We start from the raw sequence: 54,642 nt of genomic DNA, 5'->3' as shown, positions 1-54,642 counted from the left end.
GGCCGGTGACCCGACGTGGGGCATAACCGGCAAGACCGCGACACCCGGGCGGACCCGGCGGAGCACAGGGTTTCGGGGGGAGCCCGCCCGCGGAGGGATCAAGCCTGACCGCCCGGAGCGGGCGGGCTCCCCCCGAAACCCCCACGGCCGAAACCCACGGCCAACAACCCACGGCCAACACCCCACGGCCAGCCCGGACAAGGGCAGCGATCAGCTGAGAGTCGCCTGGAGAGCGGCTTCCTTGGCGGCTACCAGCTGCTCCAGATCCTGCTGGTAGGTCGCCATCTTGGCGCGCAGGTGCTCGTCGGCCGCGCCGAGGATCCGCACGGCGAGCAGGCCGGCGTTGCGGGCGTTGCCGATCGACACGGTGGCCACCGGGATCCCGGCCGGCATCTGCACGATGGAGAGCAGCGAGTCCATGCCGTCGAGGTGCTTCAGCGGCACCGGCACGCCGATCACCGGCAGCGGGGTCACCGAGGCGACCATGCCGGGCAGCGCGGCGGCCCCACCGGCGCCAGCGATGATCACCTTGAGGCCCCGGTCGGCGGCGTCGCGGCCGTACTCGATCATCGCGACCGGAGTCCGGTGGGCCGAGATCACCCGGACCTCGTACGGCACCCCGAAGTCGTCCAGCACCTCGGCGGCGGCCCGCATGGTCGGCCAGTCCGAGTCGCTGCCCATGATCAACCCGACCGTGCTCACTGCGGCTCCCTCATCGTTCGCGCCCGTGCGGCTCACTCATGGCCCTCGCGCAGCCAGCGCGCGGCACGCACGGCCCGCGCCCGTACGTCGTCCAGGTCGTCGCCGAGCACCGTGACGTGCCCGATCTTGCGGCCGGGCCGCACCTGCTTGCCGTAGAGGTGCACCTTGGCCCCCGGCTCGGCCGCGAAGAGGTGGTGCAGCCGTTCGTCGATCGACATCCCGCCCGGCTCGCCGCCGAGCACGTTCGCCATCACCACGACGGGGGCGGCCAGCGCGGTGTCACCCATCGGGTAGTCCAGGACCGCCCGCAGGTGCTGCTCGAACTGGGAGGTCCGGGCCCCCTCGATGGTCCAGTGCCCGGAGTTGTGCGGACGCATCGCCAGCTCGTTGACCACGATCGCCGGGCGGCCGGCCGCGTCGCGCACCTCGAAGAGTTCCACGGCGAGCAGGCCGATCACGCCGAGCGCGGTGGCCAGGTCGATGGCGAGCTGCTGGGCGGCGACCGCCAGCTCCTCGTCCAGGCCGGGCGCCGGGGCGAGCACCTCCACGTTGATGCCGTCCCGCTGCACCGTCTCGACCACCGGGTACGCGGCCACCTGGCCGAACGGCGAGCGGGCCACCTGCACGGCCAGCTCCCGCAGCAGTGGCACCCGTTCCTCGACGATCAGCCGCGTGCCGCCGGCGAGCAGGGTTCGCGCCAGCTCGGTGGCCTGGGTGGCGTCGTCGACCATCCAGACTCCACGGCCGTCGTAGCCACCCCGGGCCGCTTTGAGCACCACCGGCCAGCCGACCTGCTCCCCGAAGGCGATCAGGTCGGCGGGCTCACTGACTGGCCGCCACGCGGGGTTGGGCGCGCCCAGCTCGGTGAGGCGTTCCCGCATGACCTGCTTGTCCTGGGCGTGCACCAGCGCTTCCGCCGGCGGGTACAGGGTGACGCCCTCCGCGGCCAGCGTGCGGATGTGCTCGGTGGGCACGTGCTCGTGGTCGAAGGTGACCACGTCGCAGCCCTTGGCGAAGGTGCGCAGCGCGGCCAGGTCGGTGTGGTCGCCGTACTGGACGTCGGCGGCGACCAGCGCCGCGCCGTCGTCGGGGGCGACCGCGAGTACGCGCAGTGACTGGCCGAGGGCGATCGCGGCCTGGTGGGTCATCCGGGCCAGCTGGCCGCCACCCACCATGCCGACAACAGGCAGACCGGTACGGGAATCCATAGCGCGGCCAGCCTATCCGGGCCGTCGGCGCGGCCACCCGCAGGGCCGGCGCTCCCGCCGTCGACCCGTTCGCGTGCCGCCGTGGGTGCCGGCCTCGGGCGGGGGCGACCTCGCGGACCGCTACGCCGGGCAATCGGCGGCACGCTCAGCCGAGCTCGGCGACCAGCTCCTCGACCGACGTGACCGGGCGCTGGCAGACGAAGCCCCGGCAGACGTACGCGGCGGACCGCCCGTCGACCAGCGGCCGGTCGGCCAGCAGGGGCACCCCGGGCTGGTCCGGGCGCCCGGCGACCACCACCGCGCCGGGCGGGGCGTGCCGGTGGGCCGCTGCCACCAGCGGGTCGCCGGCCGGGTCGTCGGTCGCCACGGCGATCTCGTACGGCCCGGAGAGCAGCGCCTCGCCGACCGTGGCCGCGTACCCGGTGAACCGGGCGTGCCGCCCGACGATCGGCGCGACCGTGCCGAGCGCCACCTCGGCGGCCTCCCGGTAGCGGGTCTCCCCGCTCAGGGCCGTGTACGCGACCAGCCCGGCGATCAGCGCCGACCGCCCGGACGGGGTGGCGTTGTCGGTCGGGTCCGCCGGCCGGGTGACCAGCCGCTCGGCGTCGTCGGCGGTGTCGTAGAAGGCGCCGCCGGGCGCGGCGAAGTGCTCCAGCGCGGTGTCGAGCAGCCCGCCGGCCAGGGTGAGCCAGCGGCCCTCGCCGGTGAGCTGGTGCAGCGCGCAGAACGCCTCGGCCACGCAGCCGTAGTCCTCCAGCACGCCGGCCGGCTCACCGACCGCACCGCCCCGGGAGACCCGACGCAACCGGCCATCGACCAGGTGCACGGTGGCCAGGTGCTCGGCGGCGTCGCGCATCGCACCGTCGGCGACGATGACGACGCCCTCCATCAGGTTGGCGTCCTCGTCCTGCGGCGACGCGTACAGCGCGACGACCTGCTGGAACTCGACGATGGCGGTGATCGCCAGACCGTTCCAGGCCGCCACCACCTTGTCGTCACGGGCCGGCTGTGGCCGCTCGTCGCGGGCCGCGAGCAGCCGCCCCACCACCTGCTGCCAGCGCGCCCGGACCTCGGGTGCGGCATCGTCGACGTCCCGGGCGAGCCGCAGCACGCTCGTGCCGTGCTCGAAGGTGCCCTCCTCGGTCACGGCGAACAGGTCGGCGGCCCAGCGGCCGTCCTCCTCGCCCAGCACCTCGACGAGTTGGGCGGGCGTCCAGGCGTAGGTGAGCCCCTCGACGCCGTCGGTGTCGGCGTCCAGCGCGGACGCGAAGCCCTCCCCCGGCCGGTGCAGCTCGTCGGCGAGGAAGCGGGCGGTGTCCCGGGCGACCCGGCGCGCCAGCGGGTCGCCGGTCAGCCGCCAGATCTGGGTGTAGACCCGCAGCAGCAGCGCGTTGTCGTAGAGCATCTTCTCGAAGTGCGGCACCGTCCAGTGCGCGTCCACCGAGTACCGGGCGAAGCCCCCGGCGAGCTGGTCGTAGATGCCGCCCCGGGCCATCGCCTCGGCGGTGTGCCGCACGATCTCCAGGCTGCGCGGATCGCCCGTGCGCTGGTGGTGACGCAGCAGGAAGAGCAGGTTCATGTGCGGCGGAAACTTCGGGGCGCCCCCGAAGCCGCCGTTGGTCGTGTCGTACTCGCCGGCCAGGTTGGCGGCCGCGGCGTCGAGCAGCGGGGCGTCCAGCGGCGCGGTGGGCCCGCCGACGGCCTGGGCGCCGCCGATCGCCTCGACCACCGCGGCGCCCTGGCGCTGCACCTCCTCGCGCTGGTCCCGCCAGGCGGTGGCGACCGACTGGAGCAACCGGACGAAGTTCTCCCGCGGGAAGTAGGTGCCGCAGAAGAACGGGGTGCCGTCCGGGGTGGCGAAGACGGTCATCGGCCAGCCGCCCTGGCCGGTCATCGCCTGGGTGGCGGTCATGTAGACCGCGTCCACGTCCGGGCGTTCCTCACGGTCCACCTTGATCGACACGAAGTCGTCGTTCATCAGGGCGCCGACGTGCTCGTTCTCGAACGACTCGTGCGCCATCACGTGGCACCAGTGGCAGGCGGCGTAACCCACCGAGATGAGCACCGGCACGTCCCGCCGCTTCGCCTCGGCGAACGCCTCGTCGCACCAGGGCCACCAGTCGACCGGGTTGTCGGCGTGCTGGAGCAGGTAGGGACTGGTGGCGCCGGCGAGTCGGTTCACCCGACGACCATAACCAGCCCCGACCGGATGCGCCGGGCGGTCACCCCGGCCCAGGCCGCACGGGCCTGGGCCGGGCGCCGGATCAGCGCCGCCTCAGGCTGACCGTCGCGGTCGCGGAGTCGCTGACGAAGATGTCGTACGTGGTGTCGTACGAGCTGGCATTGGCGGTCACCTCGACGTCACCCTTCCGGAACGGGGTGGAGGTGAACGAGGGTGAGCTCGTGGTCCAGGCGACCGGGGCGCCCGGAGTGCAGGCCACCTCAGCCCGGACGAGTCCTTCGGCGCGCCTGCCGTGCCACGTCTGGGTCATGCCGCCCTCGACGTAGACGGTGGCCGGTGCGGTGCAGGTCACGGTGCCGCGCACCGTCGCTTCGTCGGTGCGGGTGTCGATCGTGCCCGAGGTGGCGACCTGCACGCCGACGGCGAGCACCGGCGGCGCCGGTGGGTTGGCGACGTGCACCTCGCCGCGGGCCGAGCCGGTGCTGTAGTTGCAGCGCTGTTCGAACGTGGCGTCGAACCGTTCCAGGTAGCCGTGGGGGCCCCAGGAGATGTCCGTGACGGTGAACGAGCCGGTCTGCCCGTTCGTGCAGAACCGGTCGTTGCCGCTCAGCGCGATCCCGGGCAGCGGGCTCTCGTAGAGATACTCGGTGGCGCCGGTGTAGGTGCCGACGGTCAGCGGCTGACCGACCGGCGCGCTCAGGTCGATCGTCCAGGGCCCGGCGGGCGGGTCGAAGACCTGGACGGTGAGGTGGTTCGCGGTGCCCCAGACGTTGAAGCCGTCCCCGGCCGCCGTGGCGAACGAGTAGCTCCGGCCTTCGCTGACCGGGTCATCCGGATCGCCGGTGACGGCCAGCGAGCCGGACTGCGGCGCCTTGGCCTGCACTGGTGGGGCTGCGGCCAGCGCTCCGAGCGTCGCGGCGGTCAGCGCGAGCGCTGCGGCGAGGATGGGACGTTTCCGGGAGAGTCGCATGCTGTCCCTTCGACAGGTGAACGTGGCGGCTCCGTAGATCACGACATCCACGCAGCTCAATCGCGACTCTAGGACGTCGGCGGACGATTGACTGCCCCGTCCGGAAGTGATCAGCGGCGGGCGCCGGCGGCCCGGAGGCGGCTTCGGCGCGCAGGGTCAGGAGGCGCCGTCGGCGCGGAGGCGGAAGACGTTCGACTCCGCCGAGTCGCGCAGCGAGCCGAGCACCGCGCCGATCTTGTCGGCGGGCATCGGCTTGAAGAAGTGGTAGCCCTGCGCGGAGGTGCAGCCCAGCTCGGCGAGCGCCATCCGCTGCTCGGCGGTCTCCACCCCCTCGGCCACCACCCGCAGCCCCAGCTCGTGGGCGAGGCCCACGGTGGTTCGTACGATCGCAGCCGCCTCCGGCGAGTCCGCCATCCGGATCACGAAGGAGCGGTCCACCTTCAACTCGTCCACCGCGATCCGGGTGAGGAAGGTCAGCGAGGAGAAGCCGGTGCCGAAGTCGTCCACCGCGAGCTGCACACCCATCGACCGGAGCGTGGCCAGCACCTCGTCGATGACCTCCAGCTCGCTCATCACCACCGTCTCGGTGATCTCCAGGACCAGCCGGCGCGGCGGCACCTGGTGCCGGCGCAGCGCGTCGGCGATCTCCGTCGGCAGCCGGGGATCGAGCAGGCTACGCGCCGACAGGTTGACCGAGATCGGGACGTCGAGCCCCTCCCGGGCCCAGTCGGCGGCCACGCTGAGGGCCTTGTCCAGCACGTACCGGGTGAAGGTGCCGAGCTGCTCGCTGTTTTCCACCGGGCGGATGAAGTCGGCCGGGCCCAGCCAGCCGCGCCGGGGATGCCGCCACCGAATCAGCGCCTCCACGCCGGTGGGCGCGCCGGTCGCCAGGTCGACCGCCGGCTGCAACGCCAGCACCAGCTGGTCGTCGACCTCCAGCGCCTCGCGCAACTCGGCGAGCAGGGCCAGCTGGTCGGTGCTGGCCGCGTCCCGGGTGCTGTCGTACGCGGCGACACTGCCGCCACCCTCCTTGGCCTGGTACATCGCGATGTCGGCCCGGCGCAGCAGCTCCGTCAGGTCGGCGGTGCCAGCGTCGGCCACGACCACCCCGACGGAGACCTCGATCGACATCCGCACCCCGGCCACCTCGGTCGGCGCGGCCAACCGTTCGGCGATCTCCCGGGCCTGGCGGAGCGCGTGCGCCATCGGGGCGGCCCGGTCGCCGACCACCGGCACCGAGCTGAGCAGCAGAGCGAACTCGTCGCCACCGAGCCGGCCGAGCAGGTCACCGGGGCGGGCCATCGCGCTCAGCCGGTTCGCGGTCAGCCGCAGCAGTTGGTCACCCGCGGCGTGCCCCAGTGTGTCGTTGACTTCCTTGAACTGGTTGATGTCCAGCAGCAGCAACGCCACCGGGTGGTCGTGCGCGAGCTGCCGCAGCGTCTGATCGCCCTTGCCGAGCATCGCGGCCCGGTTGGCCAGCCCGGTGAGCGGGTCGTGCACCGCCTCGTACGACGAGCGGGCGGTGACCAGACGCAGCTCGCGGTGGGTCGCGGCGTCGTGCAGCGCGGCGGCGAGCGCGTCGCCGAACGCGGCCACCGCGTCGCGTTCCCGGGGGGTGGGTGGAGCGGACCGGGGGAACCGGACCCGCAGCCGACCGACCGGCGCGGCGCCGACCGACAGCGCACGGATCAGCTCGTCCTCGTCGGGCTCCGACCGGCCCGGCGGGCCCACCTCCCGGTCGACCAACTGGCCGCCGGCGTCCCCCCGGTAGCGGCGCCACCGGCCGTCGGCCCGGGCCACGTCCACATCGACCAGCTCGGCGTTGAACAGCGCCAGCGCACCGGTCACCGCCGCGCTGGCCACGCCCCGCTCGTCGAGCTGGTTGAGGGCCGCGGTGGCCTCGGCGAAGGCCCGCCACGTCCGGCGTTCCTGGTCGGCGCGCAGCCGGTAGCGGTAGGTCTGCTGAAGCAGCCAGAGCAGCGGCGGGAGCAGCAGCAACCAGCGCGGGTCGAGCTCCAGCAGCGCGACCACCACCAGGCCGACCGCCACGTTGCCGACGAACATCAGCAGCTTGCCGCGCAGCGCGGCGAGCAGCGGGGGCCCGATCGGCAGCCCGTGCCGCAGGCCCAGCGTCACCCCACCGAGCCAGGCGGTCACCAGGAGGTACGTCACCGAGCCCGCGATCACGGCCAGCGCCAGCATCGGGGTGGGCGCGGCGAGCAGCGGATGGCCCAGCGCGGTGGCCACGGACACGGCCAGCGCCGACGCGGCGGCCAGCGACGCGGCGATCCGGACGATCTCCAGCATCGGACGGCGGTCGTTGTGCAGCGAGAGGACCGTCCAGGCCAGCCCGGCGCCGAGCAGGGTGGCCGCCGGCAGCCAGCCGGCCGGCGCCAGGTAGAGGCAGACGATCAGCGCCGCCTCACCCCAGGTGATGCTGACCATGCCGGCAGCCGAGCGGAACCGCAGCCGTGCGAACTGGGCGACGGCGAAGACGGCGACGGCAATGCCGAAGCGGGCCGGACCGCCGAGCGGATCGTCGGCCGGCAGCCCGTGCGGGAGGGTCAACCCGACCGCGGCGGCGATCAGGGCGGTCAGCGTCACGGCGGCGGTGAGCACGAGCAGCCGGGCCGGCATGCCGCGCACCCCGAGCCGGTGGAACGGGTCGCCGGCCGGGCCGGAGGTCATCGACCTCCCCCGTCAGCCGACCGACCGACGACGGTACGGCGGGCGGCCGGTGCTGTGACGGTCATCGGCGCCCCCTTCCGCGCACGGCTCGGGAACTTTTGGTCCCCCCGGCGGAAGGCTAAGCCAAACCGGGTGGTCGCAACAGGGGGCGACCACCCGGTTCGGCGTGAATCATGCGCGGACTACCCGTTCCGGTGCTGCTGGTGCCCGTTGGGAGCGGGCGTGGAGGAATCACGCGCTCCGGTCCCGTCTGTCGGATCGGCGACTGCCGCTTCGGCCCTGGTCGGGTCGGTCGGCGGCGTCTGCTGCGGAAACCGGTCGGGCAGCCGGCGCAGCCGGGCGTTCATGTTGCGGATCAGCAGGATGGTCGCGGCGGCCAGCAGCAGGATGAGGAACAGGCCCATCGGACCGGCCAGACCACCCGTGCGGGTGTCCCCGAAGTTGTTCTCCGCGAGCACCTGGGCAGCGGTCAGCATGGCGTTCCTCCGATGTGCGGTTGGTTACCAGGGTAGCCCTGCGCGGAATCAGCGCGCGTGCGCCGTCTCCCGCACCCCGGCGAACAGATCGGACTCCGGCATCGGGCTGTCCACCACCGAGCGGGCGAGCTCGTAGTCCTCCGTCGGCCAGGCCCGCTGCTGGAGCTCCATCGGCACGTGGAACCAGAAGCCGTCCGGGTCGACCTGGGTGGCGTGGGCGCGCAGCGCGTCGTCGCGGACCGGGAAGTAATCGGCGCACTCCACCCGGGTGGTGATGCGGGGGCCCTTGTCCGGCCGGTCCTCCCAGCGCTTGAGCCACTCCTCGTAGGGCGACTCCTGGCCGATGGCGAGCATGCCCTCGTGCAGGGCCATGATCTTGGCCTTGGAGAAGCCGATGTCGTAGTAGAGCTTCAGGGGCTGCCACGGGGCGCCCAGCTCCGGATAGCGCTCCGGGTCGCCGGCCGCCTCGAAGGCGGCCACGCTCACCTTGTGGCACATGATGTGGTCGGGGTGCGGGTAGCCGCCCTCTTCGTCGTACGTGGTGACCACGTGCGGACGGAACTCGCGCATCAGCCGCACCAGCGGGCCCGCGGCCACCTCGACGTCCTGGAGGGCGAAGCAGCCCTCGGGCAGCGGCGGCAGCGGGTCACCCTCGGGCAGCCCGGAGTCGACGAAGCCGAGCCACGCCTGCTCGACGCCGAGGATCGCCCGGGCGGCGTCCATCTCGGCACGGCGGATCTCGCCGATGTCGGCCCACACGTCGGGGCGGTCGAGCTTGGGGTTGAGCACGCTGCCGCGCTCGCCGCCGGTGCAGGTCACGACCAGGACGTCCACGCCCTCGGCGACATACTTCGCCATGGTCGCCGCACCCTTGCTCGACTCGTCGTCCGGGTGCGCGTGGACGGCCATGAGACGCAGCTGTTCTGCCAACTTCGGCACTCCTCGTCTGTGCCGGCCGGTGGACCCGACCGGGCTCGACCGGCTGACCCGCCGGAATCCCCCGCACCCGATGGCCGGTCGGCGCCATGGGGCCCGACCTGCCATTCCTGCCGCTGAGCCGGGCTGGGAGGATGGACTCTGTCATTCTTGCTGATGCCGCCGACAACAACGCCAGGAGATACCCGCCGGTGACCGAGACGCACGCCACAATTTCGCCGGGCGCACCGGTTTTCCCGGCCGGCCGCTACGGCCGCCGTCGGGCGACCGGCGGCGGGCGCCGTCGCACGCTGCTGGCCGCGCTGGCGCTGCTGGTGCTGGTGGGGGCGCTGAGCCTGATCTCGTTCCGGCTCTACCGGCAGTACGGCGATCCCGTCTACGACGCCCAGGTGATCACCTACACCGACATCACGGACAACCAGGTGCTGGTCGACTTCCGGGTGACCGTGCCACCGGGCGGATCGGCGGTCTGCGTGCTGCGCGCCCGGGACCGCGCCGGCGCCGAGGTGGCCCGCGAGGAGGTCACGGTGACCGCCGAGCCGGGCGACCGGCACGTGACCGCCCGGCACCGCCTGGCCACCACCGCGCGGCCGTTCATCGGCGAGGTGCTGCGCTGCCGAGCCCCGGTCTGAGCGGCCAGGACAGCGCCGCGGCCGGGAGCCGCGAAGGGCACGTGCGGGCCCCCGCCGCCCGGCGTCGGATGCGGACACCAGCCGTGATCGCCGACACCCTGTGTCGTACCGCACTGGTAACTTGGTAGTTCACCTGTCAGCCAGCCACGCACAACTGAGGAGACCGCCTGTGTCCACTGGCAACGAGGCGCCCGCCACCTGGCTGTCGCAGGACGCGTACGACCGCCTCCAGGCCGAGCTCGACGAGCACATCGCCAACCGCCCGGCGATCGCCGCGGAAATCAACGCCCGGCGCGAGGAGGGCGACCTGCGGGAGAACGGCGGCTACCACGCCGCCCGCGAGGAGCAGGGCAAGGCTGAGGGCCGGATCCGCTACCTGCAGGAACTGCTGCGCACCGCCAAGGTCGGCGAGGCGCCGACGACGGATGCGGTGTCGCCCGGCATGGTGGTGACGATCTACTTCGACGACGACACCGATGACACCGAGACCTTCCTGCTCGGTTCCCGGGAGATCGCGGCCACCACCGACCTGACCGTCTACAGCCCCGAGTCGGCGCTCGGCAAGGCGATCCTGGGCGGTCGGCCCGGGCAGACCTGCACCTACACGGCGCCGAGCGGCGCCGACATCAAGGTGACCGTGGTCAGCTTCGAGCCGTTCTCCGGCTGATCGCCACCGGCCCCACCGCACGCTGAGGCGTACCGCCGCCGGGGTGTGGCACCTGCGAGTGTCACGCCTCGCCGGCGAAGACCACCTGGTAACCGCTGGCCCGCAGCGCGCTGATCAGCGTGTCCGAGTGCTCCACCCCTCGTGTCTCCACCGACAGCGCCACCTCCACCTCGCCGAGGCCGAGGTGCGGGTTGGCCCGCTGGTGCTCCACGTCCACCACGTTGGCCCGGTGCTCGGCGATCTGGCTGAGCAGCGAGGCCAACTGCCCGGGCCGGTCCGAGCAGCGCACCGTCACCCGGAGATAGCGACCCGCGGCGGCGAGCCCGTGTTCGATCACCCGCAGCATCAGCAACGGGTCGATGTTGCCGCCGGAGAGCACCGCGACCACCGGGGCCTGCACCTGCACCACACCGGCCAGCAGTGCGGCCACGCCGACCGCGCCGGCCGGCTCGACCACCTGCTTGCCGCGCTCCAGCAGCATCAGCAGGGCCCGGGAGATGTCCTCCTCGGAGACCGTGACGATCTCGTCGACCAGCTTGCGGACGTGGCTGAAGGTGATCTCGCCCGGCCGGCCGACCGCGATGCCGTCGGCGATGGTGGAGAAGGCGGGCAACCGGACCGGTTCCCCGGCCACCAGTGAGGGCGGGAAGGCCGCCGCGCCGGCCGCCTGCACGCCGATGATGCGGACGTCGGGTCGCAGCGCCTTCGCGGCCACCGCCATGCCGGAGATCAGACCACCGCCACCCACCCCGGTGATGATGGTCCGCACGTCCGGGCACTGTTCGAGGATCTCCAGCGCCACCGTGCCCTGGCCGGCGATCACATCCGGGTGGTCGAACGGGTGGATCAGCACGGCGCCGGTGCGCTCGGCGTACGTGTGCGCGGCGACCAGCGCCTCGTCGACCGTGTTGCCGACCAACTCGACCTGCGCGCCGTACCCCTTCGTGGCGGCCACCTTCGGCAGCGGCGCGTTGACCGGCATGAAGACCGTGGCGTGTGTGCCGACCAGGCCGGCGGCCAGCGCCACGCCCTGCGCGTGGTTGCCGGCGCTCGCCGCGACCACGCCGCGTTCCCGCTCCGCCGCCGACAGCCGGGAGATGCGCACGTACGCGCCGCGCACCTTGTAGGAGCCGGCCCGCTGCACGTTCTCGCACTTCAGCCACGTCGGCCCACCCAGCGCCGCGCTCAGCGGCCGGGAAGGCTCCAGTGGCGTGGTCCGGACGACGCCGGCGAGCAGTTTCCGCGCGGCCCGCACGTCGTCGAGCCCGACCAGTTCCGTCATGCCCCGATCGTGCCACCCGCCCCCGGCGTCCCCTGCGGCGACACCGGGGTCGTCGGAGGCGCCGCGGCCGGCACGGGTCCACCCGGCACCGGCGCGCCGAGGACCGGGGGCGCCGGCCGGCCCGGTGCGGTCGGCCAGGCCGGCAGGGCCCGGGCGATACGCGCCGCCTGCGCGCCGGAGATCTGCCGGACCAGCACGATCAGCGATGCGCGCACACCGTGGACGATCATGCGGTGGCCGGCGACCCCGTGCCGACGCGGGGATAGCCGGGGGCGTGCCGGGACCACGGGGCGGCCATCTCGAACTGACCGGCCACGCCGAGCAGCAGCAGCTCCGAGCCGGGCGGACCGACCAGCTGCACGGCGACGGGCAGCCCGTCCGGGCGACGACCCACCGGCACCACGATCGCCGGCAGACCGGCGATGTTCCACGGCGCCGCGTACGGGGCGTACCGGATGTTGGCCGCCATGTTCGCCCGCCAGGACCGGTCGGACCAGCGTGCGGCCTCCGGCGGCGCGCTGGCCAGCGCCGGGGTGAGCAACAGGTCGACGGAGTGGTCGGTGAAGAAGTCGGTCGACCGCTGCCGCCAGGCGGCCCGGTCGGCCTCCCGGACGTAGCCGCGACGCTGCGCCCACTCGCCCAGCGCCACGTGTCGCCGGGTACGCCGTTGCAGGTCCCGCCGGTTCAGCCCGCCGGCCCGGACGTCGGCGGCTGCGGCGGCGAACCAGGTGGCGATGCCCTGTAGGCCGAGCGCGGTGGGATAGACCGGATCCGCCGGCACGGTGTCGTGTCCGGCCGCGGCGAGCAGGCGGCTGGCGGCGGTGACCGCGTCGCGGTTGGGCGCGTCCGGCGAGACACCGCGCACCGGGCTGCGCAGCGAGACGCCCACCCGCAGCCGCTGCGGCGGGACCAGCTTCTCCGGTCGCCGACCGGCGAGCACCGAGAAGCCGACCGCCGCGTCGGCCACCGTGCTGGTCAACATGCCGTGCTCGGTGAGGCCGAACCAGTCGTCCGCCCCGAGCTGGCAGGGGACCACGCCCCGGCCGGGCTTGAGCCCGACCAGGCCACAGCAGGCCGCCGGGATCCGGATCGAACCGAGACCGTCGTTGCCGTGCGCGATCGGCACCAGCCCGGCGGCCACCGCGGCGGCGGCGCCGCCGGAGGAGCCGCCGGGGGTACGCGCGCTGTCCCACGGGTTGCGGGTCACCGCGCTGTCGTCGTCGGTGAGCGCCCACAGCCCCAGCTCGGGCATCCGGGTCACGCCGAGGATCACCGCGCCGGCGCCGCGCAGGCGACGCACCACCTCGTGGTCGGCCTCCGCCACCTCGGTGCGTACCGCGGCGGAGCCGTTCCAGGTGGGCAGGCCGGCGACCGGAGTGTTCTCCTTGACCGCCACCGGCACCCCGGCCAGCGGCAGGTTGGCGAGGTCCTCCTGCTCGTCGACCTTCTCCGCCTCGGTGATCGCCTCGCCGCCGCGCACGGCGCGGAACGCGCCCAGGTCGGCGTCGGCCCGCGCGATGTACTCGAGGTGGTCGGCGACGACCTGGGTGGCCGAGACGTCTCCCCTGCGTACGCCCCGGGCGATCTGCTTGGCGGTCGCCCCGACCCAGGTCGCCATGATGTCCTGCACGGCCATCCTCCCCAGCGGTCAGCCCAGTGCCTGCTCCAGATCGGCGAGCAGGTCGTCGACCGTCTCGATGCCGACAGACAGTCGCACGAGATCGCCGGGAACTTCAAGCGGCGAGCCGGCAGCACTTGCGTGTGTCATCCGGCCCGGGTGCTCGATCAGGGATTCCACCCCGCCCAGCGACTCGGCGAGCACGAAGAGCTTGGCCCGGTTGCAGATCTCCACCGCGTGGTCCTCGCCGCCGGCCGCCCGGAAGGAGATCATGCCGCCGAACCGACGCATCTGCTTGGCGGCCACCTCGTGACCGGGGTGCGAGGGCAGCCCGGGGTAGATCACCTGGGCGACCTTGGCGTGCCCGTCGAGGTAGCCGGCGAGCCGCTCGGCGTTGTCGCAGTGCCGGTCCATGCGTACCCCGAGGGTCTTGATTCCGCGCAGGGTGAGCCAGGCGTCGAACGGCCCGTTGATCGCGCCCATCGCGTTCTGGTGGTAGCGCAGCTCCTCGCCGAGCGCGGCGTCGGCGACGACGAGCGCGCCACCCACCACGTCGGAGTGGCCACCGATGTACTTGGTGGTGGAGTGCACCACCACGTCCGCGCCGTGCGCGATCGGCTGTTGCAGGTACGGGGAGGCGAAGGTGTTGTCGACCACCAGCAGCGCGCCCGCGTCGTGCGCCACGCCGGCCAGGGCGGCGATGTCGGCGATGCCGAGCAGCGGGTTGGTCGGCGTCTCCACCCAGACGATCTTCGTACGGCCCGGCTGCACGGCGGCCCGGACCGCGTCCGCGTCGGACACCTTGGCCGGGGTGAACTCCAGGCCCCACCGCTGGGCGACCCGGGCGAAGAGCCGGTACGTGCCGCCGTACGCGTCGTCCGGGATGACCACGTGATCGCCCGGCTGGCACACGGCCCGCAGCAGGGTGTCCTCGGCGGCCAGGCCGCTGGCGAAGGCGAGCCCCACGGGCCCGCCCTCCAGCGCGGCCAGGCACTCCTGGAGCGCGTCCCGGGTCGGGTTGCCGGATCGGCTGTACTCGTAGCCGAGCCGGGGCGCGCCGACGGCGTCCTGCGCGTACGTGCTGGTCTGGTAGATCGGTGGGATCACCGCGCCGGTGCGGGCCTCAGGGTCCTGACCGGCGTGGATGGCGAGCGTCTCGAAGCCGTGGTTCATGGTGGTGAGGCTAGTGCCCCGTCCCGAGGGTTGGAATGGAACCCGCGCTCCCGGGCGAGGGCCGGACCGTCTGGCCCGGCCCCGCGCACCGGGGATCCGGTCAGGCGGCCGGGACGGGCAGGACGTGCAGGGTGGCCGGGCGGGCTCCGGTCCAGTCCGAGGTGACCGCGTAGACGCGGGCTCCGTTCGGAGACCAGGCCAGCCCTCCGGCGCTGAGCTCGTCGCCCAGCTCGTAGCGAACCAGTTCGGTGCCGTCCGTGGAGAACACGAAGACGTCCGGATCGTAGGCGGCGGAAGCGCCGGCGGCGATCTGGGCGCCGGTGCGCGACACCTCGACGGCGCGTGGGTACGGACCGGTGGCGTACGTCGCGGTGGGGGTGGCGATCTCGGCGAACGGGAACGCCTGCACCAGCGGCGGGGAACCGGCAGCCGTGTAGAGGGTCGCGCCGGTCGGGTCGAGGGCGATGTCCCGCAGATTGCTGCCGACGGCCGAGAACTGGTTGGTCCGCAGCAGGGCCAGCGCTCCCCCAGCGCCGATCCCGTAGGCGTACACCGACGCCGGGCTCAGCGACGGTTGCCCGGCGAGCAGCACCGACCGGTTCTGACTGGCGGCGGCCAGCAGCGGAGCATCGTAGAAATCTTCGCTGGCCACCCCGGTGCTGAGCCGGGCCGGTTGACGGCCGAGGTCGATCCGGCCGATGTTGCCGCCCCACTGGTCGCAGCCGTAGCCGAACCACAGGTAACGGCCGGTCAGCGCCAGCGACGACGGGCACTCGCCCGCGCCGGTGTCGTACCGGGCCGACTCGACCAGCGAGCCGGTGTCGAAGGCGGCGATGGCGTTGGCGGTCGGCAGCGCCACGTAGAGGGTCCGCCGGTCGGCGCTGAGCAGAAGGTCGGTGGGGCCGGGCAGGCCCGACAGGGTGCCGACCACCGTGCCGGTCGCGCTGGTCACCACGACGTCGGTGGCGGAGCGGCCACCGCTGACGAAGACCCGGTCACCGGCCGACACCACGTCGGCCGCCGTGCTCAGCGGCAGCGGGGTCGCGGTCGGCGCGGGGGCCGCCTGGGCGTGGCCCGGAATCGCGCCGCCGAGCAGCCCGGCGGTCAGTGTCGCCAGGGCCAGGGCGGCGCCTCTTCTGATCTGCAAGGTTCGTCCTTTCGGCCGGACGGCAGGCCACCACGACAGGCCGGCCGACCTCCGCGCTGATTCATCTAGATGGATGAGTACCACAGCCGGTGCGCGCGTAGGGGGCGGCGTGACCCGCGAGGTCGCGGCATAGCCTGGTCCGATGAGCGGTTGCGTGTTCTGCGGGATCGTGGCGGGTGAGGTGCCGGCGTTCCGGGTCGCCGACGAGCCCGACGGGGTGGCTTTTCTGGACACCCGGCCGGTGTTCAAGGGGCATGTGCTGGTGGTGCCCCGGGTCCACCTGGTGACCCTGGCGGAGTTGCCGGCCGACCTGCTTCCGGGCTACTTCGCGCTGGTCCGGCGGCTCGCCGTGGCGGTGGAGACCGGTCTGGGGGCCGGTGGGACGTTCGTGGCCATGAACAACAAGGTGTCCCAATCGGTGCCACACCTGCACACCCACGTGGTTCCGCGGACCAAGGGTGACGGGTTGCGGGGCTTCTTCTGGCCGCGCACCCGTTACGAAGACGACGCCGAGGCCCAGACCTGTGCAGATCGGGTGGCCGCCGCATTCCCGGGTGGGGCCTGACTCACGGCGGCGCGGGTAAGACAGGCGGACCCACCGGTGTTACACGCTGGGAGAGGTACGAGAGGAGAGTCCCACCGTGTTTTTGCGCCGTATGAACGCCGAGATGGTCTCGCCCGAGCAGGCCCTGCCGGGCCGCGCGATCGCCATGCCGGTCGCCGACCGGCATGAGGTGCTGGGTACCCCGCTGAAGGGCCCGTTCCCGGAGGGCCTGCAGGTCGCAGTCTTCGGCATGGGCTGTTTCTGGGGTGCCGAGCGGCTGTTCTGGACGCTGCCCGGGGTGTACACCACCTCCGCCGGCTACGCCGGTGGCAGCACCAGGAACCCGACGTACGAGGAGACGTGTTCCGGCCGGACCGGGCACGCCGAGGTCGTCCAGGTGGTCTACGACCCGAGCAAGATCGCATACGAGGACCTGCTGAAGGTCTTCTGGGAGAACCACGACCCGACGCAGGGCATGCGCCAGGGCAACGACGTGGGTACCCAGTACCGGTCGGCGATCTACACGACCACCGACGAGCAGCGGGCCATCGCTGAGTCGTCCCGGGACGCCTTCCAGCCGATCGTGACGCGGGCCGGCAAGGGTGAGATCACCACCGAGATCGCCCCGCTCGGCAGCTACTACTTCGCCGAGGACTACCACCAGCAGTACCTGGCTCCGACGAAGAACCCGAACGGGTACTGCAACCACGGCCCGAACGGGCTGAGCTGCCCGGTCGGCGTGGCCCGTACCGCCGGCTGACCGCCAGCCACCCGCATGACCGCGATGCCCGGCCGCCGAGAGGTGGCCGGGCATTCCCGTTTGGCGTGTGATCGAAATCCGTTGCCGAGCCCCGTCGGGACTCGATAGCGTGGCGGTACACGTGAAAGGAGGTGGTCCAGACTTGTATAGCAATCGGACTCGTGAGGTGGCTGTCAGCTAGCCGCTGTCCTCGACAGTGATCGGTCCGCCGCGAGGCGGGCACCAGCACCATCGTCGAGACCGTGTGGCAGCGGTGCGGCGAATCCACGACAGCCACCCGACCCCCGGGGTGCCGGCCAAGTCCAGCCGGCCCGCGCGAAAGCGCGGAGCGCCCCGGGGGTCGCTCCATATCCAAAGGAGCGGCGATGTCCATGCGCGAGCTGGTGGTGCTGGGAACGGCCAGCCAGGCGCCGACGCGTCAGCGCAACCACAACGGGTACGTGCTGCGCTGGGACGACGAGGTGATCCTCTTCGACCCGGGCGAGGGCAGCCAGCGGCAACTCCTGCACACGACGGTCACCGCCACCGACCTGACCCGGATCTGCGTCACCCACTTCCACGGCGACCACTGCCTCGGCCTGCCCGGCACCATCCAGCGGCTCTCGCTGGACCGCGTGGCGCACCCGGTCGCCGTGCACTTCCCGGCCGGCGGCGCCGAATACTTCGCCCGGCTGCGGCACGCCACCTCCTTCTACGAGACCGCCGAGCTGCTCGTCGAGCCGATCGAGGTCGACGGGCAGCGGATCGCCCTGGGCTGCGGCACGCTGGAGGCGCGCCGGCTGCGGCACCCCATCGAGACGTACGGCTACCGGCTGGTCGAGCCGGACGGCTGCCGGATGCTGCCGGAGAAGCTGGCGGCGTACGGCATCGCCGGGCCGGCCGTCGGCGAGCTGATCCGGGTGGGGCACCTGGACCTGGACGGCCGCCGCGTCACCCGGGACGAGGTGAGCGTGCCCCGGCCGGGGCAGCGGTTCGCCTTCGTGATGGACACCGGCCTCTGCGACGGGGTCTACGCCCTCGCCGAGCACGCCGACCTGCTGGTCATCGAGTCGACCTTCCTGGAGTCGGAGGCCGCGCTCGCCGCCGAGGTCGGCCATCTGACCGCGGCGCAGGCCGCCCGGGTGGCGACCGAGTCCGGGGTACGCCGGCTGGTGCTCACCCACTTCTCCCAGCGGTACCCGGACCCGCGCCGGTTCCACGACGAGGCGCGCGCGCACTTCGACGGCGACCTGATCATCGCCGAGGATCTGACCACCGTGCAGCTCCCGCCACGCCGGGTAGCCTCGGCCGGGTGACCGTCACGCTCCGCCCCGCCACCACTGACGACCTGATGGGGGTGGGCGCCCTGCACCAGCGCTCCCGGGTCGCCGCGTACTCGTCCTTCCTGCCGGCCGAGGCGCTGGCCGACCCCACGCCGGAGGCGATGGGGCGGTACTGGAGCGAGCGATGGAGCTGGGAGCGGGACACCCACCGAATGACCGTGGCGGAGCGCGGCGGGAAGCTGGTCGGGTTCAGCCACCTGGGCCCGGACGACGAGGACGACCCGGCGACCGGGCTGCTCAACGCGATCCACCTCGACCCGGCCGAGCAGGGGCGGGGCATCGGCCGCACGCTGATGGTGGACGCGCTGGACGCCATGCGGGCCCGGGGCTGGCGGCGGGCGGCGCTCTGGGTGCTGCGGGACAACGCCCACGCCCGCGCCTTCTACGAGCGTGGCGGTTGGACCCCCACCGGCGCGGAACGCGAGGAGCACATCGGCGCCGCCCTCACCCCCCAACTCCGCTACACCCGCGCGCTCGCGGTGTAGGACCGCCCTCGTCCCAGCACGCCGGCGATCGATGTTCGCTCTCGGCGGATCGGGGCATGCCGGCCGGCGCGACGGCGTTGGGGCCGGCATGGACAGCGATCACACCAGTTCCGGCCCGGCCGAGGAGGCCGCGCTGGACGCGTACTCCCGGGTGGTCACGACCGTGGCGGCCCGGGTGCTGCCCAGTGTGGCCGCGCTGTCGGTGCGGACCGCACGCGGAGCCGGCGCCGGCTCCGCGGTCACCGTGGGCACCGACGGTCTGCTGCTGACCAGCGCACACGTGGTGCAGGGCGCCGCCGGCGGCTCGGCGGCATTCGGCGACGGCACCGAGACGACGTTCCGGGTGGTCGGCGCCGACCCGCTCTCCGACCTCGCCGTGCTGCGGGTCGACGAGACCACCGTGCCACCGGTGGAGCTGGGCGACGCCGACGCACTGCGGATCGGCCAGCTGGTGGTGGCCGTCGGCAACCCGATGGGGCTGGCCGGTTCCGTGACCGCCGGGGTGGTCTCCGGGCTCGGCCGCTCGCTACCCGCCCGGGACGGGCGGGTCACCCGGCTGATCGAGGACGTGATCCAGACCGACGCGGCGCTCAACCCGGGCAACTCCGGCGGCGCGCTGGCCGACTCCGCCGGGCGGGTGATCGGCGTGAACACCGCCGTCGCCGGCTACGGACTGGGGCTGGCGGTGCCGATCAACGCCACCACCCGACACATCATCGCCGAGTTGACCACCGCCGGCCGGGTCCGTCGCGCCTGGCTCGGCGTGGCCGGCGTACCCGTTCCGCTGCCACCCGAGGTGACCGCACGTACCGGCCAGCGGCGCGGGCTGCGCGTGGTGGAGGTGGTGCCGGGCAGCCCGGCCGGCGTGGCCGGGCTCTACCTGGGCGACATCATCCTCAGCGCCGGCGGACGAGCGGTGGCCGACGGTCAGGGACTGCAGCGGCTGATGCTCGGCCCCGCCATCGGCACCCGGCTGCCGGTGACCGTGCTGCGCAAGGGCGCGTTCGTCGACGTCGTCGCGGTCCCGACCGAGCTGCGCGCCTGACACTTCCGGCCGTCGGGGTGCCGACGGCCGGAAGTGTCGTACGAGGCGGTTCAGTGCTCAGCGGGCGCCGAGGTGGGCCAGGAGGTCCTGGCGGGTGAGGACGCCCTTGGGCTTGCCGTCGACGAGGACCAGAGCGGCGTCGGACTTCTCCAGCAGGCCGACGGCCTCGCTGACCGGCTGGCCCCCACCGATCATCGGCAGCGGGTCGCCCATGTGCCGCTCGATGGTGTCGTGCAGGTGCGCCTGACCGGTGAACAACGCGTCGAGCAGGTCCCGCTCGGCGATGGAGCCGGCCACCTCGCCGGTCACCACCGGCGGCTCGGCCTTGAGCACCGGCAGCTGCGAGACGCCGTACTCGCGCATGTAGTCGATCGCGTCGCGGACCGTCTCGGTCGGGTGCACGTGCACCAGTTCGGGCAGCCCGCCCGGCTTGCTCGCCAGCGCGTCGGCCACGGTCGGCTCGGTGCCGGAGTTGTCGAGGAAGCCGTACCGGGCCATCCACGAGTCGTTGAAGATCTTGGAAAGGTAGCCCCGGCCGCCGTCCGGCAGCAGCACGACCACCACGTCGTCCGGGCCGGCCCGGCGAGCCACCTCCAGCGCGGCAACCACCGCCATGCCGCAGGAGCCGCCGACCAGCAGCCCCTCCTCGCGGGCCAGTCGCCGGGTCATCTCGAAGGACGCCTTGTCGGAGACCTCCACGATCTCGTCGGCGACGCCCCGGTCGTACGTCTCCGGCCAGAAGTCCTCGCCGACGCCCTCCACCAGATACGGCCGGCCGGTGCCGCCGGAGTAGACCGAGCCCTCCGGGTCCGCCCCGATGATCCGCACCCGGCCCTCGGAGGCCTCCTTGAGGTAGCGGCCGATGCCGGAGATGGTGCCGCCGGTGCCGACGCCCGCCACGAAGTGGGTGAGCCCGCCCTCGGTCTGCTTCCACAGCTCCGGACCGGTCGTCTCGTAGTGCGAGCGCGGGTTGGCCGGGTTGCTGTACTGGTTGGGCTTCCAGGCGCCGGGGATCTCCCGGGTCAGCCGGTCCGAGACGTTGTAGTACGAGCGCGGGTCCTCCGGGGCGACGGCGGTCGGGCAGACCACCACCTCGGCGCCGTACGCCCGGAGCACGTCCTGCTTGTCCTGGCTGACCTTGTCGGGGCAGACGAAGACGCAGCGGTAGCCCTTGAGCTGGGCCACCAGGGCCAGCCCGACGCCGGTGTTGCCGCTGGTCGGCTCGACGATGGTGCCGCCGGGCTTGAGCAGGCCGGCCGCCTCGGCGTCCTCCACCATCCGCAGCGCGATCCGGTCCTTCACCGAGCCGCCGGGGTTGACGTACTCGACCTTGGCGAGCACGGTGGCCTGGATGCCCTCGGTGACGTTACGCAGGCGTACCAGCGGGGTGTTGCCGATCATGTCGACGACGTTGTCGTAGTACTGCACGATGTGCCCTTCGTTGCGGCGCCGGCGATGGCGGCCGGGCAGACGTTTCCTCGCCGCCCAGGGTACGTGCCGTCAGGGCACCAGCCCCCCGGGGATGACCGAGCTGCGTCGGGCCTCCCACTCCAGGAAGCGATCGGTCTCGGCGAGTACGCTCCCGGCCAGCCAAGTGATCATGACCGCGTCGTCGGCGAGCCCGAAGATCGCCAGTGGGATCTCGGGGAGCAGGTCGATCGGCGAGACGATGTACGCCGTCGCCGCGGTCATCAGGGCCAGCCGGAGGCCGCCGTCGTACTCCCCGCGGGCGGTGGCCCGGATCATCCGGGGCAACGCCGCCAGCCTCGCGCCCAGCGACGGCCCGCCGCGCGCCCCGGCCGCCAGTGCCCGGGCCAGGGCCGTGAACGCCGCGCTGCGCTTCAGTGTCTTCCCCATCGTCGCGCTCCTCTCCGCCGGATCAGCGTGGCGGGTCGGCGCAACTCCGCCGGCCTCCTCCGGACAGGTACCCCGTCGCGTCGGTTTCCAGGCACCCGCGAGCCGTCACGACGACAGCGGCGTGTCGGCCCGGCGAGATAATGTCGTGGTATGGGGGTGGCTGGTTCCGTCGTACCCGTTGATCCGCGCTGGCGGCAGGCCCGGCGGGTCGCCCGTCTGGCGGCCATCGGCACGGGCGCCACGGCGGCGGCCGCGATCGCGACCGGCGGGGTGCTGCTCGGCCAGGCCCGCCAGGCCCGGCGCACCATCCCGATGGCCGAGGCGCCGCCGCCGCGCTGTGACGGGATGTACGGCGCGAAGTTCCCCGGCCCGGCGCTCACCATGGTCGTGCTCGGCGACTCGTCGGCGGCCGGCTACGGGGTGCACCGCCGCCGGGAGACGCCCGGCGCGCTGCTCGCCACCGGCCTGTCCCGAAGGCTGCACCGGCCGGTGCGGCTGCACCGTTTCGCGGTGGTCGGGGCCATCTCGGCGGTGCTGCGGCACCAGGTGGAGGCGGCGCTGGACCGCCAGCCCGACATCGCCGTGATCCTGATCGGCGGTAACGACATCACCAACCGCACCCCGCGCGGGCTGGCCGTGCGCTATCTGGTCGAGGCGGTCCGCACGCTGCGCGACGCCGGTTGCGAGGTGGTCGTCGGCACCTGCCCCGACCTCGGCGCGATCCGCCCGATCCAGCCACCGCTGCGCTGGCTGGCGCACCGGTGGAGCCGGCAGCTCGCCGCCGCGCAGACGGTGGCCGTGGTCGAGGCGGGCGGCTGGACGGTCTCCCTCGGCGACCTGCTCGGTCCGCGCTTCGCCGCCGAGCCACACCGGATGTTCGCCTGGGACCGGTTCCATCCCTCCGCCGAGGGGTACGCGGTGGCCGCCGCCGCGCTGCTGCCGACGATGCTCTCCGCGCTCGGCGCGGGGCAGGAACGACGGGTCGCACCGACACCCGGCGAGGGCGTACGGTCGCTGCCGGAGGCCGCGCAGGAGGCGGCCCGGCACGCCGGCACGGAGGTCAGCGGCACCCAGGTCCGGGGCCACGACCACGGGCCGGCCGGTCGGTGGGCGCAGTTGCGTCGCCGGGCGTTCTTCGGTGTCGGTGCGGTGCCGCAGCGCGGGGCCGCCCCGGACACGTCGACAGTGGAGGGACTGGCATGAACGAGCGCAGCGGGCGGGACGTGACCGCCGGTTTCCCGGTCCGGCTGGGTCGGGCGGCGGCGCTCTCGCTGCTCGCCGGCACCGTGGGCGGTGCTGCCGTCCTGGCCGGCGAGGCGTTCGTCGCCCGACACCGGCGCTACGCCCAGCCGGAGCTGGGGCTGGCGCTGCGGGCCACGATCGGCCGGGCTGGCGCGCCGCCGCTGCGCCTGGTGCTGCTCGGCGACTCGTCCGCGTTGGGCGTGGGCGTCGACCGGCTCGAGGACACCATCGGCGGGCAGTTGGCGAACCTGCTCGCCGAGGGCCCGACCGGGCGGCGGGTGCACCTGTCCAGCGTCGGCGTCTCCGGGTCCCGCTCGACGGACCTGACCACCCAGGTGGCGCGGGCCCTGCTCGGCGAGCGGCCCGACGTGGCGCTGATCCTGATCGGGGCGAATGACGCCACCGGCCTGCGCCGGCCCGCCGACGCGGCGGCGTACCTCGGTGCGGCGGTGCACCGGTTGCGCGAGGCGCGGGTCGAGGTGGTGGTGGGCACCTGCCCCGACCTCGGCGCGGTGCGCGCCATCGCGCCCCCGTTGCGTCAGGTGGTCGGCTGGTCCGGGCGTCGCATGGCCCGCGCCCAGACCACGGCCGTGCTGGATGCCGGCGGCGCGGTGGTCGATCTGGCCACCGAGACCGGGCCGGTGTTCCGGGCCGACGCGGGGACCCTCTGCCACGACGGCTTCCATCCCTCTGCGGACGGCTACCGGGTGTGGGCGCACGCCCTGCTCCCCGCCGTCGCGGCCGCCGCAGCGGTCGACTCCCGACGCTAGATCGACCGGGCTCGGGGTGACATTTCCCGCCGGGCCGGCTTCTTCCGCGCCAAGTTACCGGCGGGTTAACGTGGGTCCATGCCGATTGAGTCGTCCCGCGACGCCGTCATCGTCGCCACCGCCCGCTCCCCCATCGGCCGGGCGCACAAGGGGTCCCTGCGCGATGTCCGCTCGGACGACCTCGCCGCGACCATCGTCCAGGCGGCCCTGGACAAGATCCCCCAGCTCGATCCGACCACGATCGACGACCTCTACCTCGGGTGCGGCCTGCCCGGCGGCGAGCAGGGCTTCAACATGGCCCGCGTGGTGTCCACCCTGCTCGGGCTGGACACCGTGCCCGGCGCCACGCTGACCCGCTACTGCGCCTCTTCCCTGCAGACCACCCGGATGGCCATGCACGCGATCCGGGCCGGCGAGGGCGACGTGTTCGTCTCCGCCGGCGTGGAGATGGTCTCCCGGTACGCGCGGGGCAGCTCCGACGGGCTGCCCCCCGAGGCGCAGGCGCTGGTCGGCGGCGGCTGGGAGAACCCGCGCTTCGCGGCGGCCGGTGAGCGCTCGAAGCGTCGCGCGCAGGGTGGCGCCGAGGTGTGGGCCGACCCGCGCGAGTCCGGCGAGCTGCCGGACATCTACCTGACCATGGGGCAGACCGCGGAGAACCTGGCCCAGGTGTACGACGTCACCCGCGCCGACATGGACGCGTTCGGCGTCCGCAGCCAGAACCTCGCCGAGAAGGCCATCGCCGACGGCTTCTGGGCCCGGGAGATCACCCCGGTCACCACTCCGGACGGCACGGTGGTGAGCACCGACGACGGTCCGCGGGCGGGCGTCACCCTGGAGGGCGTGTCCGGCCTGAAGCCGGTGTTCCGTCCGGACGGTCGGATCACCGCCGGCAACTGCTGCCCGCTCAACGACGGCGCTGCCGCCGTGGTCATCATGAGCGCCCAGCGGGCCGAGGAGCTCGGGTTGACCCCGCTGGCCCGCATCGTCTCCACCGGCGTGACCGCGTTGTCGCCGGAGATCATGGGCCTCGGTCCGGTCGAGGCGTCCCGGCAGGCGCTGCGCCGGGCCGGCATGACCATCGACGACGTCGACCTGGTCGAGATCAACGAGGCGTTCGCCGCGCAGGTCATCCCCTCCTACCGGCAGCTGGGCATCCCGGAGGAGAAGCTGAACGTGATGGGCGGCGCGATCGCGGTCGGCCACCCGTTCGGCATGACCGGCGCCCGGATCACCGGCACCCTGCTCAACGCCCTCGAGTGGCACGACAAGACCATCGGTCTGGAGACCATGTGCGTCGGCGGCGGTCAGGGCATGGCCATGGTGCTGGAGCGGCTGAGCTGAGCTCAGAGACGGTCGGGAAACCTCGGGGCGGCGGCCGCGGGGTTTCCGGCAGTCTCCTAGAGCGCGCTGCGGGTCGCCGTCACCTCGGCGGCGGCCCGCGCCAGCACCTCGGCACCCGGGCCGGCGGCAACCAGGTCCGCCGCGACCACCCGTAGCTGGTCGGGCAGGGCCAGGTCGTTGTCCAGCCGCGGCACCACCCGGCGGGGTGCGCCCTCGGCGTCGGCGGCCAGGTTGGCGATCTCCTGCACCAGCCGGTGCATCAGGTCGGCGCGGGGCATGTTGCCGGTGGTCGCCACCGCCGCCCAGCGCGGCTGCTCCCAGTGCCCGACCTGACGGACCAGCAACTGCACCGCCTGGTCCAACTCCGCTGCGCTCATCGCCGCCGAGTCTACGGCCGGACGGCGCGGAGCCCGAGATCGACTCGATTTCCCGGACATCGGCGTATCACCGCGACCGGGAGACCCCGACATCAGGAAAACCGAGTCGATCATGCACGGCCGGGTTAGCGGCGCAGGTAACTGAGCAGCCGCAGCAGCTGCCAGTAGAGGAAGACCAACCCGGTGAGCAGTCCGAACGCGCTCAGCCACGCGTACCGCCGGGGTCGACCGTCGCGCACCGAGCGCTCGACGAGATCGAAGTCCAGGATGAAGCTGAACGCGCCGGCGATGATGGCCACGACCGAGAAGGCGTACGGCAGCCAGCCGACCTCCCCACTGACGCTGTAGACCGCCAGCCCCGGCCGCCCCGAAATCAGGTACGACACCAGGTTGACCACGCTGAGCACGGCGATGCCGAGCAGCGTGCCGATCACCAGGCGGGCCAACCGGGGCGTCGCCCGGATGATCCGGGCCCGGTAGAGCGCCGCCATGCCGAGAAAGACGCCGAAGGTGCCGGCCACCGCCTGCACCACGATGCCCGGATAGACCTGTTCGAAGGTACGGCTCGCGACCCCCAGCAGCAGGCCCTGGAGAAGGGCGTAGCCGACGATCGGCACAGGGTTGGTGATCCCCCGCAGCGAGATGACCAGGACCAGTGCGATCGAGGCGAGCGCGCTGCCGGCAAGCGCGGCGCCCAGCCACACGGCGTCGGGGATCACCGCCCAGGAGACCGCCGCGGCCGCGCCGGTCAGCAGCAACAACCCGACGGTACGAACCACCACGTCGTCGACGGTCATCGCCTCGACGTCGCGGGCACCGAGCACCCGGGCCTCCAACCGGCCGGTCTCGTCCAGCCGGTTGAGCACCGGATTGTTGCTGCGCACCGCCGCCTCCTTCGCCCGCGTACCCCCAGGGCGTGTGTCAAAGTCCCTGCCGGCCTGCGACGGGCCCAGACGACGACCGGCCGCGTTGGGAATCGGTCCGGATACAACACCGGTATCCGGACCGATTCCCGCCTCGCCGGTCCGCCGCCTGGACTCCGCCTCGGCTCGACCGAGGCTTTGACACACGCCCTCGCAGTCACTCTGCCCCGGGCGGACCGGCGGCGGCGGGTAAACGGCACGGCCGGCGCAGACGACGGCGCCCGCCCCCGCGGAAGCGGAGGCGGGCGCCGGTCAGCAGCGCGGACGAGGTCAGTCGTCGCCCTGGAAGTAGCTCAGCAGTCGCAGGATCTCGATGTAGAGCCAGACCAGGCTGACCAGGATGCCGAAGGCGGCCGTCCAGGAGTAGCGCTGCGGCAGGCCCATCCGGACGCCGTCCTCGATCTCCTTGAAGCTGAGCACGAAGCTCAGCGAGGCGACCACGATGCACACCAGGCTGAAGCCGATCGCCAACGGGCTGCCGTCGCGCAGACCGGTGTTGACGCCGAACAGGGCCAGCACCAGGTTGATCAGCATGACCGCGAAGAGGCCGACCATCACCGCGATCATGCCCTTGACGAAGGCCGGGGTGGCCCGGATGACCTTCGCCCGGTAGAGCATCGCCATCAGGAAGAAGATCCCGAAGCTGGCCGCGGCGGCCTGGAGCACGATGCCGTCGTACGCCGTCTCGAACGCCTTGCTGACCATGCCGACGAAGACACCCTCGACGACCGCGTACGTGATGACCAGCGCCGGGTTGGCCATCCGGGAGAACGAGATGATCAGGCCGAGCACCAGGCCGACGACCGCCGCGCCGATCCAGGCGGCACCGACCAGCGCGTCGGGCACGAGCACCCAGGCGGCCGCGGCGGAGATGCCGAGGATGCCGAGCAGGGCGACGGTCTTGACCACCACGTCGTCGACGGTCATGGGCGCCACGGTGGGGGGCGCTGCCGGGTAACCGGCCTGGGACGGGTACTGCTGGGGAATGCCGGGCTGTCCGTACGGCCCGGTCGGGGCGTACCCGGCGGAACGCTCCCGCTCGGCCGCCTGGCCGAGCCGGGCGAGCACCGGGTTCGAGGTCTTCACTGTCTGGCCTCCCTCAGGGGGTCGTTTGCACGTGAACGTGCCCTCCAAGAGTAAACGGCCGGACCAACTCCTGGTGATCACGAATGAGAATGTGTCCTGGCCCCGCTGGTGCCCGGGGCGGGGGTCGAACCCGCACGCCTTGCGGCAGCCGCTTTTAAGGCGGCCGTGTCTGCCGTTCCACCACCCGGGCGGGTGGCACCGGCGCGCCGACACGCACGGTGCAGTGTCACCGTAGCCGGTTCGCGGCGACCCGGCGTACCCCGCCAGGCTGGCCGCATTAGGGTCGATGCCGTGAGCAGCGCAGCCCCCACGGCCTCCGACGCCGCCCCTGAGCAGGCCTTCCGCCTCGCCGATCAGATCAACCGCCAACCCTGGGCCGTCCGGCTGCTGGCCGCCGCCCGCCGGCACCGGGCGGACCTGCTCGTCGCGCTGATCTGCACGGTGGTGGCCGGCTGGCTCACCCACGGGCTGTGGCCCGACCCGTCCGGACGGACGCTGGCGCTGAACCCGGAGGACCAGACCCTCTACGAGTGGTTCCTCGCGGTCGACGCGCGAGCGTTGCTCGGTGACTTCAGCCTGCTCACCGACCGGCTCAACGCCCCGGACGGGGTCAACCTGATGACCAACACCACGGTCATCGCGCTCGGCATCGTCTGCGCGCCGATCACGCTGCTGCTCGGCGCCCCGGTCACCTTCGCGCTGCTCGCCGCCGCCAACCTGGCCGGCACCGCCGTCGCCTGGTACCTGCTGTTCCACCGGGCGTTGCGCGCCCGGCGGCTCGCCGCCGCCCTCGGCGGAGGACTGTGCGGGTTCGGCCCCGGCATGATCTCGCAGACCAACAGTCATCTGCACATGACCGCCCAGTGGCTGGTGCCGGTGATCGTCTGGCTGGTGGTCCGGCTGCTGCGGGCGTCCGACCCGGGACCGACGCCGCCCGGCACCCCCGCCGGGCCCGACCGCTCACCGCCCGCCGGACCGGACCGGCGGCGCGTGTTCAGCTCCGCGGCCGGGCTCGCCACGGCGGTCACCGCACAGGTCTTCATCGGCGAGGAGGTGCTCTTCCTCGCCGCCGTCACGATGCTGGTGATGGCGGTCAGCTACGCCGTGGCGGACCGGGACCTGGCCCGCCGGGCGCTGCCGACCTTCGCCGGCGGGCTGGCGGTCGCCGCCGGGCTGGCCCTGCTGGTGCTCGGATATCCGCTGTGGTTCCAGTTCGCCGGGCCGCAGGGGGTCGCCGACGGGATGTTCAGCCCGGCCTACTTCTCCGCCGACCTGAGCAGCTGGTGGACCGTCTCCCCGCTGTCGGTGGCCGGCAGCGCCGAGTCCGCCCGGCTGACCACCGGCCCGGCCGAGTACAACACCTTCCTCGGCTGGCCGCTGCTGCTGGTCACCGCGGCCTGCGCGGTCTGGATCTGGGTGGGGCGCCGCCGGTTGGTGCTCGCCTGCGTGGTCGCGGCACTGGTGATGGGCGCGCTCTCGCTTGGCCCGGAGGTGGTGCTCGGCGGCACCAGGACGGCGCTGCCCGGCCCGTACGCCCTGCTGGCCGGGCTGCCGGTGGTGGACGGCGCGCTGCCGATGCGGTTCGGCCTGGCGCTGCTCCCGATCATCGCGACGCTGCTGGTGCTGGCGCTCGACAAGGCCCTGCGGAGCACCGGTCGGGCGCGACGGCTGGTGCCGCTGGCCGTCGTCGCGGCGCTGCTGCCGATCTTCCCGACCCCGCTGCCGACGGCCGAGCGGCCCGCCGTGCCGGAGTTCATCACCGGCGGGCACTGGCGGCAGTGCGTCCGTCCCGGCGGGGTGCTGGTCCCGGTGCCGCTGCCCACGCCCAAGGAACCGTGGCCGATGCGCTGGGCCGCCGCCGCCGACGCCGGCTTCGGTCTGCCCGAGGGGTTCTTCATCGGCCCGTACGGGCGGGGCGGCACCGCGGCGATGGGCACCTTCAAGCAGCCCACGTCCGCCCTGCTCGCCGACGTCGCGCGACGCGGCGACCAGCCGGCCATCGGTGACGAGCAGCGCCGGCAGGCCGCCCGGGACGCCGACTTCTGGGGCGCCTCGTGCGTGGCCCTGGCGGACGACGCCCCACACGTGGAGAGTCTGCGCGCGACCCTGGAGCAGCTCTACGGCCCGGCCACCCGGATCGCCGACGCCTGGATCTGGCGGGTCTGATCGGATCCGGCGCTGTAAACGGAAAAGGGCCCCTCCCGCACCGAAGACGGTGGAGGAGGGGCCCTTCTCGTACGACTGGGTCAGACCCGGGGAGCGCCGACCGGCTGGGACGCCTCGACGAACTCCTCGCGCGGGTCGTGCAGCTGGCCCAGGGCGACCACCTCACGCTTGAGGAAGAACGCCAGCGACCAGTCCACCACCACCCGCACCTTGCGGTTGAACGACGGGATCCGGCTCATGTGGTACGTCCGGTGCATGAACCAGGCCGGCCAGCCGGTCATCTTGATGCCGTACACCTGGGCGACGCCCTTGTGCAGGCCGAGGCTGGCCACGCTGCCGACGTGCTTGTGCTTGTAGTTGACCGGCTCGCGGCCCCGGATGACCGCCGCGATGTTGTCGGCCATCAGGGCGGCCTGCCGCACCGCGTGCTGAGCGCTCGGCGAGCAGAAGTTACCCGGCTCCTTGGTCAGGTCGGGCACCGCCGAACAGTCACCGGCGCTCCAGGCGCCCTCGACCACCCGGTCACCGTCGACCACCTGGAGAGTGGGCAGGCAGGTGACCCGCCGGCGGTCGTCGCGCGGGAGATCGGTGGCGTCCAGCATCGGCGACGGCTTCACGCCGGCCGTCCAGACGATGGTGTCGGAGCGGAAGCTGTCCCCGTCGGAGAGCTTGACCACCCCGTCGACGCAGGACTCCAGCCGGGTGTCCAGTCGGATGTCCATGTTCCGCTTGAGCAGCTGCTGCACCGTGTAGGCGCCCATGTCCCGGTCCACCTCGGGCAGCACCCGCTGGGTGGCCTCGACGAGCACCCAGCGCATCTCCTCGGGCTCCAGCTCCGGGTAGTAGCGCATGGCGTCTCGGGCCATGTCCTCCATCTCGGCGAGCGCCTCGATGCCGGCGTAGCCACCACCGACGAAGGTGAAGGTCAGCGCCGACCGGCGGACCTCCGGATCGGGGGTGACGGCCGCCACGTCCAGCCGGTCCAGCACGTGGTTGCGGAGGTAGATCGCCTCGCCGATGGTCTTGAACCCGATGCCCTGCTCGTGCAGGCCGGGGATCGGCAGCGTCCGGGACACCGAGCCCGGGGCCACGATCACGTGGTCGTACGCGATCTCCCGGGCCGGGCCGACGATCGGCTGCACGGTGGCCACCTTGCGGTCGTGCTCGACACGGGTGACCGTGCCCGCCACCACCGTGCACCGCCGCAACTCACGCCGCAGCGGCACCACGGAGTGCCGGGGAGAGATGTTGCCCGCTGCGGCCTCGGGCAGGAACGGCTGGTAGGTCATGTGCGGCTGGGGGTCAACCACGATGACCTCAGCCTCACGGGAGCTGAGCTTCTTCGACAGGCGCAGGGCGGCATAGAGACCGACGTGCCCGGCACCCACCACAAGGATCCGCTTCGGATTCACGTCATCTATCTTTCCCCGACCGACTCAGGTAATCCCGCTCGCGGCCCCCATCTGTGACGGAGCACAACCCCTGTGACCTGGATAACCCTGCTGCAACACCCTTTACCTGCGTCGCAGGAGCCAACCCAGCAACGCGGCTATCCCCACCGCCACGAGCAACCCGAGCACGGTGACCCACTGGTGCCCGCTCTGCCCGCCGATGCCCGCGACCTGCAACAGCAGCACCCCCAGCACGGCGGTACCCAGCAGCACCGCGGCCGCCCGCAGCAGCCAACGCGTGATCAGCTCCGGGTCCACCACCCCGTCGTAGGGCAGCAGCGCGGCCAGCGCGCAGAGAGTGTGCCCCAGGTAGAGCAGCGCGGCGACGGCGAGCAGCCGCCAGAGCGCCACCGGGCGGCCGTAACCGTCGGTGGCGAGCAGCCAGCCGCCGACCATGACCAGCGCCGCGAAGGTCGGCCAGACCCGGCGCGGACCCACCGCGGGCAGCAGCGCGGCCCCCGCGAGCAAGCCGAGCGGCCGGCCGGACAGCACCTCGGCGGGGAACGCCACCGCGAACCCGGCCAGCACGGTGACGAAGATCCCGACCCGAACCATGAGCGGGGCGAGGCTGATCCGGGCGAAGGCGTCCTGGGCCGCCCGGACCCGCCCGGTGACGGCGTCGATCATCTGCGCCCCCTCATCGGGCTCCCACCCTCGGGGCCATCGCCAGCCGCGCCACGTCCCGCAGCACCTGGTCCAGGCTGCCGGCGCCGGCCCACCGGACCACCGGAACGCCGTGCTCCCGGAGCTGCCCGATCATGACTTCCCGGTCCAGCCGCCACAACCGGTACGCGACCTCGGCCCAACCCCCGTCCTTCGGCGGCGTCAGGTCGGTCGGCAGCGTGTCCACCGCCACCACGAACCGCCCGGCGCGGGCCAGCCGGGCCAACATCTGCGCCGACCGCTCGTCCAGCAGCGGGGTCAGTACCACCACCAGCGCGTCCGAGGAGAGCAGTTGCGGGCCGAACACCTGGTCGTACGGCTCGTGCGGGGAGGACTCGGCACGTACGTCGAGCAGCCACTCCAGCACGGTCAGGTACTGCCGACGGCCGGCGGCCGGACGCAGGCGTCGCGCCGCCGGACCGTACTCCAGCAGCGAGACCCGGTCGCCCCGGTGCAGATAGTGCTCGGCGATCGCGGCGGTGGCCCGCACCGTGGTGTCCAGGACCGAAGCCGCGCCGCCCACCCCGCCGGAGCGACCGGCCTCGGCGAGCACGTCGAGCAGCACCACCACCTCGGCGTCCCGGTCGGAGAGGGTGGCCGCCACGTGCAGTTGCCGGGCGCGCAACGACACTCGCCAGTCGATGCGGCGCAAGCGGTCACCGGGCCCGAAGATCCGGACGCCGGCCAGCTCGCCGCCCTCCCCGGGCCGCCGCGAGTGGTGCGCTCCGACCAGGCCGGCGGCTCGCGGCATCGCCTCCACCGCCTCGAACGGTTCGGTTCGCGGATAGACCCGGACCCGGACCGGCTCGGTGATCACCGCCCGGGAGACCAGCAGACCACCGGCCGTGGCGACCCGCGCGCCGGCCGGACCGACCGGGTGCCGACCCCAGCGCAGGGCCCTGCCGGCCAGTTCGAGGTCCACCGCCGTCGCCCTGGGCACCGACGTCACGAACGGCCGGTCGGCGACGGAGCGCCGCCTGCCGTCGGCCGGCGCCGCGCCATCGCTCGGCGTCGCCTCGTCCGGCGACCCGTCGAGGCCGAAGCCGGCCCGCTCGATCCGCAGCCACGGAGAGACCCGGGACCGCACCACCACCAGGTCGTAGTCGACCGTGTCCGGGTTGCCGACGCTCACCGCCGCCGTCACCGCACCGCCCTCGACCAACGGCCCGTCCTCACCGGGGGCGATCCACACCTGCGGCAGCGTGGAGGGCCGGCGGCGCAGCGCGTACGCGGTGCCGAGCGCGAACGGTACGGCCAGCACGATCAGGTCGACCCGCCCCAGCAGCACCCCCGCCACCAGGAACAGGCCGGCGAGCAGCACCGCCCGGCCGAGTGCCCAGGTGGGCGCCCAGCCGGTGGCCGGCTCCGCCTCGGCGGATCGCGGCGCGGGCACGGTCGGTCCCGTCATCAGTGTCGAGGCCCGCCGGCGGCGTAGCTGGGCAGCGCGCCGCTCGCCGGCGCCGGGGTGCCCTCCAGCACCTCGCCGACCACGAACGCCGGGTCGACCCGGCGCAGCCACATCTCCGGGCGCAGGGTGATCCGGTGGGCCAGCGCGGGCGCCGCCACCTCCTTGACGTCCTCCGGCACCACGTAGTCCCGGCCGCCGAATACCGCACGGACGCGGGCCAGCAGCAACAGCGCCAGCGAGCCCCGCGGCGACGCCCCGACCAGCACCGACGGGTGCTCCCGGGTGGCGGCGGTGAGCGCCACGATGTACCGGCCGATGGAGTCCTCCACCACCACGTCCTCCAGGGCGGCCTGCATCGTTCGCAGGGTGGCCGCGTCGACCACCGGCTTGATCTCCGCCTCCTCGCGGCGGCGACCCATCCGGCGGCGCAGCACCTCCCACTCCTCGTCGTGCTCCGGGTAGCCGAAGGAGACCCGGAGCAGGAACCGGTCCAGCTGCGCCTCCGGCAGCGGATAGGTGCCCTCGTACTCGATCGGGTTGGCGGTGGCCAGCACGTGGAACGGCTCGTCCAGCTTGTAGGTCACCCCCTCCACCGAGACCTGCTTCTCCTGCATGGCCTCCAGCAGCGCGGACTGGGTCTTCGGGGGCGTCCGGTTGATCTCGTCGGCGAGGAGCAGGTTCGTGAAGACCGGGCCGGCCCGGAAGGTGAAGTCGCCGTTGCGCTGGTCGTAGAGGAACGAGCCGGTGACGTCGGCGGGGAGCAGGTCCGGGGTGAACTGGAGCCGGCGGAAATCCAACCCGAGCGCCTGGGCGAAGGAGCGGGCGGTGAGCGTCTTGCCCAGACCCGGCAGGTCCTCCAGCAGGACGTGCCCACCGGCCAGGATGCCGGCGAGGACCAGCTCCAACGCGTCCCGCTTGCCGACCACGACCGTGCCGACCGCGTCCAGCACCGCCCGGGCCAGACGGCCGACCTCGGCGGCGGGCATGCTCGGGTCCACGTCGTTCATCAGATCTTCTCCAGTTCGGCGACGATCACCGCGAGGTCGCGCGGCGACGGGGGGCGGCGAGGCGGGCTCTCCAGAAACGTCCACAGCCGCTCGCCCAGCAGGACACGGGCGCGGGCCGGGTCCGACTCGCGGGTGACGCCGTGCTTCAGGCGCATCCGTTCGTCGGCCAGTTCAGCGATTCGGGGCAGGACCACGCCGGTGAAGCGTTCGGGTCGCGTCGTGGACCAGTCGAGCGGCCATTCCCAGCGGTTGACGGCGGTGCGCAGCGCGTCCCGGGCGCCCCAGTTGTAGCTGCCGTCCTCCTCGCCCCTCGCCATCCGCCCGCCCGGTGGCGGCGGGGGTGGCGGCGCGAGCAGGCCGGTGACCCGGCGGACCGCCAGCACCGCGAACACCCCGGCGATCAGCACGGGCAGGGAGACCTGGAGGCCGACCGCGCGCAGCCCGGCGACCAGCACCGCGACCAGCGCCGCCGCGATCGCGAGCGAGCGCAGCACGAGGCGCGCCCGACCGCCACGCGACTGCGGGTCGGCCCGCGCCGGTTCCTCCTCGAAGGCGAGCAGGTCGTCGATGCTGGTGCTGCTCACGGTGCCACCTTTGTTCGCGGCTGCGGGGCTCGCAAACCCGGCTCACTCCTCGCGCTCACGGTGCCACCTCCGGGGCGGGGGCCACCGTGGCCAGTTCGTGGCGCAGCCGGCGCAGGGCGGCCCGGGCCTGGTCGCGGGTGCGGCCGTCGACCGGGCGGGTCGCGTACCGGGCCTCCCGGTAGACGTGCGCGAACTCGGCCAGCACGTCGGCGCTGACGATCGCCGGCACCCCGGCCGACGGGTCGCCGCGCAGCAGCCGGGTGACCAGGTCGGTGGGGGTGTCGCCGAGCCGCCGGGGAACACCGGCCGTGGCGGCGGCCTCCTCCAGGCGTACCCAGCAGGCGATCACCGCCACCCGGGGATCGGTGTCCCGGTCGTCCAGCTCCACCAGGCCGGCGTCGAGGGCGGCGACCACCTCGCGGGCGGTGCCCTCGGCCGTACGCCGGGCCTTCTGCGCCGGCAGTGCCCGGGTGGTGCGGCGCACCGCACCGCGGATGAGGATCCAGGTGAGGTAACCGAACACGGCGACGATGGCCAGCCCGAGCAGCACCATCGCCACCGTGGCGATCCACTGCGGGATGTGCGCCTGGGTGGCCTCGCCGGCCTCGCGCGGCTCCACCGGGATCGACGGCGATGGCTCCGCCGTCGGGTACTCGGGGACCCAGGGGACGTTCTCCGCTGCCGGCGGGATCCGGCTGGCCCCGATCGACGAGTGCGCGGAGGCCAGCGCGGCCCCGGCGAGCAGGACGGCGACCGCACCCACCGGCCACCATCGGCGGAGCAGGCCGAGCACCTGGCGCAGCACCCCGGGCTCTTCGGCGGGGTACGGCGTGGGCGGGCGCGTTCCGTCCGTCATGGCCACCGCCCCACGCGCTCTCAGTCCACTCCGGCCAGCTGCTTGGCCCGGCCGAAGACATCGTCCAGCATTTCTGGCGTCAGCCGCCCGGTGAAGGTGTTCTGCTGGCTGACGTGGTAGCAGCCGAGCAGTTCCGGTGCGGCTGTGCCGGACCAGTGTGCCCCATGGCCGAACCTCGGTCGCGGGCTGGGCGGGCGCTGCCCGTACACCTGGTGCAGCACCGGCCACCACGCTGCCCAGGCGAACGCGCCCAGCGCGACCACGACGCGCAGGGTGGGCCGGATGAGGGCGACCTCCCGGTGCAGCCAGGGCGCGCAGGTGTCCCGCTCGTCCGGGGTGGGCTTGTTGTCCGGCGGCGCGCACCGGACGGCCGAGAAGATGCGGGTGTCCCGCAGTGTCAGCCCGTCGTCGGCGGCGACACTGGTCGGCTGGTTGGCGAGCCCGGCGCGGTGCAGGGCGGCGAAGAGCACGTCACCCGACCGGTCGCCGGTGAAGATCCGGCCGGTGCGGTTGCCACCGTGCGCGGCGGGCGCCAGGCCGAGGATCGCGATCCGCGCGTCGGCGGCGCCGAAGCCCGGGACCGGCCGGCCCCAGTACTCCTGGTCGCGGAACGCGGCCCGGCGGGTGCGGGCGACGTCCTCCCTCCACCGGACCAGCCGTGGGCAGGCGAAACAGTCGCTCACCGCCGCGTCCAGGTCGGCCAGATCGGTCGCCCGCGCGGCGCGGGCGACCACCTGATCGGGGGTACGCGACTCAGCCAAGCTTGGCCCGGAAGAGTTCCAGGGTGCGGGCGAAGGCGCTGGCGGCGGCCCGCTGGTCGAACGCCTCCGGCCGGTCGTCGTTGAAGAAGGCGTGCGAGGTGCCGGGGTAGTCGTAGAGGTGGCAGGTCCCGCCGGCCTCCTCAATGGCCCGGCGGGCGGTCTGCACACCCTCGGCGGCCGACGTGCCGTCCTCTTCGGAGCAGTGGATGACGGCGGCCTTGCCGGCGTAGTCGGCCCAGTCGGGGCGCATCGACTCCCAGGGCAGTACGGGGTAGAAGCCCACGCTGGCGACGATGCGCTCGGAGATCGTCGCCGACCAGAGAGCCAGGCTGCCGCCGGCGCAGAAGCCCACCGCGCCCACCTTGCCGGTGACCTCCGGCCGGCCGGCGAGGTAGTCGGCGGCGCCGGCGATGTCCTTCGCCGCCTCGTCCATCCGCATCGCCATCAGCAGCCGCTGTGCCTCGTCCGGTTCGCTGGTGGTCTCACCGTGGTAGAAGTCCGGAGCGAGGGCGACGAAGCCGGCCTCGGCGAACCGGTCCGCCACCGACCGGATGTGCGGGACCAGGCCCCACCACTCCTGGATGACGATGACGGCAGGGCTGGCGACGCCGCTGGCGGGTATCGCGAGATACCCCTCGCTCGTGCCCCCGTTGCTGCGGTAGCTCACCATCTCGCCCATCGGCCGTCCTCCTAGCGGTCAGTCATCGTTGGCTGGTCGCCCAGTGGTCCTACGTGCCGGTAGCCTGCCATGCCACGACGCCGCCGGGAAGACGCGGGAACAGTGGCATTCACCTCCCGTTTGCCGGGTGGTGACTGCGCGTACGCCGACGGCGGCGGGGAAGGTTCCCCCGCCGCCGTCGGTGCCGCTGCCCGGTCTGCTGACGCTCCGGTCAGGCCTTCTTGGTCAGGCAGAGCAGGTAGCCCGTCTTGCCCGGCTCGATGCTGTAGAAGACGTAGCCCTCCTCGCCCTCCTTGAGGTAGCCGTCGCATGCGGTGCCGGCCTTGGCCTGCGCCTCGGTCTGCCCGTCGACCCGACCGACCACGTTGTACGCCGCGTCGGTGGAGGTGCACTCGACGACCTTGGCGCCGTCGACCTCCTCCTCCTCGGTGCCGGTGACCTCGGGCAGCTCGGCGATGCAGTCGCCGGCCTTGGCGTCGGCGGTCTCGTCCTTGTTCAGGAAGTTGCCGATCGTGGTGGCGAGGCCGAACTTCAGGCCGGCGATGACGACGAACACGACGATCGCGCCGATGATGCCGAGGGCCTTCCTTGCACCGGGCTTCTTCGCCTCCGGCTCGACCGGCAACGGCGTCTCGACGGCCGGCTGGGGCGGCGCGACGTCGGACGCGGGGGGCGGTGCGACCTGCTCTGACACGGGGGTTCCTTCCGAGGGGTTGATGAGCAGACGACACCGTAACGATCATTGATTTCCGGCGTCGTCCCGCTCGCCTCGTCCGTTCAGCCATTTCCCAGCTTCGTGTGCATGATCCAATTCACATCGCCGTTCAGCCCGTCGCGGTCGGGGTCGGCGCACCGCTCGGTGTGGGACTGGGCGTCACGGTCGGGCTCACCGTGGGTTGTCCGGTGGACGTCCCGGACGGGTCCGGCGTGGTGGTCGACCCCGGCGTGCTGGTCGACTCCGGCGTCGCGGACGGAACCACAGCGCCGGGGGCGCGGGGCCCGAAGGGCGCCTGGTTCGGGCAGTACGGGTACGCCCGCAGCAGCGGCTTGCCGTACTCGTCGGCGAGGTCCGTGCAGTCCGGGTAGCCGAGCCGGATCGGGTCTCCGTTCTGGTCGAAGAGCCGGGCGTTCTCCACCAACCGGCCCTCGCTGTCGTAGACGAAGACGTCCCGGACCCGGTCGTACGGGCCGTTGATCGACGCAGGGTCGATGCCGTAGTCGCCGTAGCGCATCCGGTCCTCCGCCTGGATCAGGGAGGAGAGCGCGAAAACCACCAACACCGCGCTGCCGACCTGCACCGCCGAGCGCGGCCAGCGGGTCAGCTGGGCCGAACGACGGCCGATCCAGATGGAGGCGAGCACGAAGCCGACCAGCATGATGAATCCGGCGAGCAGTTCTCCGCCGAACCGGGGCAGCAGGCCGAAGCTGCCGCCCGTGCTGATCACGGTGACCAGCATCGCCGCCAGGTAGCCGCGGAGCACCCACCAACCGGGGCGCAGCAGCCGGAGGAAGTCGCTTGCCGTCGCGTACCCCAGGGGTGGGCCGAGCCGGGTGTCCAGGGCGCGCAGCCGGCCGCGGACCCGGACCACCGCGGTCGCGACCCGCTGGTCGAGATTGCGGCCACCGCCCGGCTCGGCGCCCGCTGCGGAGCGCAGCTCGGCGGCGTACGTCTCGGGCTCGCCCAGCCGCTCGACCAGGGTGCCCTCGGCCTCGGCGGCGACCTCGGTGAGGTGGTCGGCGAGATCCTCGGTCAGCTCGTCGCGTTGCGTGGTCGGCAGGTCGGCCAGGGCGGCCCGGACCCGCGCCACGTAGTCGGTGATCTCCTGCTCCGTGACGGTCATGCCGCCAGCCCCCGATCGTCGAGCAGACTGTCCATGGTGGTGGCGAACGAGCGCCAGAGCTTGCCGGAGCGGGCCAACTGGTCGCGCCCCGCGGCGTTGAGCGAGTAGTACTTGCGGTGCGGCCCGGATTCGCTCGGCACGACGTAGGTGGTGAGCAGGCCGGCCGCGAAGAGGCGGCGCAGCGTGCCGTAGACCGAGGCGTCGCCGACCTCCTCCAACCCGGCCTCCCGGAGCCGGCGCAGGATGTCGTAGCCGTAGCCGTCCTCCTCCCGGAGCACGGCCAAAACGGCGAGGTCGAGCACGCCCTTCAGCAACTGTGTGGTGTCCACGCATTGCACACTAGTGTGCAATGCGAAGTAGCGCCAACGGTTTCGCCCCGACACGCCGTAGCGGGGCTGGCGGGTCCGGGGGGTCAGACCGGGCGCTGGGCGGTGATCGACTCCAGATCGGCGATATCGGGGTTTCCCGAGGACGTGGACACCGCGATATCGGCGATCTGGAGAGGCGGTCTGGAGAGCGGAGGGGACTCGCCGCGCCGCTGAGCTGTCTAGTGGAGGCTCCACGCGATGCCGTCGAGGATGTCGTGCTCGGAGGCGACCACCGACGGCATGCCGGCCCGCTCCATGATCACCCGGAGCACCAGCGCGCCGGCACCGATCACGTCGGCCCGGCCCGGATGCATCACCGGGATCGCCAACCGCTGCTCACGCGTCCGGCCCAGCAGGTCGGCCGTCACCTCGGCCACCGCGTCGTACGACACCCGGGCGTGGTGGATGCGCTCGGGGTCGTACTCCCGCAGGCCCTGGGCGATGGCGACCACGGTCGTGACCGACCCGGCGAGACCGATCAGCGTGGCCGCCTCCCGGCCGGGCACCACCGCGAGCGCCCGGTCCACCGCCGCCGCGATGTCGGCCTGCGCGGCCGCGACCTGCTCCGGCGTCGGCGGATCGCCGGGCAGGTGCCGCTCGGTCATCCGGACGCAGCCGATGTCCACCGAGATCGCCGCCCGCACCCCGCCGACCCGGTCACCGACCACGAACTCGGTGGAGCCGCCGCCGATGTCCACGACCAGGAACGGCTCCTTGGCGTCGGCGGGCAGCCCACGCACCGCACCGGTGAAGGAGAGCCGCGCCTCCTCGTCACCGCTGACCACCTCCGGCGCGACCCCGAGGGTGCGCTGCACCATCTCGGTGAAGTCAGCGGCGTTCGCCGCGTCCCGGGAGGCCGAGGTGGCGCACATCCGCACCCGCTCCGCACCCAGCTTCTCGATGTCGGCGGCGTACGACGCCAGCGCCACCCTGGTCCGCTCGATCGCCTCCGGCGCCAACCGGCCGGTCCGGTCCACGCCCTGCCCCAGCCGGACAATCTCCATCCGTCGGGTCAGGTCGGTCAGCGGCGCCTGCGAGCCGGCCGACGGCTCGGGCAGGTCGGCGACCAGCAGTCGGATCGAGTTGGTCCCGCAGTCGATGGCCGCCACACGCGTCGTCACGGCAGCAACCTTACGGCAGGCCAGGCGGTCGCCCGGCGGCTTGTCCGGCGGTGGGGCACTCCGCGGAAAGGTCCGGCGCCGGCATCTCCGAACCCGCACCCAACAGGTGGGTGCCGAGCGGTGTCAGGTGGTGCCGGACGGCTCCGCCGTCCCGTTCGCTGGCGATCAGCCCGGCCGCCCGCAGCGCGGTGGCGTGCTCCGACGTCGAAGAGAGACTGATCCCGACGGCCCGGGCCAGCACCGTCGTGGTCAGCCCGCCGTCCTCCGCGAGCCGACGGAGCACCAGCGCCCGGGTGGTGCCGAGCAGCCGCCCGAGTCGGTCGACCGCCGCGGAGGCGGCACGGCGAGGCATCGGCACCGGGTAGACGAGCAGGATCGGCCGCCCCGGCTCGACCAGCACCCGAGGGCGGGGACCAGCCAGCGGAGAGGGCACCAGGACGAGTCCGTGCCCGGCGCCGGTCAGCTCCCCGTGCCACCAGGTCCGCACCTCCAGCACGGGCTCCCGCCACCGGATCGCCGGGTGCAGGCCGTTGAAGAGGCTGGCCAGGCCGTGCCGCACCAACCGCTGGCTGGCGCAGGCCACCTGCTGGCGGTGCCCCGCCACCAGGTCGGGCCAGTGCGGCGCCAGGACGGCCTCGAACCAGGTGTGCACCGCCCCGCCGAACAGGTCCAGCAGCTCCGGGTCGGCCGCCGCGAACCGCCGCCGCAGCGGGCTGGCGGTCACGTCGGCGTACGTCGCGGTTACCTCGGCTCGGACCCGCCGCGCCGGGGTGGCCCGCATCGCCTCCAGCCCGGCCGCCACCGACTCCGCGCCGTCGAAGGGGGTGACGAAATCCGGCAGGCTCCCCCGACCGGGCAGAAGGTGCCGCAGGATCGCGGTGGCGGCCTGGGCGACGCCGGCGGCCTCGACAGCCATCGCGTGCTCGGCCAGGGACGGCGCCATCACCGCGACCGTGGGATCACGCAGCCACTGACTGGCCAGCAGCGCGGTCCCGACCGGGTGCAGCCGGTCGGCGAACCGCACCCGGCACAGGTCCGCCGGACCGAGCTCGAGGCGAAGCATGGAGACAGCCTGCCTGCCTTCGGCCAGGACCGAAAGGGTTGATCCGCAGGCCGGCCGCCTCCAGTGTGGACGCCGGGATCGACGGGGGGTGGCCGGCGTGCGTCGGACGATGGCAGTGTTGACGGGGCTCTGTCTCATCGTGGCCGTCGCGGCCTGCGAGCGGGGGGAGCCGTCGTCGGCCCCGCCGGCCGCACCGTCCCCGTCGGTCGAACGCCCGGCGCCGGGCGACCACCGGCTCACCCTGAAGCACAACGGGCTGGACCGCACCTACCTGCTGCACGCACCACCCGGGTACGACCCCAGCCGGTCGCCCGCGCTGGTCATCGCGATGCACTTCTATCCCGGAACCGGCTCCGCCATGCGGGAGCTGACCAGTCTGGACGCCAAGGCCGACAAGGACAACGTCCTGGTCGCCTACCCCGACGGGAACGCCGGCGGCTTCAACGCGCTGATCTGCTGCGGCAAGGCGGACGACGTCGGCTTCCTCAACGCCCTCACCGACCACCTGGTGCAGACCTGGCGGGTGGACCCGACCCGGGTCTTCCTCACCGGCATCTCGAACGGCGCCGACATGAGTTTCCGGGCGGCGGTGGAGAGTACGGGCCGTTTCGCCGCGATCGGAGTGGTCAGCGGCGGCTACAGCGGTCCCCTGACCACGCCCGAGAACTACGTACCGAAGAGCCCCGTTTCGGTGATCACCTTCATCGGGTCCCAGGACCGGAACGACTCGGTCTTCGAGGCGGGCATGCGGACCTGGCAGCAGCGACTCCGGTGCAAGCCCAGCCCCAAGGCGTCCGGAGTGCCGGGAGTCACCCGGACCATGGCCCGCTGCGCGGACGGCAGCGACGTCAGCATCTACACGATCGCCAGCATGGGCCACAGCTGGCCGGGTGCGACAACCGGTCAGCTCGCCGCACCCACCGCGGGTCTGTCCGCCACCGACCTGATGTGGGAGTTCTTCGCCGCGCACCCCCGCAAGGCCACCACCTAGAGCCGCAGCAGCATCCGGGTGTTGCCCAGCGTGTTCGGCTTGACCCGCTCCAGGTCCAGGAACTCCGCGACACCCTCGTCGTACGAGCGCAGCAACTGCTCGTAGACCGGCTGCGGCACCGGCGCGCCGTCGATCGCCTGGAACCCGAACGAGGCGAAGAACCGGGTCTCGAACGTGAGCACGAAGATCCGGGCGACGCCCAGCTCCCGGGCCGCGTCGATCAGCTCACCCACCAGCCGGTGGCCGATCCGTTGGCCCCGGCAGGACGGATCCACCGCGACGGTGCGGATCTCGGCCAGGTCCTCCCACATCACGTGCAGCGCCCCGCAGCCCACCACGGCGTCGTCCCCGGCGCGGACCGCCACCCGGAACTCCTGCACGTCCTCGTAGAGGGTGACGGTGGCCTTGCTCAGCAGCCGCCGGTCGTCGGTGTACGTGTCGACCAGCCGCCGAATGCCCCGCACGTCCCCGGTGCGGGCCCGCCGCACCAGGATCTGACTCTCGGGTGCCGAGGCCCCGGCCTGCCCGCTCATTCGCCCGCCGGCACGTCCACGCACGGGCCGGCCGTCCACCAGGGTTCGACCAGCGCCAGCGTCTCGTCGCCGAACGGGTTCACCCCGGGGCCGGCACCCAGCGCGTGCCCCAGGTGCACGTGCAGGCACTTCACCCGGCCGGGCATCCCGCCGGCCGAGATGCCGGCGATCTCGGGCACCTCGCCGATCGCCTCCCGGCGGGTGAGGTAGTCCTCGTGCGCCGCCCGGTAGTGGGCGGCCAGCTCCGGATCCGTCGTCAGCCGGTCGGCCATCTCCTTCATCAGCCCGGCCGACTCCAGCCGGCTGCACGCCGCCGTGGCCCTGGGACAGGTCAGGTAGTACAGCGTCGGGAACGGGGTGCCGTCGGCGAGGCGGGGCGTCGTCTCCACCACGTCCGGCAGGCCACACGGGCAGCGGTGCGCCACCGCCCGGGTCCCACGGGGCGGGCGGCCGAGCTGCGCGGCCACCGCGGCCAGGTCGGCCTCGGTGGCCGGCTCGCGGTGCGGCAGGGGTACGGAATCCGCCGCCGACTCCGGCGGTGGTGCGACAGTCACGGTGCCCATCTCTCCTGGTGCGCTGATCGGTGGCTCACTTGCCGGGTTGCTGGCTGTCCGCCGCCTGAACGCTCGACCAGAGCGTGTCGTACCAGGTCACCGGACCGGTCGGGGCGGCCGGCCCGTCCGGCTTTCCGGCGTCCCGGGCGGCGCCCTCCGGGTCGTGCAGCACCACCATCATCTTCTCGCCCGGCCGGCCCATGAAGAACCGCTCCCGGGCTTTGGTCTCGATGTACGCCTTGTCCTTCCATTTGGCGGCCTCGGCGGCGAGCTTGCCGATCTCTTCTTCCTGCGCCGCCTGGGCGGCCTCCATCCGCTCGATGTCGGCCTGCTGGTCCAGGTAGACCCGAACCGGGTAGGTGTAGGCCAGAGCGAGTGCGATCAGGACCGCGAACAACACGGTGGCCCGGCCGGTGAAGCGACGGGGGTGGGGTGCGGCGAGCCGTTTGACGGCACCACCGGTGGCGGTGCGTCGAGCGGCGGCCGGACGGTTCGCGGAGCGCACCGCCTCGGCGCCCCGGGCCGCGCCCGGCGCCCGACCAGCGGCGCCGCGCGGCTCGGCGCGTACGCCGGCCTCCCGGACCGATCCCCGAGTGGCGCGGCCACCACCCGGCCGACCGGACTGACCCGGTCGGCGGGCGGGACGCTGACCACCCGGTGTGCGGCGCTGCTGCATCGTCACACCCCTCCCCCGAGGCTTCCCGACAACCTTTTAGGCCGAACGGTAGCGCGGGAACGCCCCAGCGCCGGCGTAGCGCGCCGCGTCGGCCAGCTCCTCCTCGATCCGGAGCAGCTGGTTGTACTTGGCGACCCGGTCCGAGCGGGCCGGCGCGCCGGTCTTGATCTGACCGCAGCCGGTGGCGACCGCCAGGTCGGCGATGGTCGTGTCCTCGGTCTCGCCGGAGCGGTGGCTCATCATGCACTTGAAGCCGGCCCGGTGGGCCAGGTCCACCGCGTCCAGGGTCTCGGTCAGCGAACCGATCTGGTTGACCTTGACCAGGACCGCGTTCGCCGCCTTCTCCGCGATGCCGCGGGCGATGCGCTGCGGGTTGGTCACGAACAGGTCGTCACCGACGATCTGCACCCGGTCGCCGATCGAGGCGGTCAGCGTCTGCCAGCCGGTCCAGTCGTCCTCCGCCAGCGGGTCCTCGATCGACACGATCGGGTACTCGTCGGCCAGCTTGGTGTAGTAGGTGCTCATGTCCTCGGCGGACTTCGGGCTGCCCTCGAAGGTGTAGGTGCCGTTGTCGAAGAACTCCGTCGCCGCCACGTCGAGCGCGAACACGATGTCGCTGCCCAGCCGGTAGCCGGCCTTCTCGACCGCCTCGGCGATCAGGTCCAGCGCCGCGGCGTTGGTCGGCAGGTTCGGCGCGAAGCCGCCCTCGTCGCCGAGCCCGGTCGACAGACCCTTCTTCTTCAGCACCGACTTGAGCGCGTGGTAGACCTCCGCGCCGGAGCGCAGCGCCTCACGGAAGGTGGGCGCGCCGATCGGCGCGATCATGAATTCCTGGATGTCGACGTTGGAGTCGGCGTGCGCGCCACCGTTGAGGATGTTCATCATCGGCACGGGCAGGAGGTGCGCGTTCGGGCCGCCCAGGTAGCGGAAGAGGCTCAGCTCGGCGCTGCCGGCGGCGGCCTTCGCGATCGCGAGGGAGACGCCGAGGATGGCGTTCGCGCCCAGCTCCGACTTGCTGTCGGTGCCGTCGATGTCGAGCATCTTCTGGTCGATCAGGCGCTGCTCGCTGGCCTCGTACCCGATGATCTGGTCGACGATCTTGTCTTCGACGTTGGAGACCGCCTTCTCCACGCCCTTGCCCTGGTAGCGGTCGGCGTCACCGTCGCGCAGCTCGATCGCCTCGAAGGCGCCGGTGGAGGCGCCGGAGGGCACGGCGGCGCGGGCCACCGTGCCGTCGTCCAGGCCGACCTCGACCTCGACCGTCGGGTTGCCCCGCGAGTCGAGAATCTCCCGGGCGACGATTCCCTCGATGGTTGCCACTGAGTCGCTCCTCGTTGTTGTGATCCGGTCCGTGGGTGGGCCGCGACGGTGCGGCTGAGGCAGGTGTTGAACGCAGCGTATCGGGCCACGGGATCGGACACGGCGTCGCCCGCGCACCCGGGTCGCCCCACGGTGACGGACATTCCCGGATTTCCGGGCGTCAACCGGCAACGGGTTTGCGCTGCGCCGACCCGATCCACCAGGCTGGTCGCCATGCCCGCCGCCTCGACCACCCTCCGCATGCTCGCCGTGTCGGTCATCGCGTCGCTCACGGTCACCGGCTGTCAGACATTCGAGGACGCCGGACGCGCCATGGGCCGCTCCGATCTGGTCAACGACCTCGCCGCCCGGCTCGATCGGGCGCTGGAACTGACCTACTCGGCCGAATACCAGCTCCCCGGCGGCGAGACCGCCGCGATCGTGCAGGCCCAGGATCCGGCCCGCTCCACGTACAGCTACCCGGGTGGGCGACTCACCGTCACCCCGGACGGGATCACACGGTGCACGGCGGCCGGCGGCCGCACAGCGTGCACCCTGATCACGCCACCCACCCCCGGCAGCAAGCCCACCGTGGCGCTCTTCGCCGAAGCGAACGAGCAGGGCCTCGTCACCCCTCCGGTGGTGGTGGGGCTGCTGACCGCCGCCGCGCTCGACCCGCAGGCGGTCATCAGGCAGAGCGACACCACCGTCGCCGGGCACCACGCCACCTGCGTGGAGGTGCAGCGGTCGGACGGCGACCTCACGGCCTGCGTGACCACCGACGGCGTGCTCGGCAGCTTCACGGGGTCGGTCGACGGCAAGCCGATGGAGCTGGCACTGAGCAGCTACTCCGAGACGGTGCCGAAGGACGCGTTCGACCCGCCCGCCGGCGCCACCGTGGTGGACCGCCGGCCGGGCGGCTCGTGACCGGCCCGGCCGTCGGGTCCGCGAACACCGCGCCGCGAGCCGGGTTCCAGCCGGGGGCCGACCTCGGTCGCCCGCCCGCGCCCACCGACCTGGCCCTGCCGGTGGTCGGCGCGAAGCTGCTGCTCACCGCCGACGGGACGGTGGGCCGGGTCGCCGACCTGCCCGCCGACACCCCCTGGGTGCCGCTGGGCACCCTCGACGGGGTGCCCGCATGGGCGACCGACCTGGCCACCGCCGACGGGATCCCCGGCCGGGCTCGCGGTTGGGCGTCGCTCGCCGCCGAGGTGCCCGAGCCGCTCGCCACGCTGGCCGGCCGGGCGTTGGCCGTGGTCACCTGGCGACGTACCCACCGGTGGTGCGGCGCCTGCCGTGCCGAGCTGACCGACCAGCCCGGCGAGACCGCCCGGCGCTGCCCCGACTGCGGCCTGTACGTCCCCATGCAGCTCTCCACGGCGGTGCTGGTCGCGATCACCCGGCCCGGGCCCGCCGGCCGCGCCGACGAGCTGCTGCTGGTCCGGCACGCGACCGGGCCGACCGGGCTCTGGGCACTGGTGGCCGGCTTCGTCGAGGCCGGCGAGACGCTGGAGTCGGCGGTGCACCGCGAGGTCGGCGAGGAGGTCGGGCTCAGCGTCGACCAGCTGGCCTACTTCGGCAGCCAGCCGTGGGCGATCTCCGGCCCCGGGGTGCTGCTCGCCGGCTTCACCGCCCGCGCCGCCGACCCGCGGGCCGAGCCGGTGGTCGACGGCCGGGAGCTGACCCGGGCCCACTGGTTCGGCCTGGACGCGCTGCCGGCGGAACTGCCGCCCGCGTACTCCATCTCGCGCTGGCTGATCGACGCGACGGTGACCGCCGGACGGCGGTGACCGCCGTGACCGCGACCGGTCGGCGGGCCTCGACCGGGGGTGGGTCAGACGCCGAGCAGGGTGCGCAGGTGGCGCGGGGGCGGGCAGTCGTGGGCGAGCATCGCGTCGTGCCAGTCACGCACCGACACCCCGTGCGGGCGGGCGGCGGCGATCTCGGCCACCTCGCTGTACCCCACGAAGTAGGTGGAGAGCTGCGTGGACGTGAGCAGCGACCGGCGCCACTTGCCGGCAGCCTCGCCCTCCTCCTGGAAGCCGCGCCCGGTCATCAGGGCCATCGCCTCGGCCTCGGGCAGGTCCTCGGCGTGCACCAACTGGTCGAGCAGCGCGTTGATGGTCATCCGTAGCTGCATCTTGAGCTGCTGCAACCGCACCGGCAGGCCACCGAAGCCGAGCCCGGCCATCAGCTCCTCGGCGTAAACGGCCCAGCCCTCGATGAACGGGCCCGACTCGGCCAGCGCCCGGACCCGGGTGCCACCGACGTAGCGGCGGGCGTGGGCGAGCTGGAGGAAGTGCCCGGGCATCGCCTCGTGCACGGTCAGGTTGCGGATCATGTGGTCGTTGTACTCGCGGTAGAACGACTCGACGCGGTGCGCCGGCCAGTCGGTGGGGGTGGGCGCGATGCAGTAGAACGTCGGCAGGGCCGCGGTCTCCAGCGGGCCGGGCGAGTCGCAGTACGCCACCGCGACGCCCCGGGCGAACTCCGGCATCTCCTGGATCACGCACCGGTCGTCGACCAGGCTGACCAGGTCGTGCGCGCGGACGAAGTCGGTCGCCTCGTCCAGGGTCACGCCGGCCAGCTCGACGATGGTCCGGTCGTCCGGGTGCTCGGCGGCGAGCACGTCCAGCGCCCGGCGTACCGTCGCGTCGTCCGCCCCGCCGCCGACCAGCTCGACGGACGCCTCGCGGATCTCCGCGGTGACCCGGTCCAGGTTGGCCCAGGCGCGGCGCTGGATCTCGGCGGCGCCCAGTTCGGTGTCCAGGGTGTGCCAGAGCCGGGCCTCCCAGCGGCGGCGGCCCAGGCGGGGGTCACGACCGGGGCCGCTGTCGGCGGCCAGGCCGGTGCGCAGCCAGGCGACGAACTCCTCCAGCGCGGCGATCGCCGCGGTCGCCGCCGGCTCCACCCGGTCGAGGCTGCCGGGCGCCTGGGCGAGCAGCGGCGGCAGCTCGTCGCGGATCAGCGCGGCCGTGCCGGTGAACTGCCCGACCGCCGTCTCGGCGTGGATCCGCGGCATGTCCCGCAGCGTCGCGCGGGCGGTGGCGAGGGCGTCCGGTACGGCGGCGAGCCGGCCGGCGAGGTGGGTCAGCCGCACCTCGGCCGGGGCGTACGGGCGGGCCAGCAACGGGTGCAGCAGCGGCCCGGGGTTGTGACGCAGAGGGTCCCACTCGTGCGACCGGATCTCGGTCAGCTCGAACAGCTCCCGGTCGACGAACGAGGTGAGCAGCGCATGGTCGACCTGCTCCTCGACGTCCAGCGAGTCGGGGTCCAGTTCGGACAGTGCGTTCGCCGCGTCGGAGAGCATCGCCCGGTCGGTGGCCAGCGCCCCGGGGGACAGATCCGGCAGCCGGTCGTCGTACCGGTGATCCCCCGCCGCGGTCGCCACCCCCGGCCGCGTCTCCAACAACGCCTCGACGACCCGCTCCGCCAGAACCCCGAACGCTTCCACCCCCCGACCCTACCGACCACCCCTCGGCCAGCCGTGTTGATCAAGAGGTTTGCGTCAGGATCCGGCCTGGAAGTGACGCGAACCTCTTGATCAACGTCGTCAGTCGGCGGGCGGGGTGGGGCGCTCGGCGGCGCGGACCGCCTCGGCGTAGGCGAGGGTGGTGCGGCGCAGGGCGGCCTCCGGGTCCAGGTCGGCCTGGCGGGCCGCCGCCACCGTGGCCAGCAGGCTGGCGCCGAGCCTCGCCTCCGGGTCCACCTGTGAGTCGGCCAGCGGCGGCGGGACGGCGAGCCCGACCCGTGCGGCGCGGTCCAGGATCGTCGCGGCCAGGGCGAGGGCGGGCTGGCTCAACGCCACGCCGTCCAGCACCGAGTCGCGCGCCTTCTCGGCCCGCTTGATCCGCTCCCAGTTGGCGGTGATCTCCTCCAGCGTGCCCGCCTCCGCACCGGCGAAGACGTGCGGATTGCGCCGGATCATCTTGTCGACCAGGCCACCCGCCACGTCGTCGACGTTCCACCGCTCGCCCTCGGGCAGTTCCTCGGCGAGCCGGGCGTGCAGCACCACCTGGAGCAGCACGTCACCCAGCTCCTCGCGCAGCGCATCGGTGTCGCCGGCGCTGATCGCGTCGTACGCCTCGTAGCTCTCCTCCAGCAGATAACCGGCGAGGCTGCGGTGCGTCTGCGCCCGCTTCCACGGGTCACCCCCCGGCGACGCCAACCGGTCCAGCACGGCCACCGCGTCGAGCAGCCGGGCGCCCGGCGGATCCCACGAGCCGTACATCAGCTCCAACTCGGCCAACCCCGGCTCCCTGGCCAGCCGCAGACCCAGCTGCCGGGCCAGGGACTCGTCGCCCGCCGGGCCGGCCAGCCAGACCGCAGCGCCATGCGCCGCGACCGCGTCCAGCAGCGGCTGCGTCGCCGGGCCGTCCACGATCGTGACCTCGGGGCCCGCCTGCCGCACGGCCGTGGCCAACTCGCTCTCCGCGCCGGCCAGCACCGGATGCTGGCGTACGACATCCCAGGCGGCCGAGGTCAGCAGACCGGCCGGCAGTCGGGGCGAGGTGACCAGCAGGATGATCCGTGCCGTCATGCTCAGCTGGCCGTGCCCTCAGCCTCCGGAGTGGCGGTCGACCCGACCGGCTCCGGGGTGGAGATGTCGGTGACCGCGTCGGAGCCCAGCTCACCCAGCGGCACGCTCACGGCGGGCACGTCACCGGGGAAGCTCAGCACCGGGAACTCGAGTGGGCGGTAGCGGGGGCTGACCGTCACGTCGTAGCCTTCGGCCGCCTCGACCAGCGACCGTCGGGTGGCCAGCGCGCCGCGCAGCTGCTCGCCGTCGAGTTGGCGGGCGGCGTCCTCGTCGGTCATGTTGGCCGGGATCTGGCCCGCCTCGCGGCCGACCCCGATGAGGGTGGCCATCTCCTGCGCGGTCGGCGCGACCGGCTCGGACGGCACACCGGACAGGCAGGTGTAGAGGTCGGCCATCTCCCGCACGTACCCGGTCCCGGGCTCCAGCCCGAGAACCTCAGCGACCTGCTCGCGCGGCACCTGGCCGCGCGGCTGGTAGTTCTTCTCGGCGGAGATCCGCTCGCACACCTCACTCAGCACCAGCACGCTGGTCACCTGAACGGCGCCGGGCAGCTGCGGCTCCGGCGGCGCGGGCTGGCCCGCGGTGGTGGGCGACGCGGTCGGCGACGCGGTCGGCTTCGGGTTCTTGTCGCGCAGATCCTTCAGCACGGCGGCGACCCGGTCATCGGTGATGCGGTGGTCACCGACGTAGGCGGCGATACCGGGCTCGGCACGGCAACCGGACAGGGCGACGAGACCGACCGCCACGCTGGCGACGGCGACAAGACGGCGAGCACGCATGACGGTCACTCTCTCACGGCAGGACGCGTCGCTGTGACGCCCCCCACCGCACAGGCCCGGGGCGACCAGGATGGCGCCGGCGCGCCCGACACCACCCTGATCGAAAGCCCCGGGCTCAGGCGGTCGCTCCCGCCGGCACAGCCGGAGCGGGGGCGCCCAGCACGTCGGAGAGCAGTTGGGCGCACCAATCCAGCAGGGCCTGGTCGCGCAGCGGCTCGCCACCCACCCGGCGCGTGCTGGGTCGGGGCACGCTGACCTGGTCGGTCGCCTGCTTGTAGACCGCGTCCGGGTGGTAGCGCTTGAGCCGCAACTGCTTCGAGTCGGGCAGCGGCAACGGCCCGAACCGGACGTGCTTGCCCTGCATCGACACGTCGGCCAGGCCGTACCGCCGGGCCAGCAGGCGGAACCGGGCCACCGCGACCAGGTTCTGCACCGGGGCCGGCGGCTCGCCGTACCGGTCGGTCATCTCGGCGACCACCTCGCGCAGCCGCTCCTCGTCGCGCGCCTCGGCGAGCTTGCGGTACATCTCCAACCGCAGGCGCTCCACGCTCACGTAGTCGTGCGGCAGGTGCGCGTCGACCGGCAGGTCGATCTTGACGTCGGCCTCCTCCTCGGGCCGCTCACCCTTGAACGCCGAGACCGCCTCGCCGACCATCCGCACGTACAGGTCGAAGCCGACGCCCTCGATGTGCCCGGACTGCTCGCCGCCGAGCAGGTTGCCGGCGCCCCGGATCTCCAGGTCCTTCATCGCCACGTACATGCCCGCGCCCAACTCGGTGTGCTGGGCGATGGTCGCCAACCGCTCGTGGGCGTGCTCGGTGAGCGGCTTCTCCGGCGGGTAGAGGAAGTACGCGTACGCCCGCTCCCGACCCCGGCCGACCCGGCCGCGGATCTGGTGCAACTGGGCCAGGCCGAGCAGGTCCGCCCGCTCCACGATCAGGGTGTTGGCGTTCGGGATGTCGATGCCCGACTCCACGATCGTGGTGCAGACCAGCACGTCGAACTCCTTCTCCCAGAAGCCGACCATGACCTTCTCCAGGGCCTCCTCGCCCATCTGGCCGTGCGCCACCGCGACCCGCGCCTCGGGCACCAGCTCACGCAGCCGACGCGCCGCCCGGTCGATCGACTCGACCCGGTTGTGCAGGTAGAAGACCTGCCCGTCGCGGAGCAGCTCGCGGTGGATGGACGCGGCCACCTGCCGGTCGTCCTGCGCGCCGACGAAGGTGAGCACCGGGTGCCGCTCCTCCGGCGGGGTGGCGATGGTGGACATCTCCCGGATGCCGGTGATCGCCATCTCCAGGGTGCGAGGGATCGGGGTCGCCGACATGCTCAGCACGTCGACCGAGGCGCGCAGCGTCTTCAGGTGCTCCTTGTGCTCGACACCGAAGCGCTGCTCCTCATCGACGATCACCAGACCCAGCTGCTTGAACCGGGTGGCGGTCTGGAGCAGCCGGTGGGTGCCGATGACGATGTCGACGGTGCCGTCGGCGACCATCTCCAGCGTCCGCTCGGTCTCCTTCGGGGTCTGGAACCGGGACAGCTGCCGGATCACCACCGGGAACTGGCTCATCCGCTCGGCGAACGTGTTGTAGTGCTGCTGCACCAGCAGCGTCGTCGGCACCAGCACCGCCACCTGCTTGCCGTCCTGCACCGCCTTGAACGCCGCCCGGACCGCGATCTCGGTCTTGCCGTAGCCGACGTCGCCGCAGATCAACCGGTCCATCGGGACGGTCTGCTCCATGTCCCGCTTGACCTCGTCGATCGCGGCGAGCTGATCCGGCGTCTCCTGCCAGGGGAACGCGTCCTCCAACTCCCGCTGCCACGGGGTGTCCGGGCCGAACGAATGGCCCTTGGACGCCTTGCGGGCGGCGTAGAGCTGGATCAGCTGCGCGGCGATCTCCCGGACCGCCTTGCGCGCCCGGGCCTTGGACTTCTGCCAGTCCGAGCCGCCCATCTTGTGCAGGGTCGGCTGCTCGCCACCCACGTAGCGGGAGAGCTGGTCGAGCTGATCGGTCGGCACGAAGAGCCGGTCGCCGGGCTGACCGCGCTTGCTGGCCGCGTACTCGATGACCAGGTATTCCCGGCTGGCGCCGTTGACGGTGCGCTGCACCAGCTCGACGTACCGGCCGATGCCGTGCTGCTCGTGCACCACGTGGTCGCCGGCCTTGAGCTCCAGCGGGTCGATGGTGTTGCGTCGCCGGCTCGGCATCTTGCGCATGTCCCGCGTGGACGTGCCCCGACCCCCGGTGACGTCGTTGCCGGTGAGCAGCACGAAACGGGACGCCTCGTCGACGAAGCCACTGCTCAGCGCTCCGCAGGTGACCACCAGCTCGCCGGGGACGGGCGCGGTCGGCACCTCCTCGGTCAACCGGGCGCCCAGGCCGGCGTCGCGCAGCACCTCCACCGCCCGCTGGGCGGGGCCGTGACCCTCGAAGACCAGCGCGATCGACCAGCCCTCGCCGGCCCAGCGCTTGAGGTCGTCGACGACACGCGCGGTCTCGCCGTGGTACAGCGGGGCCGGCTGGGCGGACAGCGTCACCGCGATGGCGTCGTCCGGAGTGACGGCGGCCTGCTCCGGAGCGTCCTCCCAGGGCTGCCGCGTCTCGGCGGTCTCCGCTTCGACCAGGCCGAACGGGGACAGCGTCCACCACGGCTGACCGAGCTTGCCGGCGGTGGCGCGCACCTCGGCCAGGGTGCGGAAGGCCGCGGCGCCGACATCCACCGGCGCCTGGCCACCGACCGCGGCGGCGGCCCAACTGGCCTGGAGAAACTCCTCCGAGGTACGCACCAGGTCGTGCGCCCGGGTGCGGATCCGCTCCGGGTCGCACAGCAGCACGTGGGTGCCGGACGGCATGGCGTCCAGCAGCAACTCCAGCGAGTCGGGGCCGACCAGCACCGGTGCCAGCGACTCCATCCCCTCCACCGGGATGCCCTCGGCCAGCTTGTCCAGGATCTCGGCCAACTCCGGGTGCTGCTCGGCGAGCGCGGCGGCCCGCTCGCGGACCGACGGGGTGAGCAGCAACTCCCGGCACGGCGGCGCCCAGAGCAGCGGAACCTGCTCGATGGTCCGCTGGTCGGCGACGGCGAAGGTGCGGATCTCCTCCACCTCGTCGCCCCAGAACTCCACCCGGGACGGGTGCTCGTCGGTGGGCGGGAAGACGTCCAGGATGCCGCCGCGCACCGCGAACTCGCCGCGCTTGGTGACCAGGTCGACCCGGGCGTACGCCATGTCGATCAGCCGACGGGCGACCTCCTCAAGGTCCGCCTCCTCGCCCGCGGCGAGCTGCACCGGCTCCAGGTCACCGAGCCCCTTGAGCTGCGGTTGGAGCAGCGAGCGGACCGGGGCCACGACCACCCGCAGCGGCCCGGTGCTGCCGTGCGCGTCGGCCGACTCCGGGTGCGCCAACCGGCGCAGCACGGCCAGTCGCCGGCCCACCGTGTCCGAGCGTGGCGACAGCCGCTCGTGCGGCAGCGTCTCCCACGACGGGAAGACCACCACCTGCTCCGCCGGCAGCAACCCGCCCAGCGCGGCAACCAGATCGTCGGCCTCGCGGGTGGTGGCGGTCACCGCCAGCACCGGTCGACCGGCCCCTTCGTTGTCGGCGGCGACCGCCGCGACGGCGAACGGGCGCAGCGCGGCCGGGGCGGTGATGTCGAGGCCGTCGACCTGGGCGGCACCGGAGCGCGCCAGGTCACGCGCCCGGGCCAGCCCGGGGTCGGCCAGGGCGGCGGAGAACAGACCGGTGAGCATGTGATCACTTCCAGGGGAGTCGACGCACACGACGGCTGCCCCTCGTCCGGTCGGACGGGGGGTGCACGACGACAAGCCTATCCCCGTCCACCGACAGCCACCCCCTTCCGCCCAGGTC

52 protein-coding genes and 1 tRNA gene are annotated in these 54,642 nt (G+C 73.1%); 14 read left to right on the top strand and 39 right to left on the bottom strand.

What is annotated here, in order from left to right; all coding sequences use genetic code 11:
* Nucleotides 1-210: 210 nt before the first annotated feature.
* The 7 genes from purE to mca form a co-directional block, all read right to left on the bottom strand.
* Complete coding sequence (purE, locus tag EAD89_RS09565) at nt 211-702, bottom strand: 5-(carboxyamino)imidazole ribonucleotide mutase (protein WP_121675463.1); 492 nt, start codon at nt 700-702, stop codon at nt 211-213.
* Nucleotides 703-734: 32 nt separating this feature from the next.
* Nucleotides 735-1,910, bottom strand: coding sequence for a 5-(carboxyamino)imidazole ribonucleotide synthase (locus EAD89_RS09560; protein ID WP_121675462.1), 1,176 nt, complete (start codon nt 1,908-1,910; stop codon nt 735-737).
* Between the two features lie 145 nt (nt 1,911-2,055).
* Nucleotides 2,056-4,092 (bottom strand): thioredoxin domain-containing protein, encoded by a 2,037-nt coding sequence (locus EAD89_RS09555; RefSeq protein WP_121675461.1) that lies wholly within the window; start codon nt 4,090-4,092, stop codon nt 2,056-2,058.
* 82 nt (nt 4,093-4,174) lie between these two features.
* Complete coding sequence (locus EAD89_RS09550) at nt 4,175-5,062, bottom strand: hypothetical protein (protein ID WP_121675460.1); 888 nt, start codon at nt 5,060-5,062, stop codon at nt 4,175-4,177.
* A 156-nt stretch (nt 5,063-5,218) separates the two neighbouring features.
* Complete coding sequence (locus tag EAD89_RS09545; RefSeq protein WP_199733457.1) at nt 5,219-7,699, bottom strand: bifunctional diguanylate cyclase/phosphodiesterase; 2,481 nt, start codon at nt 7,697-7,699, stop codon at nt 5,219-5,221.
* A 233-nt stretch (nt 7,700-7,932) separates the two neighbouring features.
* The gene (locus EAD89_RS09540) at nt 7,933-8,226 is read right to left on the bottom strand and encodes a hypothetical protein (protein WP_121675458.1); all 294 of its coding nucleotides are present in this window, start codon (nt 8,224-8,226) and stop codon (nt 7,933-7,935) included.
* A 48-nt stretch (nt 8,227-8,274) separates the two neighbouring features.
* A complete protein-coding gene (mca, locus tag EAD89_RS09535) occupies nt 8,275-9,156 on the bottom strand; it encodes a mycothiol conjugate amidase Mca (protein ID WP_121675469.1) in 882 nt (293 codons plus the stop codon).
* A gap of 197 nt (nt 9,157-9,353) precedes the next feature.
* On the opposite strand from mca, the gene EAD89_RS09530 reads away from it, so the two are divergent.
* Together EAD89_RS09530 and greA are read left to right on the top strand one after the other, a co-directional pair.
* Nucleotides 9,354-9,794 (top strand): DUF4307 domain-containing protein, encoded by a 441-nt coding sequence (locus EAD89_RS09530; protein WP_121654519.1) that lies wholly within the window; start codon nt 9,354-9,356, stop codon nt 9,792-9,794.
* Nucleotides 9,795-9,963: 169 nt separating this feature from the next.
* Complete coding sequence (gene greA, locus EAD89_RS09525) at nt 9,964-10,461, top strand: transcription elongation factor GreA (RefSeq protein ID WP_053655285.1); 498 nt, start codon at nt 9,964-9,966, stop codon at nt 10,459-10,461.
* 61 nt (nt 10,462-10,522) lie between these two features.
* Here the strand turns inward: greA and ilvA are convergent, their stop codons facing one another.
* From ilvA to EAD89_RS09500, 5 genes are all read right to left on the bottom strand, one after another.
* Entirely contained in the window at nt 10,523-11,743 is a 1,221-nt protein-coding gene (ilvA, locus tag EAD89_RS09520; RefSeq protein WP_121675457.1) for a threonine ammonia-lyase, read from the bottom strand.
* Nucleotides 11,740-11,958, bottom strand: a complete 219-nt coding sequence (locus tag EAD89_RS09515) for a hypothetical protein (RefSeq protein ID WP_147458783.1) — start codon at nt 11,956-11,958, stop codon at nt 11,740-11,742. Before EAD89_RS09515 ends, ilvA begins: the two co-directional genes overlap by 4 nt.
* Before the next feature lie 11 nt (nt 11,959-11,969).
* The gene (locus tag EAD89_RS09510) at nt 11,970-13,379 is read right to left on the bottom strand and encodes an amidase (RefSeq protein ID WP_121675455.1); all 1,410 of its coding nucleotides are present in this window, start codon (nt 13,377-13,379) and stop codon (nt 11,970-11,972) included.
* A 12-nt stretch (nt 13,380-13,391) separates the two neighbouring features.
* Nucleotides 13,392-14,534, bottom strand: coding sequence for a cystathionine gamma-synthase (locus tag EAD89_RS09505; protein WP_121654522.1), 1,143 nt, complete (start codon nt 14,532-14,534; stop codon nt 13,392-13,394).
* A 100-nt stretch (nt 14,535-14,634) separates the two neighbouring features.
* Nucleotides 14,635-15,681 carry a hypothetical protein gene (locus tag EAD89_RS09500; RefSeq protein WP_121675454.1) on the bottom strand — a complete coding sequence of 349 codons (1,047 nt, stop codon included), beginning with the start codon at nt 15,679-15,681 and terminating at the stop codon, nt 14,635-14,637.
* Between the two features lie 142 nt (nt 15,682-15,823).
* Here EAD89_RS09500 and EAD89_RS09495 point away from each other — a divergent pair, with 142 nt between their 5' ends.
* The 5 genes from EAD89_RS09495 (at nt 15,824) to EAD89_RS09475 (ending at nt 19,837) form a co-directional block, all read left to right on the top strand.
* A complete protein-coding gene (locus EAD89_RS09495; RefSeq protein WP_121654524.1) occupies nt 15,824-16,246 on the top strand; it encodes an HIT family protein in 423 nt (140 codons plus the stop codon).
* Nucleotides 16,247-16,322: 76 nt separating this feature from the next.
* Nucleotides 16,323-16,985, top strand: coding sequence for a peptide-methionine (S)-S-oxide reductase MsrA (gene msrA, locus EAD89_RS09490; RefSeq protein ID WP_121654525.1), 663 nt, complete (start codon nt 16,323-16,325; stop codon nt 16,983-16,985).
* A 365-nt stretch (nt 16,986-17,350) separates the two neighbouring features.
* Nucleotides 17,351-18,280: a ribonuclease Z gene (locus tag EAD89_RS09485; protein WP_121675453.1), complete on the top strand. Its 930-nt coding sequence runs from the start codon at nt 17,351-17,353 to the stop codon at nt 18,278-18,280.
* On the top strand, nt 18,277-18,792 hold the full coding sequence (locus EAD89_RS09480; RefSeq protein WP_121675452.1) for a GNAT family N-acetyltransferase: 516 nt from the start codon (nt 18,277-18,279) through the stop codon (nt 18,790-18,792). Before EAD89_RS09485 ends, EAD89_RS09480 begins: the two co-directional genes overlap by 4 nt.
* A gap of 88 nt (nt 18,793-18,880) precedes the next feature.
* Complete coding sequence (locus tag EAD89_RS09475) at nt 18,881-19,837, top strand: S1C family serine protease (protein ID WP_121654528.1); 957 nt, start codon at nt 18,881-18,883, stop codon at nt 19,835-19,837.
* 57 nt (nt 19,838-19,894) lie between these two features.
* Here EAD89_RS09475 and EAD89_RS09470 read toward each other — a convergent pair whose 3' ends face one another.
* Both EAD89_RS09470 and EAD89_RS09465 read right to left on the bottom strand, forming a co-directional pair.
* A complete protein-coding gene (locus EAD89_RS09470; RefSeq protein WP_121654529.1) occupies nt 19,895-21,265 on the bottom strand; it encodes a cystathionine beta-synthase in 1,371 nt (456 codons plus the stop codon).
* 72 nt (nt 21,266-21,337) lie between these two features.
* Nucleotides 21,338-21,694, bottom strand: coding sequence for a YkvA family protein (locus tag EAD89_RS09465; RefSeq protein WP_109820283.1), 357 nt, complete (start codon nt 21,692-21,694; stop codon nt 21,338-21,340).
* Between the two features lie 150 nt (nt 21,695-21,844).
* Here EAD89_RS09465 and EAD89_RS09460 point away from each other — a divergent pair, with 150 nt between their 5' ends.
* From EAD89_RS09460 to EAD89_RS09450, 3 genes are all read left to right on the top strand, one after another.
* The gene (locus EAD89_RS09460; RefSeq protein ID WP_121654531.1) at nt 21,845-22,897 is read left to right on the top strand and encodes an SGNH/GDSL hydrolase family protein; all 1,053 of its coding nucleotides are present in this window, start codon (nt 21,845-21,847) and stop codon (nt 22,895-22,897) included.
* Nucleotides 22,894-23,706, top strand: a complete 813-nt coding sequence (locus EAD89_RS09455; protein WP_121654532.1) for an SGNH/GDSL hydrolase family protein — start codon at nt 22,894-22,896, stop codon at nt 23,704-23,706. Before EAD89_RS09460 ends, EAD89_RS09455 begins: the two co-directional genes overlap by 4 nt.
* Nucleotides 23,707-23,784: 78 nt before the next feature.
* A complete protein-coding gene (locus EAD89_RS09450) occupies nt 23,785-25,047 on the top strand; it encodes an acetyl-CoA C-acetyltransferase (protein ID WP_121675451.1) in 1,263 nt (420 codons plus the stop codon).
* 56 nt (nt 25,048-25,103) lie between these two features.
* On the opposite strand, the gene EAD89_RS09445 is transcribed toward EAD89_RS09450, so the two are convergent.
* The 4 genes from EAD89_RS09445 to EAD89_RS09430 all read right to left on the bottom strand — a co-directional run bounded on the left by EAD89_RS09445 (nt 25,104) and on the right by EAD89_RS09430 (nt 27,623).
* Complete coding sequence (locus tag EAD89_RS09445) at nt 25,104-25,424, bottom strand: hypothetical protein (RefSeq protein ID WP_121675450.1); 321 nt, start codon at nt 25,422-25,424, stop codon at nt 25,104-25,106.
* A 125-nt stretch (nt 25,425-25,549) separates the two neighbouring features.
* Nucleotides 25,550-26,308 carry a Bax inhibitor-1/YccA family protein gene (locus EAD89_RS09440; RefSeq protein ID WP_121675449.1) on the bottom strand — a complete coding sequence of 253 codons (759 nt, stop codon included), beginning with the start codon at nt 26,306-26,308 and terminating at the stop codon, nt 25,550-25,552.
* 309 nt (nt 26,309-26,617) lie between these two features.
* A complete protein-coding gene (locus tag EAD89_RS09435; protein ID WP_121654536.1) occupies nt 26,618-27,433 on the bottom strand; it encodes a Bax inhibitor-1/YccA family protein in 816 nt (271 codons plus the stop codon).
* Between the two features lie 106 nt (nt 27,434-27,539).
* Nucleotides 27,540-27,623: transfer RNA gene (locus tag EAD89_RS09430), tRNA-Leu, on the bottom strand.
* 101 nt (nt 27,624-27,724) lie between these two features.
* Between EAD89_RS09430 and EAD89_RS09425 the strand changes: the two genes are divergently transcribed.
* Nucleotides 27,725-29,599, top strand: a complete 1,875-nt coding sequence (locus EAD89_RS09425) for a hypothetical protein (RefSeq protein ID WP_199733455.1) — start codon at nt 27,725-27,727, stop codon at nt 29,597-29,599.
* Between the two features lie 80 nt (nt 29,600-29,679).
* Here EAD89_RS09425 and EAD89_RS09420 read toward each other — a convergent pair whose 3' ends face one another.
* From EAD89_RS09420 to EAD89_RS09360, 13 genes are all read right to left on the bottom strand, one after another.
* A complete protein-coding gene (locus EAD89_RS09420) occupies nt 29,680-31,011 on the bottom strand; it encodes an NAD(P)/FAD-dependent oxidoreductase (protein WP_121675448.1) in 1,332 nt (443 codons plus the stop codon).
* A 102-nt stretch (nt 31,012-31,113) separates the two neighbouring features.
* Nucleotides 31,114-31,677, bottom strand: a complete 564-nt coding sequence (locus tag EAD89_RS09415; protein WP_121675447.1) for a hypothetical protein — start codon at nt 31,675-31,677, stop codon at nt 31,114-31,116.
* 10 nt (nt 31,678-31,687) lie between these two features.
* Complete coding sequence (locus EAD89_RS09410; RefSeq protein ID WP_121675446.1) at nt 31,688-33,121, bottom strand: DUF58 domain-containing protein; 1,434 nt, start codon at nt 33,119-33,121, stop codon at nt 31,688-31,690.
* Complete coding sequence (locus EAD89_RS09405) at nt 33,121-34,128, bottom strand: MoxR family ATPase (RefSeq protein ID WP_121675445.1); 1,008 nt, start codon at nt 34,126-34,128, stop codon at nt 33,121-33,123. The genes EAD89_RS09410 and EAD89_RS09405 overlap by 1 nt, the downstream gene beginning before the upstream one ends.
* Nucleotides 34,128-34,712, bottom strand: coding sequence for a hypothetical protein (locus EAD89_RS09400; protein WP_121675444.1), 585 nt, complete (start codon nt 34,710-34,712; stop codon nt 34,128-34,130). Before EAD89_RS09400 ends, EAD89_RS09405 begins: the two co-directional genes overlap by 1 nt.
* A gap of 55 nt (nt 34,713-34,767) precedes the next feature.
* The gene (locus EAD89_RS09395) at nt 34,768-35,568 is read right to left on the bottom strand and encodes a DUF4129 domain-containing protein (RefSeq protein WP_121654541.1); all 801 of its coding nucleotides are present in this window, start codon (nt 35,566-35,568) and stop codon (nt 34,768-34,770) included.
* A 20-nt stretch (nt 35,569-35,588) separates the two neighbouring features.
* Nucleotides 35,589-36,302 (bottom strand): uracil-DNA glycosylase, encoded by a 714-nt coding sequence (locus tag EAD89_RS09390; protein WP_121654542.1) that lies wholly within the window; start codon nt 36,300-36,302, stop codon nt 35,589-35,591.
* Nucleotides 36,303-36,321: 19 nt separating this feature from the next.
* On the bottom strand, nt 36,322-37,008 hold the full coding sequence (locus EAD89_RS09385) for a dienelactone hydrolase family protein (RefSeq protein WP_121654543.1): 687 nt from the start codon (nt 37,006-37,008) through the stop codon (nt 36,322-36,324).
* A gap of 211 nt (nt 37,009-37,219) precedes the next feature.
* A complete protein-coding gene (locus tag EAD89_RS09380; protein ID WP_233578435.1) occupies nt 37,220-37,702 on the bottom strand; it encodes a hypothetical protein in 483 nt (160 codons plus the stop codon).
* Between the two features lie 130 nt (nt 37,703-37,832).
* Complete coding sequence (locus EAD89_RS09375; RefSeq protein WP_121675443.1) at nt 37,833-38,849, bottom strand: hypothetical protein; 1,017 nt, start codon at nt 38,847-38,849, stop codon at nt 37,833-37,835.
* Entirely contained in the window at nt 38,846-39,178 is a 333-nt protein-coding gene (locus tag EAD89_RS09370) for a PadR family transcriptional regulator (RefSeq protein ID WP_121654545.1), read from the bottom strand. Before EAD89_RS09370 ends, EAD89_RS09375 begins: the two co-directional genes overlap by 4 nt.
* Before the next feature lie 218 nt (nt 39,179-39,396).
* Nucleotides 39,397-40,326 carry a Ppx/GppA phosphatase family protein gene (locus tag EAD89_RS09365; RefSeq protein ID WP_121675442.1) on the bottom strand — a complete coding sequence of 310 codons (930 nt, stop codon included), beginning with the start codon at nt 40,324-40,326 and terminating at the stop codon, nt 39,397-39,399.
* 22 nt (nt 40,327-40,348) lie between these two features.
* The gene (locus tag EAD89_RS09360; protein ID WP_121675441.1) at nt 40,349-41,401 is read right to left on the bottom strand and encodes a helix-turn-helix transcriptional regulator; all 1,053 of its coding nucleotides are present in this window, start codon (nt 41,399-41,401) and stop codon (nt 40,349-40,351) included.
* A gap of 109 nt (nt 41,402-41,510) precedes the next feature.
* On the opposite strand from EAD89_RS09360, the gene EAD89_RS09355 reads away from it, so the two are divergent.
* Nucleotides 41,511-42,392, top strand: a complete 882-nt coding sequence (locus EAD89_RS09355; protein ID WP_121675466.1) for a PHB depolymerase family esterase — start codon at nt 41,511-41,513, stop codon at nt 42,390-42,392.
* Here the strand turns inward: EAD89_RS09355 and EAD89_RS09350 are convergent.
* From EAD89_RS09350 to eno, 4 genes are read right to left on the bottom strand one after another with little or no spacing between them, the layout of a single operon-like run.
* A complete protein-coding gene (locus EAD89_RS09350) occupies nt 42,389-42,925 on the bottom strand; it encodes an amino-acid N-acetyltransferase (protein WP_121654548.1) in 537 nt (178 codons plus the stop codon). The two genes, EAD89_RS09355 and EAD89_RS09350, sit on opposite strands and share 4 nt — an antisense overlap.
* Entirely contained in the window at nt 42,922-43,479 is a 558-nt protein-coding gene (locus EAD89_RS09345) for a DUF501 domain-containing protein (protein WP_121654562.1), read from the bottom strand. Before EAD89_RS09345 ends, EAD89_RS09350 begins: the two co-directional genes overlap by 4 nt.
* A 34-nt stretch (nt 43,480-43,513) precedes the next feature.
* Complete coding sequence (locus tag EAD89_RS09340; protein WP_121675465.1) at nt 43,514-44,155, bottom strand: septum formation initiator family protein; 642 nt, start codon at nt 44,153-44,155, stop codon at nt 43,514-43,516.
* Between the two features lie 36 nt (nt 44,156-44,191).
* Entirely contained in the window at nt 44,192-45,475 is a 1,284-nt protein-coding gene (gene eno / locus EAD89_RS09335; RefSeq protein ID WP_121654549.1) for a phosphopyruvate hydratase, read from the bottom strand.
* 213 nt (nt 45,476-45,688) lie between these two features.
* Here eno and EAD89_RS09330 point away from each other — a divergent pair, with 213 nt between their 5' ends.
* Nucleotides 45,689-46,381 (top strand): hypothetical protein, encoded by a 693-nt coding sequence (locus EAD89_RS09330; RefSeq protein ID WP_121675440.1) that lies wholly within the window; start codon nt 45,689-45,691, stop codon nt 46,379-46,381.
* Nucleotides 46,378-47,244: an NAD(+) diphosphatase gene (nudC, locus tag EAD89_RS09325; RefSeq protein WP_121675439.1), complete on the top strand. Its 867-nt coding sequence runs from the start codon at nt 46,378-46,380 to the stop codon at nt 47,242-47,244. The genes EAD89_RS09330 and nudC overlap by 4 nt, the downstream gene beginning before the upstream one ends.
* Nucleotides 47,245-47,288: 44 nt before the next feature.
* On the opposite strand, the gene EAD89_RS09320 is transcribed toward nudC, so the two are convergent.
* From EAD89_RS09320 to mfd, 4 genes are all read right to left on the bottom strand, one after another.
* Nucleotides 47,289-48,908 (bottom strand): DUF885 domain-containing protein, encoded by a 1,620-nt coding sequence (locus EAD89_RS09320; protein WP_121675438.1) that lies wholly within the window; start codon nt 48,906-48,908, stop codon nt 47,289-47,291.
* Nucleotides 48,909-49,007: 99 nt separating this feature from the next.
* Nucleotides 49,008-49,994 (bottom strand): nucleoside triphosphate pyrophosphohydrolase, encoded by a 987-nt coding sequence (locus EAD89_RS09315; protein WP_121675437.1) that lies wholly within the window; start codon nt 49,992-49,994, stop codon nt 49,008-49,010.
* Nucleotides 49,995-49,996: 2 nt separating this feature from the next.
* Nucleotides 49,997-50,773 (bottom strand): hypothetical protein, encoded by a 777-nt coding sequence (locus EAD89_RS09310; RefSeq protein WP_121675464.1) that lies wholly within the window; start codon nt 50,771-50,773, stop codon nt 49,997-49,999.
* Between the two features lie 115 nt (nt 50,774-50,888).
* A complete protein-coding gene (gene mfd, locus EAD89_RS09305; protein ID WP_121675436.1) occupies nt 50,889-54,524 on the bottom strand; it encodes a transcription-repair coupling factor in 3,636 nt (1,211 codons plus the stop codon).
* Between the last annotated feature and the right edge of the window lie 118 nt (nt 54,525-54,642).

Source organism: Micromonospora sp. BL4, from assembly GCF_003667505.1.
In the GTDB taxonomy this organism is placed as follows: Bacteria; Actinomycetota; Actinomycetes; order Mycobacteriales; family Micromonosporaceae; genus Micromonospora.
Note: the sequence above shows the minus strand (reverse complement) of the source record. Positions and strands in the feature narration are given on the sequence as shown.

Bases quoted from the DNA above. Each gene is read 5' to 3' on its own strand.
- EAD89_RS09545 (WP_199733457.1), bottom strand. From the start codon at position 7,699: ATGCCGGCCCGGCTGCTCGTGCTCACCGCCGCCGTGACGCTGACCGCC.
- EAD89_RS09560 (WP_121675462.1), bottom strand. From the start codon at position 1,910: ATGGATTCCCGTACCGGTCTGCCTGTTGTCGGCATGGTGGGTGGCGGC.
- EAD89_RS09410 (WP_121675446.1), bottom strand. From the start codon at position 33,121: ATGACGGGACCGACCGTGCCCGCGCCGCGATCCGCCGAGGCGGAGCCG.
- EAD89_RS09405 (WP_121675445.1), bottom strand. From the start codon at position 34,128: ATGAACGACGTGGACCCGAGCATGCCCGCCGCCGAGGTCGGCCGTCTG.
- EAD89_RS09510 (WP_121675455.1), bottom strand. From the start codon at position 13,379: ATGGCCGTGCAGGACATCATGGCGACCTGGGTCGGGGCGACCGCCAAG.
- EAD89_RS09385 (WP_121654543.1), bottom strand. From the start codon at position 37,008: ATGGGCGAGATGGTGAGCTACCGCAGCAACGGGGGCACGAGCGAGGGG.
- EAD89_RS09465 (WP_109820283.1), bottom strand. From the start codon at position 21,694: ATGGGGAAGACACTGAAGCGCAGCGCGGCGTTCACGGCCCTGGCCCGG.
- EAD89_RS09475 (WP_121654528.1), top strand. From the start codon at position 18,881: ATGGACAGCGATCACACCAGTTCCGGCCCGGCCGAGGAGGCCGCGCTG.
- EAD89_RS09495 (WP_121654524.1), top strand. From the start codon at position 15,824: ATGAGCGGTTGCGTGTTCTGCGGGATCGTGGCGGGTGAGGTGCCGGCG.
- ilvA (WP_121675457.1), bottom strand. From the start codon at position 11,743: ATGACGGAACTGGTCGGGCTCGACGACGTGCGGGCCGCGCGGAAACTG.
- EAD89_RS09445 (WP_121675450.1), bottom strand. From the start codon at position 25,424: ATGAGCGCAGCGGAGTTGGACCAGGCGGTGCAGTTGCTGGTCCGTCAG.
- EAD89_RS09550 (WP_121675460.1), bottom strand. From the start codon at position 5,062: ATGCGACTCTCCCGGAAACGTCCCATCCTCGCCGCAGCGCTCGCGCTG.
- EAD89_RS09395 (WP_121654541.1), bottom strand. From the start codon at position 35,568: ATGACGGACGGAACGCGCCCGCCCACGCCGTACCCCGCCGAAGAGCCC.
- EAD89_RS09505 (WP_121654522.1), bottom strand. From the start codon at position 14,534: ATGAACCACGGCTTCGAGACGCTCGCCATCCACGCCGGTCAGGACCCT.
- EAD89_RS09455 (WP_121654532.1), top strand. From the start codon at position 22,894: ATGAACGAGCGCAGCGGGCGGGACGTGACCGCCGGTTTCCCGGTCCGG.
- EAD89_RS09460 (WP_121654531.1), top strand. From the start codon at position 21,845: ATGGGGGTGGCTGGTTCCGTCGTACCCGTTGATCCGCGCTGGCGGCAG.
- EAD89_RS09415 (WP_121675447.1), bottom strand. From the start codon at position 31,677: ATGATCGACGCCGTCACCGGGCGGGTCCGGGCGGCCCAGGACGCCTTC.
- EAD89_RS09350 (WP_121654548.1), bottom strand. From the start codon at position 42,925: ATGAGCGGGCAGGCCGGGGCCTCGGCACCCGAGAGTCAGATCCTGGTG.
- EAD89_RS09315 (WP_121675437.1), bottom strand. From the start codon at position 49,994: ATGACGGCACGGATCATCCTGCTGGTCACCTCGCCCCGACTGCCGGCC.
- EAD89_RS09310 (WP_121675464.1), bottom strand. From the start codon at position 50,773: ATGCGTGCTCGCCGTCTTGTCGCCGTCGCCAGCGTGGCGGTCGGTCTC.
- EAD89_RS09355 (WP_121675466.1), top strand. From the start codon at position 41,511: ATGGCAGTGTTGACGGGGCTCTGTCTCATCGTGGCCGTCGCGGCCTGC.
- EAD89_RS09340 (WP_121675465.1), bottom strand. From the start codon at position 44,155: ATGCAGCAGCGCCGCACACCGGGTGGTCAGCGTCCCGCCCGCCGACCG.
- EAD89_RS09540 (WP_121675458.1), bottom strand. From the start codon at position 8,226: ATGCTGACCGCTGCCCAGGTGCTCGCGGAGAACAACTTCGGGGACACC.
- EAD89_RS09375 (WP_121675443.1), bottom strand. From the start codon at position 38,849: ATGACCGTCACGGAGCAGGAGATCACCGACTACGTGGCGCGGGTCCGG.
- EAD89_RS09360 (WP_121675441.1), bottom strand. From the start codon at position 41,401: ATGCTTCGCCTCGAGCTCGGTCCGGCGGACCTGTGCCGGGTGCGGTTC.
- EAD89_RS09330 (WP_121675440.1), top strand. From the start codon at position 45,689: ATGCCCGCCGCCTCGACCACCCTCCGCATGCTCGCCGTGTCGGTCATC.
- EAD89_RS09485 (WP_121675453.1), top strand. From the start codon at position 17,351: ATGTCCATGCGCGAGCTGGTGGTGCTGGGAACGGCCAGCCAGGCGCCG.
- mfd (WP_121675436.1), bottom strand. From the start codon at position 54,524: ATGCTCACCGGTCTGTTCTCCGCCGCCCTGGCCGACCCCGGGCTGGCC.
- EAD89_RS09450 (WP_121675451.1), top strand. From the start codon at position 23,785: ATGCCGATTGAGTCGTCCCGCGACGCCGTCATCGTCGCCACCGCCCGC.